Genomic DNA, 44,846 nt, shown 5'->3' with positions numbered 1-44,846 from the left:
TTTATGTCAGTTTGAGTGATTCTTGCAAAAAATCGTATCGAAAACCAATAAATTTTCGACTAAAAAAGCTTCTCGATACAAAATTCTTCCAGAATTTCACTCGAAGTGACTTCTGAACTCTTAAGCAAGATTCACGTTAAAATAAGTCAATACAAAAAAGATTTGTTAAGATGTGTGAAGAATTATAGGTAACCATTATTAATATTTTAGATTTTTTAATTATAGGTAAATACTTTATAAAATCGACGATTTCTCTTTGAATTAACTCTCTGTTTTTGCTGAAAATTCTTTAAATTCGCATCCTTATAAGAATGTATAGTAAATGAGCACTAAATTTCCTGAATATAAAGGACTTGACTTACCAAATGTAGCAAACGAGATACTACGATATTGGCAAGAAAATAACATCTTTGAAAAAAGTGTTTCTACCAGAGAAGGCAGTAAGCCGTATGTGTTTTATGAAGGGCCACCATCAGCAAATGGTCTTCCCGGAGTACACCATGTTTTAGCACGTGCTATTAAAGATATTTTCCCACGTTACAAAACTATGAAGGGATATCAAGTAAAGCGTAAAGCAGGTTGGGATACACACGGACTGCCTATCGAATTAGGTGTTGAAAAAGAATTAGGAATTACCAAAGAAGATATAGGTAAAACTATTTCGGTAGAAGATTATAATGCGGCTTGTCGTAAAGCTGTGATGCGTTATACAGATGTATGGAATGACCTAACGCAAAAAATGGGGTATTGGGTAGACATGGATGACCCGTATATTACCTACGATCCTAAATACATGGAAAGTGTTTGGTGGTTGCTAAAGCAAATTTATAATAAAACCTTGCTTTACAAAGGGTATACCATACAACCATATTCACCAAAAGCAGGAACAGGTTTAAGCTCACATGAATTAAACCAACCAGGAACGTATCAAGATGTAACCGATACTACAGTAGTTGCTCAATTTAAAGCAAATCCAGATTCGTTACCAGACTTTTTACAAAACGAAGGTGATATTTATTTTATGGCTTGGACAACCACACCATGGACATTACCAAGTAATACGGCATTAACCGTTGGACCAAAAATTGATTATGTATTAGTAGAAACCTATAATCAATATACGTTCGAACCCATCAATGTTGTTTTAGCTAAGAAATTAGTTAACTATCAGTTTTCTGAAAAATTCAATCAAGTAGAAGATAAATCAGAGTTATTAAATTATAAATCGGGAGATAACCTGCCTGCCGGCAAGGCAGGAAAAATTCCTTTTTACGTTGTAAAAGAATTTGTTGGTAAAGACTTAGTAGGGATTACTTACGAGCAATTATTACCTTATACATTGCCAAATGATAATCCAGAAAATGCTTTTAGAATCATTTCTGGAGATTTCGTAACAACAGAAGACGGAACAGGAATTGTACATACTGCACCTACTTTTGGAGCAGACGATGCCTTGGTAGCAAAACAAGCAACCCCAGAAGTGCCTCCTATGCTTGTAAAAGATGAATATGGTAACCTAGTACCGCTTGTCGATTTACAAGGACGTTTTAGACCAGAAATGGGAGAATATGCTGGTAAGTATGTTAAGAATGAATACTATAATGATGGCGAAGCACCAGAGCGTTCTGTAGATGTAGAGATTGCTATCAAATTAAAAGAAGAAAACAAAGCCTTTAAGGTAGAAAAATATAAGCACAGCTATCCCAATTGCTGGAGAACAGATAAGCCGATTCTTTACTACCCGTTAGATTCATGGTTTATTAAAGTGACCGATGTTAAGGATCGTATGCACGAACTTAACAATTCTATTAACTGGAAACCAAAAAGTACTGGAGAAGGACGATTTGGAAACTGGTTAGCAAATGCTAACGATTGGAATTTATCACGATCACGCTATTGGGGAATTCCATTGCCAATATGGAGAACGGAAGATGGTAAAGAAGAAATCTGCATTGGGTCTGTAGAAGAATTAAAATCTGAAATGAGTAAAGCCGTTTCAGCTGGTGTTTTACAGTCAGCTATTTTTGAAGATTTTGAAATTGGAAATAACTCTGAAGAAAACTACGCCAAGATAGATTTACATAAAAACATTGTAGATGACATTGTATTAGTATCACCATCAGGTCAAAAAATGTTCCGCGAAAGCGATTTAATAGACGTGTGGTTTGATTCCGGTTCTATGCCTTATGCACAATGGCACTATCCATTTGAAAATGCCGATTTAATTGATAAAGGAACAACTTTTCCAGCAGATTTTATAGCCGAAGGCGTCGATCAAACAAGAGGGTGGTTCTATACGTTACATGCTATTGGAACCATGGTTTTTGATTCAGTAGCCTATAAAAATGTAGTATCTAATGGATTGGTATTAGATAAAAACGGACAGAAAATGTCGAAACGTTTAGGAAATGCCGTCGATCCTTTTGAAACCTTAGGGAACTATGGTGCCGATGCGACACGTTGGTACATGATTAGCAATGCAAACCCCTGGGACAATTTAAAATTCGATTTAGAAGGTGTTGAAGAAGTAAAACGTAAGTTCTTTGGAACGCTATATAATACCTATTCTTTCTTTACTCTATATACCAATTTAGATAACTTTAGTTACTCAGAAGCAGATATAGCTATAAAAGAACGACCAGAAATAGATCGTTGGATTTTATCCGAATTGCATACATTAATAAAGAAAGTAGATGCTTTTTATGCCGATTACGAGCCTACAAAAGCAGCACGTGCTATTTCAGATTTTACGCAAGATTATGTAAGTAACTGGTTTGTTCGTTTAAGTAGAAGACGTTTTTGGAAAGGCGATTATGAACAAGATAAAATTTCGGCATACCAAACGCTTTATACGTGTATGATAACAATTGCTAAACTAGGAGCTCCAATTGCACCATTTTTTATGGATAAATTGTATTTAGATTTAAATTCAGTGACCCAAAAAGAATCATTTGAGAGTGTGCATTTAGCGAACTTCCCAGTTTATAATGAAGCCTTTGTTGATAAAAGTTTAGAACGAAAAATGGAAAGCGCTCAAACAATATCATCATTAGTTTTATCGTTAAGAGCTAAGGAGAAAATAAAAGTGCGTCAGCCACTTCAAAAAATAATGATTCCAGTTGATAATGATCAACAGAAAGAAGAAATATTGGCTGTTTCAGAGTTAATAAAACATGAAGTTAATGTTAAAAGTATCGAACTTTTAGAAGAAGCTTCAGATATTTTAGTAAAACAAATAAAGCCCAACTTTAAAGTGCTTGGGCCTCGTTTTGGTAAAGAAATGAAATCAATTGCCAATGCCATTAAAGCATTTAATTCTGATGATATTAAAAAAATTGAACAAAATGGTGTTTTAGATGTTGAAATTAATGGAAAAAATATTACTTTAGAGCTTGAAGATGTAGATATTACATCTCAAGATATTGAAGGTTGGTTGGTTGCAAATGAAGGATCGTTAACAGTAGCTCTCGATGTTACAATATCTGATGATTTACGAAGAGAAGGTATTGCGAGAGAACTTATTAATCGTATACAAAATTTACGTAAAGATTCAGGCTTTGAAGTAACAGATAGAATTGATGTAACACTTCAAAAAGATGATCATGTTATACATGCTGTAAATGCAAACATGTCGTATATAAAAACAGAAACTTTAACTAATGAACTTGAAATTATTGATAAATTAGACAACGGTATTGAGATTGCTTTTGATGATGTAAATACTAAATTGTTTATACAAAAACATTGAAAATTATGAGTACAGATGCAAACGTGAGATATTCTGATAAAGATTTAGCAGAGTTTAAAGAATTAATTACAGAGAAAATAGATAAAGCGCAACACGATTTAGAGCTTATAAAAAGTGCCTATATGAACGACCATAATAATGGGACTGAAGATACGTCACCTACGTTTAAAGCTTTTGACGAAGGAAGTGCTGTAATGAGTAAGGAATCTAATTCGCAATTGGCAATTAGACAAGAGAAATTTATTCGCGATCTTAAAAATGCGTTAATAAGAATAGAAAATAAAACATACGGTATTTGCCGTGTAACAAAAAAGCTAATAAATAAAGAACGCTTAAAGTTAGTACCTCACGCTACTTTAAGTATAGAAGCAAAAAACATGCAATAATTATAAATTACATATTAAAAACGTCTCGATTTAAAGCGAGACGTTTTTGATTTAAAAAGAAAAAATGTCCTTAAAAAAATCTATCATTCTCATCGTCATCATTTTACTTATTGATCAAATAAGTAAAATATATATAAAAACCCATTTTAAACTTCAAGATAATATAGAAGTATTTAGTTGGTTTAAAATATTTTTTATCGAAAATGATGGGATGGCCTGGGGGACAAAAATTAGTGACTTTACCTCTTTCATATCAGATAGAACAGCAAAAGTAATATTAACACTGTTTAGGGTTGTTGCTATTTTTGGAATTGGTTACTGGTTATATACAGCAACAAAAAACAAAGATTCCAAAATATTAATATTAGCAATTGCTTTAATTTTTGCAGGTGCTTTAGGTAATATTATAGATTCTGTTTTTTATGGCGTTTTGTTTGATGGTAGTCGCAATCAAGTCGCCACATTTTTGCCAGAAGGAGGAGGTTATGATAGTTTACTTCATGGTAAGGTTGTAGATATGTTGCATCTTCCTTTGTACAATGATTATTTGCCAGACTGGATACCATTTTATGGAGGCGAATTCTTTACTTTTTTCGAACCTGTTTTTAATGTTGCCGATGTAGCGATAAGTGTAGGTTTTGTTATGCTTATTGTTTTTAACAAGAAAGCATTTCCAAGGAAAAGTAAGGAAGAGAATAGTTAGGGTGTAGAGGAATGACAAGTAAAACGTCAACCAGAAGTTACATAACATTGAACTTGATTTATTAGTATAGCTAATCAATTGAAATAATTAAAACCTATAAATTCTTTCTGGAGTTAAACAATAATCTAATTTTACATCATTGTCAAAAACATCAGTAATCTCGGTTTCAGCTTCAAAAAAAGACAAACCAATTTTAATGGTTTCCTGTTTGCAATCGGCTAAAAAACGATCGTAAAACCCTTTGCCATAACCAACCCGGTTTCCTGTTTTATCAAACCCTAAAAGCGGTATAAAAACGATTTCAATACTATCATTTAAAATAGGAATACCACCAACAGGTTCAGGAATATTATAAGTGTTTTTTCTAATCTTTGTGTTATCAGTTAAAAGAAAATGAGTCATAAGCCCTGTTTTAAAATCACTTTTAGAAATAACAATGTTTTTATCCTTTCCAGATAAAATATTGAGAATATAATCTGTATTAACTTCTTTCTGTTCCTCGATAGAAAGAAACAAATGATAAAATGTATATTCCCAAATAGGAAGTTTTAAAACCAGATTAGCGATTGAAATACTTAGCTCATCTATTTGTTCTGGAGATAAATGTTTTCGAAGTGTTTTATACTTAAGGCGTAATTCTTTTTTAGTCATAATTATTCCCTAAGAGCTGTCGAGATATGAAACAGGGCATCCCCTTGATAAACAATAGGAGCTTCATTTACATTTATAATGTACCCCGAATTGTCTGCTTTTACAAAGTAATTAAACTTACCATATGGGTCTGTAATGTTACCAAGCACATCCCCCTTTTGTACTTTAGAACTAATTTTAGCAGATGCCTTGAACATCCCCGAATATTTGGCACGTTTCCATTTGCTTTCACTTATAAAAATACAGTCTTTTTTAGGTGTTGATACTTTAAATTTGGAGTTTAACATGTTTAAATGATTTAAAACCCGTTTAGCTCCATTTACTCCAGAGTTTGTTACGACATCATCAATATGGAAGGACTTTCCACCTTCAAAAAGAAGCAGAGGTTTTCCTAATTTGGCACAAGTATGCCTAAAAGATTTATTTAAGTTTTTAGAGTACAATACAAATGGAGCTCCAAAGATTTCAGCAATTTCATTAAGCTGCTCATCATCTTTAACAACCCGAATTTGCGGGGCGTTAAACCTACCAGACCCTCCCGTATGAAAATCCAGAATATAATCTGCATGCGGAACGATTTCGTGTATAAGCTTATGTGCAACTCTACTTGCTAAAGAACCACTCGAACTTCCGGGAAACACACGATTTAGATCCCGTCCGTCAGGAAATTCACGCTTTAAATTTATAAAGCCAAAAACATTAATAACTGGAAAACAAATAGTAGTTCCACGTTTTGGTTTATTAATACCTTTTGCAATAATTTGCCTAACAATTTCTACACCGTTAACTTCGTCTCCATGAATACCAGCAGTAAATAATACTGTTGCCCCGGGTTTTTTAGAACGCTCAATAATCACCGGAACATTTATAGGAGTAGATGTATGTAAATTAGCGACATCGAAATTAACCTCTTTACTTTCGCCTGGTTTAATAGGTGTACCAAGAATGGTCAATATGTCGTTTTTAGTATGAGCCATTAATTTTGTTTACTTGTGTCTATTTCTTTCTACGTAAGTAATAATACTTTTAGCAATGTTTTTACCAGTGGCAGTTTCAATACCTTCTAGGCCCGGAGTTGAGTTTACTTCTAAAAGTAAAGGCCCTCTTGTAGATTGCAGCATATCGACACCACAAATAGGAAGCTTTAAGGCTCGCGATGCTTTCATAGCAACTTTTAACTCGGCTTCATTAAGTTTTATAACCTCTGCCGTGCCGCCTCTATGCAAGTTGGAACGAAATTCTCCTTCTTTACCTTGTCTTTTTATCGCGCCTACTACTTGTCCATCTACCACTAAAGCCCGTATATCGGCACCTTTTGCTTCCGAGATATATTCTTGAACCAGAGCCCTTGCTTGCAATCCGTTAAAAGCCTCTAAAACAGATTCAGCAGCATTTTTAGTTTCAGCTAATACCACTCCCAACCCTTGAGTTCCTTCAAGAAGCTTAATAATAACAGGAGTTCCTCCTACGTGGGCAATTACTTTCTCAACATCTCTAGAGTAATTGGTAAATACTGTTTTTGGCATACCAATTCCGGCTTTAGAAAGCCTTTGAAAACTTCGTAACTTATCTCTCGATCGTATAATGGCATCAGATGTAACCGAAGTAAAGACATTCATCATTTCAAATTGTCTAACAACAGCGCAACCAAAAAAGGTTGCAGAAGCTCCAATTCGAGGAATAATAGCATCCACGTAATCTAAATAACGGTCTTTGTAATAAATAGTAGGTTTCTCTTTTTCGATAATAAGATCACATTTTAAGGGGTCTATAACCTCTATAATATGTCCTCGTTTCTTACCTTCGACAACAAGGCGATTTGTCGAAAACAAATTAGGGTTTCGCGATAAAACAACGATATTCATTAAATATACTTTACCTAGTATTGCAATATACTAAAAAAGGTAAATGAATGTTTACATTATCTAGAATTTAATATACCTTTGAGTTCATGGATGTGCCTGCATTAGAAATACAGCTAAAAACCCTGCCAAATGCACCAGGTGTGTACCAATATTTTGATACAAATGACACCATTTTATACGTAGGTAAAGCAAAGAACTTAAAGAAAAGAGTTAGCTCTTATTTTACAAAAACCCATGATAATGGTAAAACCAGAGTACTTGTAAAAAAAATTGCAAGGATAAAACATATTGTAGTAGAAACAGAAACGGATGCATTGTTGTTAGAAAACAATCTTATTAAAAAACATATGCCCCGGTACAATGTGATGTTGAAAGACGATAAATCTTATCCTTGGATTTGTATAAAAAAAGAACGTTTTCCAAGAGTATTTTCAACACGTAGAATCTTTAAAGACGGAAGCGAGTATTTTGGACCTTATACCAGTATGAAAACGGTTTCAACCTTGTTGGATTTAATAAAAGGCTTGTACCATTTAAGAACATGCAATTACCATTTATCTCAAGAAAAAATAGATGCAGGTAAGTATAAAGTATGCTTAGAATATCATTTAAAAAATTGCAAAGGTGCTTGCGAAGGCTTAGAAACCGAGCAAGAATATCATGACAATATAAAAGCTATCAAAGAAATTTTAAAAGGAAACTTTAAAGATTCGTTGTCGCAGTTTAAAAAGCAAATGAAACAATTTGCTGAAGCCATGCAATTTGAAGAAGCCCAGAAAATAAAAGAAAAAATAGAAATATTAGAAAATTATCAAGCAAGATCTACTATTGTAAATCCAAAGATTAGCAATGTTGATGTGTTTTCTATAATGAGTGACGAAAGTTATGGCTATGTTAATTTTTTACAGCTTTCATACGGATCAATAATTAGATCGCATACCTTAGAGATAAAAAAGAAGTTAGACGAAACAGATTTGCAACTTTTAAAATTGGCGATTATTGAAATCAGACAGCGTTTCAATTCTAATTCAAAAGAAGTTTATGTGCCTTTTAAAGTCGATTTAGGTAAAGAGATAAAAGTAACCGTGCCAAAATTGGGAGATAAAAAACACATTTTAGATTTATCACTTCGAAACGCCAAATATTATAGAATGGAGCGTTTCAAGCAAGATAAAATTGTAGATCCGGATAGGCATGCCAATAGGATTATGGCCCAGATGAAAGCAGATTTAAGGCTTTCCACAGAACCAAGACACATAGAGTGCTTTGATAATTCTAACATTCAAGGTACAAATCCGGTTGCAGCATGTGTGGTTTTTAAAAATGGAAAGCCCAGTAAAAAAGACTATCGCCATTTTAATATAAAAACGGTGGTTGGACCAGACGATTTTGCATCTATGGAAGAAGTGGTGTATAGGCGATATAAACGCTTGGTTGAAGAAGAGCAACCTTTACCACAACTTATAATTATTGATGGCGGTAAAGGACAATTGTCTTCGGCATTAAAAAGTCTGGACGCATTAAATTTAAGAAGGAAAATCGCAATTATTGGAATTGCAAAACGTTTAGAAGAATTATTCTATCCAGACGACCCAATTCCCTTATATTTAGACAAAAAAAGCGAAACCTTAAAAATAATACAACAATTGCGTAATGAAGCGCATCGTTTTGGTATAGAACATCATAGAAATAAACGTAGTAAAAGTGCGTTAAATACAGAATTAGAAACGATTTCTGGGATAGGAGATAAAACAGTTGTAGAGTTGTTAAAGTATTTTAAATCGGCTAAACGAGTAGCAAATGCTAAATTAGACGAATTAGAAGATGCTGTAGGGAAATCTAGAGCAGAAAAAGTATATAACTATTACCATAATAAATGAAGTACGTTTTAACGTTAATATTGATTTTTATTTGTTTTGAGGGATCTTCACAAGAACCAAAAAACGATGACGTTAAAATTGGTTTAGTTCTTAGTGGTGGTGGTGCAAAAGGGTTGGCACATGTAGGAGTTCTTAAAATTATTGATAGCTTAGGTCTAAAAGTTGATTATGTTGCCGGAACCAGTATGGGGGCTATAGTTGGCGCATTGTATGCCTCAGGATATTCAGGAAATCAACTTGATTCTATTTTTAAAAATGTAAATTTTGATAACATTATAAATGATAATTTACCTAGGGCATCTAAAGCATTTTATGAACGTGATAATAATGAGAAATATGCTGTAAAACTTCCTTTTAATGATTTTAAAATTAAGTTGCCATCAGCACTTTCAAGAGGCCAAAATGCTTATAATTTACTTTCAAAACTAACACTTCATGTTAACGAAATAAAGAACTTTAGTGAGTTGCCAATTCCGTTCTTTTGTATTGCTACAGATATTGAAACAGGAGAAGCTGTTATGCTAGAAAAAGGAAATTTAGCGCAGTCTGCTATAGCCAGTGGTGCGTTACCTTCAATATTTCAACCAGTAGTCATCAATGATCAAATGTTAACAGACGGCGGCGTAGTAAATAATTACCCGATTGATGAGCTGAAAGCCAAAGGCATGGATGTTATTATTGGAATAGACGTGCAAGACGGATTAGTTAATCGTGAAAAATTAGCTTCTGCACCCGAAGTCTTATTTCAAATTAATAATTTTAGGACTATTAAATCCATGAAGTTAAAGGCTCCAAAAACAGATATTTATATTAAGCCAGATGTTAAAGAATTCAATGTAGTATCTTTTAGTGAAGTGGTTAAAATTATTGAAAACGGCAAGCAAGCCGCCATAAATAAATTAGAAGACTTACAAGCTTTAATAAAAACAAATGTAAAAGAAGAAGTTAAGCCAAAAATAAAAATACAACCACAAGACAGTATAATAATTAATTCACTGTCAATTTCAGGAAGAAATAGCTACACAAGGTCTTATATTTTGGGTAAGTTGAAACTAAAGCTTAATAAGAAAATAAGTTATAAAGACTTTAATGAAGGCGTTAATAATTTAGTTGCGACAAATAATTTTGATGCATTCCAATATGAGTTTAAAAAAACAAAAGAAAAAGAAGGATATGATTTATTTGCAACATTAACAGAAACTGAAAACACGCTTTTTTTAAAAGCAGGAATACATTACGATGATTTGTACAAAAGTGCTCTATTAGTTAATGTTACTAAAAATCATTTTTTATTTAACAATGATGTAGCATCATTGGACATTATTTTAGGCGATAATGTTAGGTATAACTTTGAGTATTTTATCGATAAAGGCTTTTACTGGAGTATTGGGTTAAAATCCAGATATCAGCAATTCAATAAAAATATAAACGCGAAATTATTATTAGATGATGATGACGCTACAGTAATAGGGCTAAACAAAATAGATGTAGAATTACAAGATCAAACCAATCAGTTTTATTTGCAAACACTATTTCGAAAAGATTTTGCTCTAAGTTTAGGAGCAGAACATAAACGTTGGGAAATTAAATCAGAAACAATTTTATCTATTGATTCTGATGAAGGTTTTATATTTGAAAACACTGATTATTTTAGTGTTTTTGGGAGTTTGAAATTAGATACTTATGACGATAAGTACTTTCCAACAAAAGGCTTTTATTTTAATGGAGATATGCATTTGTATCTTTATGCGTCGAGGTTCAATGAGAATTTTGATAGATTTTCGATAGCCAAGGCAGATATTGGTTATGCCTTTAGTTTTTCAGATAAATTAGCGTTCAATTTACAAACAAGTACAGGCTTTAAATTAGGAGATAAATCTACTCAATCATTAGACTTTACATTTGGGGGGTATGGTAATAATCTTATAAATAATTCTGTACCGTTTTTAGGATATGATTTTCTTTCGTTTACAGGGAATAGTTATATAAAAGCATCAGCCAGTGTTGATTATAATATATTTAAGCATCACCATATTACCTTAGAAGGAAACTGGGCAAATGTAGATGACGATATATTTGAAACTGGTGAGTGGTTTAGTTTTTCAGATTATAATGGCTATGCATTAGGCTATGCCATAGACACTTTTGTTGGTCCTATACAAGGAAAATTCAGTTATTCTCCCGAACAGAAAAAAAGTGTCTGGTTTTTCAATATAGGTTTTTGGTTCTAACAAATACTTTTGTCATTCTCACGACATGTGTTCAACTTGTTTCAGTAAGGTGGAAATCTTTTAAAAACAACGAGATATACAATTAAAACTCCAAAAAAATCACGATATTTGTATAGTTATGCAAGCTTTTTGGCAAGGACTTTTAGAATTCTTACACTATCTAATCAAGAGAAATCCTGAGTAGGCAGGTTTATTGTATCTTTAAAATAGACCATTTTAAGGTTTAAGGCTTTACGCCTATAACTTTTATATTTTTTTAATCTTTAATATTAGAAACAATGCCTTTTTATCATAAGTTAGGGAGTATTCCGCATAAGCGTCATATTCAATTTAAAAAACCGGACGGGAGTCTGTATTACGAACAGTTGTTTGGAACGATTGGCTTTGATGGGATGTCCACAAATAGTTATCATGAACAACGCCCCACGCAAGTAAAAGAAATTAAAAAACAATATAGTGTATCACCAAAAATTGCTTTAAAAAATAATATCAAATCGTATCGTTTAAAAGGTTTTAAAATAAAACCTGAACAAGATTTTTTAGAAAGTAGAAAAACAGTACTTGTAAACAGCGATTGTGCTATAGTATTGGCAGCGCCAAAGCAATCTACAAGTGATTATTTTTATAAAAACACAGATGCAGACGAGCTAATTTTTATCCATAAAGGAACCGGGAAATTAAGAACCATCTTTGGTAATCTCGATTTTAAATACGGAGATTATTTATTAGTGCCAAGAGGTATCATCTATAAAATAGATTTCGATACAGAAGATAACAGGTTGTTTATAGTAGAGTCTCACAGGCCTATATATACGCCAAAACGTTATAGAAATTGGTTCGGACAATTGTTAGAACACTCACCATTTTGTGAAAGAGATATTCGCAGACCCGAAGAGTTAGAAACCTATAACGAATCTGGAGATTTTTTAATAAAAGTAAAAAAACAAGGGGATATTATAGAAATGGTTTACGCATCACACCCCTTTGATGTGATTGGATACGATGGGTATAATTATCCATACGCCTTTTCAATTCATGACTTTGAGCCTATAACGGGACGTATTCATCAACCACCACCAGTACATCAAACTTTCGAGACAGATGCTTTTGTAGTGTGCAGTTTTGTACCGCGCTTGTACGACTACCACCCAGAGTCTATTCCGGCGCCCTATAATCACAGTAATATAGATAGTGATGAGGTGTTGTATTATGTAGATGGTGATTTTATGAGCAGAAATGATGTAGATGCAGGACATATTTCGCTGCATCCTGCGGGAATTCCGCATGGTCCACACCCAGGAGCTGCCGAAAGAAGTATAGGTGAATTAAAAACCGATGAACTTGCCGTTATGGTAGATACGTTTAAACCTTTAATGGTTACCGAAGAAGCTATGAAAATAGCAGACGAAGATTATCATAAATCTTGGTTATAATAATTTGTCATTCCCGCGAAGGCGGGAACCCATTTTACCAAAATTCAATTTCAAACAATAAGATTCCCGCCTTCGCGGGAATGACAAAAAATAAACAATGAGTAAAGACATAAAATCAGTAAACTACGGTTTAGAAAAAATATTTGAAGGGGCTCAAGATTTTTTACCTCTTTTAGGAACAGACTATGTAGAATTCTATGTAGGTAACGCAAAACAATCTGCTCATTTTTACAAAACAGCATTTGGATTTCAATCTTATGCCTATAAAGGTTTAGAAACGGGATCTAAAGACTCTGTAAGTTATGTGCTAAAACAAGATAAAATACGTTTGGTTTTAACCACACCACTAAACAGTAAATCACCAATAAACGATCATATTGTAAAACATGGCGATGGTGTAAAAGTAATAGCACTTTGGGTAGAAGATGCTAGAAAAGCATACCAAGAAACAACAAGTAGAGGTGCAAAATCGTACATGGAACCAGTTGTAGAGAAAGACGAACATGGAGAAGTAGTTAGAGCAGGGATTTATACTTACGGTGAAACAGTACATATTTTTGTTGAACGCAAAAATTATTATGGTACATTTTTACCAGGTTTTCATGAATGGAAATCAGATTATAATCCAGAACCAGTTGGGCTTAAATATATAGACCACATGGTAGGTAATGTAGGTTGGGGAGAGATGAATACTTGGGTAAAGTGGTATGAGGATATTATGGGGTTTGAAAACTTCTTGTCTTTTGACGATAAGCAAATCCATACAGAATACTCAGCTTTAATGAGTAAAGTAATGAGCAATGGGAATGGACGCATAAAATTCCCAATAAATGAACCGGCAGAAGGAAAGAAAAAATCGCAAATAGAAGAATATTTAGATTTTTATGAAGGACCAGGAGTTCAACACATAGCCGTTGCTACCGATAATATTATTTCTACAGTCTCTAGTTTAAGGGCTAGAGGTATTGAGTTTTTATCCACGCCACCAGAAGAATATTATAGAGCCGTACCGGGGAGGTTAGAAGAACATAGTCATGAATTAAGAGAAGATATTGAAACATTGAAAAACTTAGGGATCATGATTGATGCAGATGAAGAAGGCTATTTACTGCAAATTTTCACAAAACCGGTTGAAGATAGGCCAACCTTATTTTTCGAAATCATTCAGCGTATGGGAGCCCGTGGTTTTGGAGCAGGAAATTTTAAAGCGCTTTTCGAGTCTATTGAAAGAGAACAAGCCAATAGAGGAACATTATAATGTATAAAAATTTGAATAAAAACTCCATCACTTATTTGTTGGAGTTTTTTTATTTCTTGAATGTTAGTAACAAATTATTGTTAAGCTCTTCTTATTAATAACAGCGAGTCTGAAGAAATTTTTTATTTTTGGAATAGTAATTGTAATTTCTAGAATAGAATAATAAAATATGTATTAAGAAGTTACATTATTAATGACCCATATAAAAATGAAAAAAATACTACTTATAATAATTGCAATATTAGCTATGCAAATGTCTTTTTCTCAACAAGAATCGGCGTTTGGTAATGGTGAATGGTTCAAATTTAAAATGAGCTATAGCGGTTTTTTAAAAGCAGGGAGTGCAACACTTACTGTTAAAGACTCTAAATTAAAAAATAAAAATGTATATCATGTAGTAGGTAAAGGTTGGACCACAGGTATGATAAAATGGTTTTTTAAAGTAGAGGACAGGTATGAAAGCTATTTCGATAAAAAAACTATTATGCCATATAAGTTTGTTAGAAATATAGATGAAGGCGGCCATACTAAAGATATTGAAATAGATTTTGATCAAGAAAATAATAAAGCATACGTAAACAATAAAAAGCATAAAAAGAAGACAGTAATAGATACGAAGCCCAATATTCAGGATATGGTATCTACATTTTATTATTTACGTAATAATCTGGATACAGATAAATTAAGAATAGGTGATGAAGTGAGAATAGATATGTTTTTTGATGAAGAAAATTATGGTTTCAAACTACAATACCTTGGAGAAGAAATTATTGATACAGAGTTTGGAGAAATAGAATCTTTAAAATTCAGACCATATGTTATGGCTGGCCGTGTTTTTAAAGAGGAAGAAAGTTTAACACTATGGGTGTCGAAAGACAAAAATAAATTACCTTTGCGAATTAAAGCAGATTTAGCAGTTGGCTCTCTTAGGGCTGATCTCGAGTCTTTTAAAGGGCTAAAACACCCTTTTAGAATAGTTGTTAGATAATTAAGATATTTTGAATTCGGAAATAACCAATCAACTTAAAGAGAAATACGAAGCTATAGATCAGGATTATGAGACCCATTTAGAAGGTTTACTACATGGTAAGCCTATTAATTATTGGGATTACATCCAAACAGATGCGTTATTAAATCTTCAAATACAACGTACTGTTTTTCCAGATGAAATGGTGTTTATCATGTATCACCAAATCAATGAGCTCTTATTTAAAATGATACTTGGTGAAATAGACCAAATAGCTAAAGAAAGTAAGGTTAGTACAGACGTGTTTACTTCAAAATTAATGCGTATTAGTCGGTATTTCGATATGCTTACCTCTTCTTTTAGTATCATGAAAGATGGTATGGATGTCGATCAATATAATAAATTTAGAACCACGTTAACACCAGCCAGTGGTTTTCAAAGTGCGCAATACAGAAAAATTGAATTTGCATCGACAGAACTTATAAACCTTATCGATAAAAGGTTTAGAGACACTATAGATAGAAATTCGTCTTACGAAAATGCTTTCGAGCATTTATATTGGCAAGCAGCCGGAAAAGATTATAAAACAGGCAAAAAAAGTTATCTTTTAACGGTGTTTGAGGAAAAATATAAAGATGAATTTATTAGATTTACAAAGTTTTACTATACCAATAATCTTTGGACAAAGTTTAAGACGCTTCCTAAAGAATCAAGAGAAGATAAAGAATTAATAAAAGCCATGCGTCACTATGATTACACAGTAAATATAAAATGGGTAATGGCGCATTATAATACGGCAAATCATTATTTAAATATAGGAGGCAAAACAGCAGAAGCCACAGGAGGAAGTGAATGGGTAAAATACATGCATCCAAAATATCAAAAAAGAATATTCTTTCCAGAGTTATGGTCAGAAAAAGAAATACAAAATTGGGGAACAAATATTTAATAACACTAATATTAGCAATATTATGTATTGCTTGTAAAGAAGATCCTAAACCTGTTTTAGAGGAGGAATTGGAATTAGCAGTAGTAGAAGAAATTCCAGAAGATATTTATGAATTTGGTTTTAACCTTAATGATTATGTTGTTAAGCGAGATACCATAAGAAGAGGTGATACATTTGGTATAATCCTGGAACGTAATAATGTGGGGTATCCTAAAATTTTCAATATTGCAGAAAAAGCAAAAGATACTTTTGATATTAGAAGAGGATTGCAAGTAGGTAAACCTTATACACTTTTGTGTATTAAGGATTCTTTAGAAACGGCAAAATGCTTTATCTATCAGCCAAATTTGGAAGATTATGTAGTTATTAATTTTCAAGATTCTATTCACGCTTATAAAAGTAGAAAGCCTATTAAATATGTTGAAAAAGTAGCCACGGGTGTTATAGAAGAGAATATTTCGCTTACGCTTGAAGAACAAGGATTAAGCCCACGTTTAGCATATAAAATGGCAGACGAAATTTATGCGTGGACTATAGATTTTAGACGCCTTCAAAAAGGAGATAGATTCAAGGTTGTTTATACAGATAAATATATTGACGATACTATTTATACTGGTGTACACAATATAAAAGCAGCATACTTTGAGCATAATAAAGAACCTTTCTATGCTTTTGAGTTTGAAACAGATTCAGTAAAAGGTATTATTGACTATTTTAATGAAGAAGCAAAAAATCTAAGACGTGCTTTTTTAAAAGCCCCGGTAAAATTTAAGCGCATTTCTTCCAGGTATAATTTAAAAAGAAGAATTGCGGTTTATGGATATAAAGTACGTCCACATAAAGGTACCGACTTTGCCGCAGCTATTGGCACTCCAATTATGGCTACTGCCGATGGGACAGTTACTGAATCTAGGAGACGAGGTGGTAATGGAAATTACGTCAAGATTCGACATAATGCAACCTATGAGACACAGTATCTGCATATGAAAAGCCGAAAAGTAAAAGTTGGTCAGTTTGTTAAACAAGGTGATATTATTGGTTGGGTTGGTATGACAGGAAATACAGGAGGGCCTCATGTTTGCTATCGTTTTTGGAAAAACGGAAGGCAAGTAGACCCATTTAAACAAAAATTACCAGAAGCCAAACCCATATCAGATTCCTTAAAAGTTAGATATTTAGACTTTATAGCACCTATAAAAGTACAATTAGATAGCATTCCTTTTAGAGAAACTATTTTGGAAGAAACATTAGAAAATAAAGACAATCTAATCTCATTTAAAAATTAATGACATTACCAAGTATAGACCCCACAGCTACAGATTCATGGAAACGATTACAAGAACATTTTAAAACTGTAAAAGATGTTCATATGAAAGATTTATTTGCTCAAGACAAAGAACGAGCAAATAAGTTTACCATTAAATGGGATGATTTTTATGTAGACTTTTCAAAGAATAGAATAACAGAAGAAACTTTTAATTATTTACTGGAATTAGCCGATGAGGTTAAATTAAAAGACGCCATTAAAAGCCAGTTTTCTGGAGACCTAATCAATCAAACAGAAGGGAGAGCCGTTTTGCATACCGCATTACGCGCTCCTGAGACTTCAGAATGTTATGTAGATGGTGTTAACGTGATACCAGAAGTATATGAAGTAAAACAAAAGATAAAACAATTTACAAATGATGTTGTAAATGGTGATATAAAAGGTTTTACAGGAAAGGCTTTTACAGATGTAGTAAATATAGGCATTGGAGGATCGGATTTAGGGCCTGCTATGGTGGTAGACTCTTTGCAGTATTATAAAAACCATTTAACCACCCATTTTGTAAGCAATGTAGATGGAGACCATGTTAATGAAGTTATAAAAAAACTAAATCCAGAAACCACACTTTTTGTAGTCGTTTCGAAAACATTTACCACACAAGAAACACTGTCTAATGCTAATACCATTAAAGCTTGGTTTTTAAAATCGGCAGGTGAAGATGCTATAGCAAAACATTTTGTGGCAGTCTCTACTAATATTCAAAGTGTGAAATCATTTGGCATAGACGAAAACAATATTTTTCCTATGTGGGATTGGGTTGGCGGTCGTTTTTCATTATGGAGTGCCGTTGGTTTAACCATAAGTTTAGCTGTTGGATATACTAATTTTGAAAGCTTGCTTGTTGGAGCTAATAAAATGGATAACCATTTTAAAAATGAAGATTTTAAAACCAATATTCCTGTTGTATTAGCTTTAATAAGTGTTTGGTATAATAATTTTTTTAAAGCAGAAAGCGAAGCGGTTATACCATATTCTCAATACTTAAATCAATTTGCTACCTATTTGCAACAAGGCATCATGGAGAGTAATGGTAAAAGCGTAGACAGGAATGGAAACCTTATTGATTATGAAACAGGTACTTTAATTTGGGGAGAGCCAGGAACGAATTCACAACATGCATTTTTTCAATTAATACACCAAGGAACTAAATTAATTCCAGCAGATTTTATTGGTTTTACGAAGTCTTTACATGGTAACCAAGATCACCAAGATAAACTTATTTCTAACTTTTTAGCACAAACAGAAGCGCTTTTAAATGGTAAAACAGAGAAAGAAGTAATTGCTGAAGGGGCTCGACCAGATATAATTCCTTTTAAAGTTTTTAAAGGAAATAAACCAACCAATACTATTTTTGTAAATAAATTAACTCCAGAAAGTTTAGGAAAACTTATTGCCATGTATGAGCATAAAATATTTGTACAAGGTATCATTTGGAACATTTTTAGTTATGATCAATTTGGAGTAGAATTGGGCAAGCAATTAGCAAGTAAAATTTTGCAAGAATTTAATAGTACAGACAATAATGAGCATGATTCTTCCACTAGTAATTTGTTAAATTATTATAAGAGTTTGATGTAAAAGGATATAAAATTCTTAACATAAAGACTGAAAAGGCACCGATATATTAATATTGGTGCCTTTTGTTTTGCTTAAATGTTAATAAAATTAACATTTGGTATGGCTATTATGTCTTAATATACGTACTTTTGCATCGACTAATTTCAAATAATTAATTCTTTTTAAATCATGAAAAAAACGATTCATTTTTTATTCATGACTGTGGCATTTTTGTTTACTACAGTTATTATGGCGCAAAGTACTGTTACAGGTACAGTGATAGATGCCGAACTCAATTCCCCTCTTCCAGGAGCGAATATTGTTGAAAAAGGAACCTCTAATGGGATTTCTTCAGATTTTGATGGTAATTTCACTCTGCAAACAAATGCCTCATCAGGAGACATTGTGATTTCTTATGTAGGTTATAATTCTATAACAATAACATTTAATGGTAATCAAGATTTAGGGAATATTAAATTAACACCAGATAATTCGCTTGATGAGATAGTTATTATCGGTTCCGGGGTTATTGATTTAGCTGAAGGTAGAAAAACACCTATTGCAGTTTCGACTATTAAAGCGAATCAAATTCAAGAAAAAACAGGAAATTCAGATTTGCCCGAAGTTTTAAAATCTACACCCTCAGTGCAAAGTATTCAAGGTGGAGGTTTTGGAGAAGGCCAACTGTTCTTACGTGGTTTTGATCAGACAAATACAGCATTCATGCTTAACGGTCAACCAATTAATAGTCCAGAAGATGGTAGAATGTTTTGGTCTAACTGGTCTGGAGTTTTAGATGTGGCGAAAGCGGTGCAAGTACAGCGTGGTTTAGGGTCTTCTAAATTAGCCATTTCGTCTGTTGGGGGTACTGTAAATATTGTGACTAAAACTATTGATAAAAAAGAAGGTGGTTTTGTACAGCAAATGGTTGCTAACGATAACTACACTAAAACGACTGCTTCTTATTCAACAGGTATAATGGAAAGTGGTTGGGCTTTTACGGCCTTATTAGGACATTGGCAAGGAGATGGTTATGTAGATTATACAGACGGGCAAGGGCAAACTTACTTTATTTCTTTAGGATATAAACTTAACGAAAAGAATATTTTTAACTTTATGATAACTGGAGCACCTCAATGGCACGCAACTTCAGGGTTTAATAATCTACAACGTTATTTAGATAACGGGAGAAAATATAATTTTGCCTATTCTGGTGTAGATAGCCCAAACCTATTGAATGGAGGGTTATATCCAACAGGAAGAAATGTGTATCATAAACCAGTCGCTAATTTAAACTGGGATTTAACCATTAACGATCAATCAACGTTATCCACTGTATTATATGCTTCAGCAGGACGAGGTACTTTTGCTTCAACTAGAAGAACTAATGATATTCCCACTTATGCCAGAGGATCAAATAATAACCATAACTGGTATGGTTTGGTAAGTAACTACAATAATAAATTAAGTGAAAACTTAAGTGTGAATGTAGGAGTCGATATTCGTTTGTATAATGGAATTCACTTTAGAAGTGTGAACGAATTTTTATCGGTAAATTCTGTTGAAGGGTCTAGTAACTATAACGGTGGAACTTTTCAAGTAACAGATGCTTTTGGAGGGATCAATCCATGGAATGTATTCTTTAATACTAATGATGATCATGCACAGCGTTTACATGGTAATGGAAATTATGATTACGAAGAAGATATTAATTATTATGGAGTATTTGGACAATTAGAATATTCTAATGATAATTTTTCTGCTTTTTTTCAAGGATCTGCCTCTACACAATCTCATTTAAGAACAGAATATGCTAATGCCGCTATTCAAGGGCAATCTGAAGAATCTGAGAAAGTTAATAATACTGGTTTTAATGTAAAAGCAGGTGCAGCGTATAATATTAATAATAATAATGTTGTTTTTGCTAATGCAGGGTATTATTCACGTCAACCATTTCATAGTGATTTGTTTACAAATGATAGAAGTTCCAACCAATTGAATCCATTAGTTCAAGGCAATCAAAAAATTACAGGATTGGAAGCAGGGTATAAACTTTTGGGAGATCAAGTATCAGCTAATCTAAATGTGTATTATACAATCTGGGATAATAGAATTGATTATAGTTCTAGAGATACAGATGGTGATAATTTTGACGATGAATTTACTCAAACAAGTCCTTTGAAACAAGTTCATAGCGGGGTTGAATTAGAAATATTTACACGTTTTGCAGATGGACTAAATATTAATGGATTTGTATCAGTAGGTAACTGGGAATATGATGGTAATATTACAACGAGAACTACAGATGATACTGGAGTTGTAATAGCAAATGGTGCTACTAGTTATATTGATGGTGCCAAAATAGGGCAAGCTGCACAGTTTACAGCTGGTATTAGTGCGGATTATGAAATTTTACCACGTTTAAAAGTAGGAGCCAATTGGAATCAATATGATAATTTATATGGTAATGCTGATTTTGGAGGAGATGAGTTTTTAACAGAGAATAATAGAGGTACTATTAAATTACCATCTTATGATACTGTTGATGCAGGTGTATCATACAAATGGTTATTAGGAAAAGATGATCAGAACTCATTACAATTCCGAGTAAATATCAATAATATTTTTGATGAAGTATATATCGAAAATTCAAGAGATAATATCCATGTAGATTCTGGAGATATAGCATGGAAAGGCGTTAATGTTAATAATGGTGTTAGATTGGGCTATGGCAGAACTTGGAACTGCAGCATGCGTTTCAATTTCTAATATTATTTAAATATATAATATTTAAAAACCGCTTCTATTTAGAGGCGGTTTTTGCTTTCCAGAGCTTTTATAATAAATGGCTTTAATTTAAGTAGATATATAGATCATAAAAATAGTTAAAAATGATAATTTCATTTAATCTTAACACTAGCATAATAAAGCTTTGTGGGTCATTTACTGTGAACCATTTGTTTGTAGTACTTTAGAGTATTTTTTGTTTTTAATCTTCATGTTTTCAATATATTAAAAACAGGTATTTAATAAATATTTGTTAAAACTTAATTAATAAAAAACGCTCATATCTTCAATTAATTTGCATGACTAATTCAATTAATCCTATGCAAAAAATCATGAAGAAAATTACTCAACTTTTAATAACAGCTACGGTCTTTTTATTTACTATAGCAGCAATGGCTCAAAGTACTGTTACAGGTACTATAATAGATACAGAACTTAATACCCCGCTTCCAGGCGCGAATATTGTTGAAAAAGGAACAGCCAATGGTGTTTCCTCAGATTTCAATGGTAATTTTACTATAGAAACTCAAACATCGTCAGGAAATATTGTTATTTCGTTTGTAGGATATGCTTCTATAACTGTATCGTTTAATGGAAATACAGATTTAGGTAATATAAAATTATTACCAGACAATTCTCTTGAAGAAATAGTAATAGTTGGAACCGGAGTTATCGATTTAGCCGATGATAGAAATACGCCCGTTGCAGTATCTACTATTAAGGCATCAGAAATTCAGAACAAAATAGGGACACAGGATATTACCATGACACTGGTTAACACACCTTCGGTATATGTTGCAGGACAAGCTGGAGGTTTTGGAGATTCGAGAATAAATGTTCGTGGATTTGATCAAACCAATGTTGGATATTTATTAAACGGACAACCTATTAATGGTATGGAAGATGGTAAAATGTATTGGTCAAATTGGTCTGGTGTTAATGATATTGCTAGTGTTGTTCAAATACAAAGAGGTTTGGGTGCTTCTAAATTAGCCATTTCGTCAGTTGGTGGTACAGTAAACTTTGTTACCAAAACGACCGATAAAAAAGAAGGAGGATACTTATATACAGGAATCGCAAATAACAATTACATCAAAAATACAATTCAATATAGCACGGGAAAATCTGAAAAAGGATGGGGTGCTAGTTTTATGTTATCGCATTGGCAAGGAGATGGCTATAATGAAGGTAATTTTGGGGCAGGTGAAACCTACTTTTTATCTGTGGGATATACTCCAAATGATAGGCATAATTTTAATTTCCTACTAACTGGAGCACCTCAATACCATGACCAAAATTTCACTAAAAGTATTTCAGATTATTTAGAATATGGAAGAAAGTACAATAATAACTGGGGTACATTAGGAGGAGAATATTTAACAGAGAGACGAAATTTTTATCATAAGCCGGTAGCTAATTTAAACTGGGATTTCAACATTAGTGATCATACTAATTTGTCTACAGTACTATACGCGTCTTGGGGACGTGGAGGAGGAACTGGAGATAGAGGGAATCGCATAAGAACAGCAGATGGGCGAATTGATTATGATGCGATTTATGCATTCAATAGAAGTGTGCCAAATGGAGAAGGTGGTTATTTTGCTGCCGGAGGCGGTTATGTAACAAGATCCTCAATGAATTTACACAGTTGGTATGGTATGGTTTCTAATTTAGAAATGCAATTAGGAGATAATCTATCGTTAAACTTTGGAGTAGATTTAAGAACATATTACGGTGAGCATTTTAGAATTGTAGAGAATTTTCACGGACTTACATCATGGCAGGAAGACATACGTTTAAGAGACCAGAACGACAATCACCAAACCTATGGAACTTTTGGAACGTATAAAAATGTGATTACATCTGAAGATTTATCTGCGAATCCATGGGCAGTATTATTCCACGATTTTAAAGAAGAAGATAAAATTGCTTATAGTAATGATGAGCGTATTACCTATGGAGGTATTTTTGGACAATTAGAGTATACAGGAGACAGGTTTTCTGCATTTTTTCAGGGAGCAGCTTCAAACCAATATCACCAAAGGTTTGATCATTACCAATATGCAGACCAATCGCTTATAGATGGAACCTCACCTCAATGGACAGGGACTGCTTTACCAGCAGGAATAACCGATGGAGTTGATTCTGAAAAAGTAGATAATTTTGGATTTAATGTAAAAGCAGGAGTAAACTATATTATTAATGACCAGCACAATGTGTTCTTTAATACAGGTTATTATTCTCGTCAACCTTTTCACGATACGATTTACTTGAATTTTACTAATCAAATAAATCCACTAACGCAAAATGAAACGATTTTCGGATTAGAAGCAGGGTATAGTTTTAAAAGCCCAAATTTTTCTGCCAATATCAATGCCTATAGAACGGCATGGACAGATAGAGTAGGAACATCGTCAGATATTGTTAATGATGTTGTAATATATGAGCAACAAGAAGGATTAGATCAGATACACACAGGTGTGGAAGTAGATTTTATTGCTAAATTGATGCCTCAGTTAAAACTAAAAGGGTTCTTGTCTATTGGAGATTGGGTTTATCAAGGAGAAGTATTAACCAGAGTAACAGATGAAGATCAAAATATAATTAGCACTGAAACTGAAGATATTGATGGAGGTAAAGTAGGTGATGCGGCACAGTTTACAGTTGGTTTAGGGATAGACTATCAAATTTGTGAAAGATTTTCTTTTGATGCAGATTGGAGAATGTACGATAACTTATATGCTAATGTTGGAGGGACAAAAGAGAACCTAAAACTACCTTCTTACGATATTGTAGATATGGGGCTTTCTTATAAAATGTTATTAGGAAAATTCAAAGATAAATCTTTGAGTTTTAGAGCGAATGTAAATAATGTTTTCTATGAAGTTTATCTTTCAGAATTGTCAACGAATGTAACTGCTGATGCTGGGGATGATACGTTCAATGGTATTAGTGTTGATAACAGAGGTTACTTTGGTTTAGGTAGAACATGGAACTTTAGCATGCGTTACAAATTCTAAACGAATTGTCGATATATAATTTAAAAGAGGCATCTAAAAAAGTTTCATCACTTTTTAGGATGCCTCTTTTTTATGCTTTTAATTAGTACATTTGTATGAACAAATTTTAATAATATTATGTACGACGTTATATTAACATTACATTCTTATTGGGCATATTTAGTGCTTGTTGTTTTAATAATTGCCGCAGTCAATGCTTTGATAAAAACATTTGGGGATAAAGAATATCAAGCCAACGATTTTAGAAAATCACTATTTACTTTAATAGTATCCCATATTCAATTATTAATTGGGTTGATACTTTATTTTGTGTCTCCCCGATTTGATTTATGGAGTGAATTAGGAGGAGAAGTAATGAGTAATTCCTTAGCAAGGTTATACCTCGTAGAGCACCCTTTTGTAAATATTATTGCTGTAGCTTTAATAACTATTGGCTATTCTAAGCACAAAAAGAAACTAACGTCTAAATCAAAATTAAAAACAATAGCTATCTTTTATACTATTGCTTTAGTTCTATTTTTATCACGAATTCCTTGGAGTTCCTGGATAGGCTAAAATAAAAGAGAGTTGAAAGACGAAACAAATGTTGAGCACTTCAATTTTGCTCAACATAGGCTTTGCCGAAATAGTTAGCCTCTTTACCTAACCAACATTGATTTATTTGTCTTTATATACGTATTTGTCTGTTAATTTGCTGGTCTAAAGAAATGATAGATTCGGTTCTGGAAACACCAACAATCGTTTGAATTTTGGTATTCAATAATTGCATTAAATGGTTGTTGTTATAAGCTAACATTTTTATAAAAATATTCCAGTCTCCAGTAGTGTAATGACATTCTAAAACTTCAGGGATTTTTTTTAAAGCTCTAATAACATCTTCAGTATTTACAGCTTTTTCAAGATAAATACCAACAAAAGTCATGGTAGAATAGCCTAAAACTTTTGGATCGATAATGAACTGGGAACCAGAAATAAGTTTAGATTTTTCTAGTTTTCGTAAGCGTTGGTGAATAGCGGCGCCCGAAATACCTACATGTCGTGCGATCTCTAAAATAGGTGTTCGGGCATCTGTTGTTAGAGCACGCAATATCTTTTTATCGATACCATCTATTATTATAGGTTTAGTTTTAGACTTCATTAATTATATTTTAAAACATAAAAATAGCTATTTGGTTTCAATTTGAAACTAAATTGATATTAAGTATTTAATGAGATCTTATTTTTGAATGTCAAGCTAAGTCATGATCGGAGTATAGTCGAAACAATAAAACTAAATATCAATTATTTAGTGGGTTATAACCCAAATAAGGTATTTCCTCTTCTCTAAATGTAACACCAAAAGTTTCCAACTCTTTTAAAATAGGTTCGTAAACTTCTTTAGTAATAGGGATTTGAACGCCGGGCGTTGTGATTTTCTTGTTGAGAATTGCCAGTGTAGCCATAGCAACAGGTAAACCAACTGTTTTTGCCATAGCAGTATAGGTTTGATCTTCTCCTAAAACGACCATATTAGCGTCTATTTGATGTTTCTTACCGTCTTTTTCGTAACCGAATTTATGATACATAACAATCATGTCCTTATCATGCTCATCAAGTGTCCAGCTATCCATAAGTATTTTTTGAAGTATTTGGGCCGGAGTTGCTTTTTTAAGTCCCACCTTTTTTTCAGCATTGAAAATATCGAGTTCGGTGAGTTTATCCCACACAATATCATCCTGATCAATTTTTAAGGCATGTCTTAGCTTTAATTCTACAGAATCAAAAGGACTGTAAGTTAAGAAAGCATTTATAAAATCGCGGTAACTCATATTTTCACTATCATCCATGGTATAGCTATCATCAGTCATTCCTAATATGACAAAAATATTCCATGCGCGACTAAAACCAACGCGTCTCATAGTGCCTCTATATAAAGTTTTAACATGATCGAGTCCGTAAACATTTTGGTATTTTAAAGAATCCCTATTTGCATAAGCTTCGAAACGTCCATAACCATCGATGTCTAAAAATTCGGTACGCCTAAACAAACGATGATAAGGGATGTATTTATAGGTGCCTTCCTGTAAAAATTTAGCGGTACTACCTTGCCCAGCTGTTACTACATTTCTGGGATTCCAGGTGAATTTATAATTCCATAGGTTATTATCGCTTTCGGGAGCCACTAAACCTCCTGTAAACGATTCAAATAAGATTATTTTCCCACCATTGTTGCGTATACGATCTAAAACTTGCATCGCACTCATATGATCTATACCTGGATCGACGCCTATTTCATTCATAAGCACAAGTCCTTTAGCTTTTGCATCGGCATCTAAAGCCTGCATTTCCGGACTTACGTATGATGCCGTAACCATATGTTTTCCTAATAAAACACAATCTTTAGCAACTTCAATATGAAAACGGGCAGGGAGCATAGATACAACAATATCTGCCTCTTTTATAGCATTGGTTCGTGATGTTGCATCGAAAATGTCCAATAATATAGCTTTAGCATTTTTATTATTACCAATTAGTTTTTTTGCAGTATTAAGGTTTAAATCTCCAACAGTAATAAAAAGGTTTTCTGTACCCGATTTATCTAACAAATATTTTAGAAGACTGGAAGCTGATTTCCCTGAACCTATGACTAAAATTTTTCGCATAATGAAAATAAGTTAATTAGTTTTGTAGTAGCGAATTTAATAAATACAATAGGTTTTTATAGTTATAACAAAACACATATTATGAACAAAAAAATATTAATTACAGCATCAATTTTTGGTTTATTAGCTGTTATTTTAGGAGCATTTGGGGCGCATGCATTAAAAGAATTAATTACAGTTGAATCCCAACAAACTTTTGAGACAGGTGTAAGATACCAGATGTATCATGCTATTTTACTATTATTTGTAGGAACTACTACATATATTCAACAAAAAACGAAAAAGGTTTTATACTATTTAATTGTATTGGGAATTATTTTATTTTCAGGATCTATTTATGGGCTAGCAACAAATTTGTTAACAACTTTTAATTTCAAAACGGTTGGTTTTGTAACTCCAATAGGTGGATTGCTTCTAATTTTAGCATGGGGAGTTATGATTGCGAATTTCTTAAAAATAGAATCTAAAAACGACAATAAATAGCGGATAATTTAAAATAATTGTTTTAATTTTACGCAATAAATAATTTTATAACAAATTATGGTAAACTACAATCAAGCTGCGAAAACGATTTCGTTAGAGGAATACGGGATAAAAAATGCCGATGTAAAGTATCAACTTTCTCCAGAACAACTTCATGCTATTACGGTTGAAAAAGGACTGGGTTTAGAAGCTTCATCCGGAGCTTTAGCAGTTAATACTGGTGAGTTTACTGGTCGATCTCCTAAAGACCGATTTATTGTTAAAGACGATATAACACAAGACCGTATTTGGTGGGGAGATATTAATATTCCATTTAGTACTGATAAATTTGATGTATTATATAATAAGGTGGTTGACTATTTGTCTAATAAAGAGGTTTTTGTAAGAGATAGTTATGCCTGTGCAGACGAAGATTATAAATTAAATATTCGCGTTATTAATGAGTACCCCTGGAGCAATCAATTTGCTTATAATATGTTTTTGCGACCTACAGACGATGAGTTAAAAGATTTCACCCCAGAGTGGACAGTGGTTAACGCACCTGGTTTTATGGCAAACCCTGAAGAAGATGGTACGCGCCAACATAATTTTGCCATTTTAAACTTTTCTAAAAAGATAGCTCTAATTGGAGGTACCGGATATACCGGAGAAATTAAAAAAGGCATTTTTTCTGCTCTTAATTTTATACTTCCAGTATTTAAAAATACATTGCCAATGCATTGCAGTGCTAATGTAGGTAAGGATGGAGATACAGCTATTTTCTTTGGGTTATCTGGTACGGGGAAAACAACCTTATCAACAGACCCGAACAGAAGCTTAATTGGAGATGATGAACACGGTTGGACTGCCGGAAATTCTGTATTTAATTTTGAAGGCGGATGTTATGCTAAGGTTATTAATCTTTCGAGAGATAATGAACCAGAAATATATGATGCTATTAAAAAAGGAGCTATTCTAGAAAATGTTATTTTAGATGCAGGCGGACATGTAGATTTTGAAGATATTTCTATTACCCAAAATACAAGGGTTAGTTATCCAATTGAACATATTGAAAATATTCAAATACCTTCAATAGGCAAAAACCCAAAGAACATTTTCTTTTTAACGGCCGATGCTTTTGGAGTATTACCTCCAATATCTAAGTTAACACCTAGTCAAGCAGCCTATCATTTTATTTCTGGATATACAGCAAAAGTAGCAGGAACAGAAGCCGGTGTTGTAGAACCGCAACCGTCTTTTTCAGCATGTTTTGGTGCGCCTTTTATGCCTTTACACCCAGCTAAATATGCCGAAATGCTAAGTAAAAAAATGACAGATTCGGGAGTTAATGTGTGGTTGGTAAATACTGGTTGGACTGGCGGCCCCTATGGTATAGGTACAAGAATGAAATTAAAATATACCCGAGCTATGATTAATGCTGTCTTAAACGGCGATTTAGGGTTGTATAATTATGATGATTACCATATACACTCTGTTTTTGGTGTAGCACAACCTAGAGAATGCCCGGGAGTGCCAACAAGTGTTTTAAGCCCGAGAGCAACTTGGGGAGATGATGAAAAATATTATAAAACAGCGTTTAAATTGACTAATGCGTTTCGTGAGAACTTTAAAAAGTTTGAAGCACATTGTAACGAAGAGATCAGACGTGGAGGTCCGCAACGTTATGCATTTTAATAAACTAAGCGTCTAAAGAGACGGGACATTAAATAAAATAAAAAAGGGATGATTTTTTAAATCGTCCCTTTTTCTTTATAAGAATAATTGGTTTATTTTCCTTTATTAACTTTATCAATATATTTCTGTAAAGCCATAGTCATTGATGGCGTTTCGGGTGTTGGTGCAGCAATATCTACTCGCAACCCTTTTTCTTCTACAGCTTTTATTGTAGTATTTCCAAAAACAGCAATTCGCGTATCGTTTTGTTTGAAATCTGGGAAATTCTGAAATAAAGATTCTATTCCAGAAGGGCTAAAAAATACTAAAACATCATAATACACATCAGCTAAATCAGATAAATCGCTAACTACGGTTTTATAAAAAGTGGCTTGTTTCCAATTAACACCTAATGCGTCTAAAGTAGCAGGAACTTCTGGTTTTACTTTATCTGTGTTAGGTAATAAGAAAGTTTCTTCTTTATATTTCTTAATTAATGGCGATAATTCTGAAAACGTACGTTTACCAACATAAATTTTACGTTTTCTATATACCACATACTTTTGAAGATAGAAGGCAACCGCCTCAGACTGACAAAAATATTTCATAGTATCTGGTACCTTAAATCGCATCTCTTCTGCAATCCTGAAAAAATGATCTACAGCATTTCTGCTAGTTAAAATAATCGCCGTGTAATTATTTAAATCAACCTTTTGTTGTCTAATATCTTTTGCAGAGACACCTTCAACATGAATAAAAGGTCTGAAATCTATTTTTACCTTTTGCTTTTCTTGTAAATCAAAGTAGGGTGAATTCTCTATTTTAGGTTCTGGTTGAGATACTAAAATTGTCTTTACTTTCATACGTGTAAGTAGTTTGTTCTGTCTAATTATTGGTAAAAAAACACCTTGTATAAAATAATATAAGGTGAGATTTCGAGAGCGCAAAGATACAAAATAAAATAAAAATAATTATGTTTTATTAAACTTTGATGTGTTTTAAAAGAAGTAATAAGGCCAATAATATAAACAATTAACAATAAAACAACTATTATGTATATAATTGGTAAAGACGGTTTAAAACTAAATAGCAGTAGCGTATTTATAGGAAGCAATAAAACACCTAAGTAGTTTTTATAACTAATTTTCTGAAATAGGTATTGATCTATTTGATTATCAATTTCGAAAAGGCTACCAAGAAGGCGTTCAATAAGAACCTTTATTAAAATGAAAACACCAATGCTAAAAGCCAGTTTAAACATGGCATCTGCTGAAAAAGGTATATTATCTGTCGTGTATTGGTAAGCGATAAAGATAAAAAGAGATAAAGAAAGAATTAAATTGCCAAATAATAAGGCATCAAATTTATCTAAAAACTTTTGCTCTCTAGAGTAAATTTTAAGGTATTTAGAATTCCCTAAAACATATATAAAGTCTTCAAAACGTCTTGGAGAAGTCAATTTTGCGATAGCTACAATAAGGAACCCTGCAACTAATAAAATTGTGTATAACTCATTTGAAATAGTCTCCCGAAACATGCTATAAAATTATTATAATTATTAACATTATGCTTATAATTATTAAGGAATATTTAAAAAAAATAAAAGGTTATTAGTGTACATTTGCTAAAAATAAAAAAGATCTTTAATAAAGTTAGAGAATGAAAGATACAATTGTTATCATTCCAACATATAATGAGATAGAAAATATTGAAGCTATTATAAAAGCTGTGTTTTCTCAATCTGATAGTATTCACCTCCTTATTGTTGATGATAATTCACCAGATTTAACAGCTTTAAAGGTAAAAGAACTTCAAACTGATTTTCCTGATAGATTATTTTTAGAAACACGAAAAGAAAAATCGGGATTGGGAACAGCCTATATTTATGGTTTTAAATGGTGTTTAGATAAGACCTATAAATATATTTTTGAAATGGATGCAGATTTCTCGCATAACCCAAAAGATTTAATAAAACTATATAATGCATGTCATTTAGATGGTGCAGATTTATCTATAGGTTCCAGATATGTAACAGGTGTAAATGTTGTTAATTGGCCAATGAGCCGTGTGCTTATGTCTTATTGTGCATCAAAATATGTGCGTATTATTACAGGTATGAAAGTTCACGACACAACAGCTGGTTATGTTTGTTATAAGCGACAAGTACTTGAGACAATAAATTTAGATGCTATAAAATTTATTGGTTACGCGTTTCAAATTGAAATGAAATTTAAAGCCTATTTAAAGCAGTTTAAGATTATTGAAGTACCAGTTATTTTTACCGATAGAACAAAAGGAGAATCAAAACTAAGTTCAAGTATCATTTCTGAAGCTATTTTTGGAGTTATTTCCATGAAATTAAAAAGTCTTTTTAAAAAATAAAAGTTATATGAAGTCGACACTTATTAAGAATGCAAATATTGTAAACGAAGGCGTTATCTTTAATGGAGATGTGTTAATTGAAGGTGAATATATTAAAGAGATAAGCGATTCGATAAGTGTGAAATCCAACGATGTCCTTGTTGTAGATGCAGAAGGGAAATATTTATTGCCGGGGGCTATAGACGATCAGGTTCACTTTAGAGAGCCGGGGTTAACGCATAAAGCAAATATAGAAACAGAGTCTAAAGCAGCTATAGCTGGTGGGATCACTTCTTTTATAGAAATGCCAAACACCAATCCACAAACGACAACTATTGAAAAGTTAGAAGAGAAATTTGATATTGCTTCGAAAACATCATCTGCTAATTATTCGTTTATGTTTGGCGGAACCAATGATAATTTAGATGAAATTTTAAAATTAGATATAAACCAAGCTGCTGGGTTAAAATTGTTTTTAGGTTCTTCAACAGGTAACATGTTGGTTGATGATTTAGACGTATTGGAGAAAATTTTCAGAAACACCAATATGCTTATTTCTGTTCATTGTGAAGATGAAACAACCATAAAAAAGAATTTTCAAGAGCATTTAGAAAAGTTTGGAGACGATATCCCTATTAAATACCACCCCATTATAAGAAGCGAAGAAGCGTGTTATATATCATCTTCTAAAGCTATAGAATTAGCGAAAAAAACAGGTGCAAGACTACACGTATTTCACCTTTCAACAGGAAAAGAAACAAATTTGTTTAGCAATGAAATTCCTTTAAAGGACAAAAGAATTACAGCAGAGGTTTGTATACATCATTTGTGGTTTAGTGACGAAGATTATGATAAAAAAGGCACTTTTATAAAATGGAATCCAGCGGTAAAAAATAAAGATGACAGAGCACAATTATGGAAAGCTTTGTTAGACGACAGAATAGATGTTATAGCCACCGACCATGCGCCACATACTTTAGAGGAAAAAGAAAACGTTTATACTAAAGCACCATCTGGAGGTCCGTTGGTACAACATGCCTTACCAGCGCTATTAGAAATGTATCATAAAGGTAGAATTTCTATAGAAAAGGTGGTTGAAAAAATGTGCCATAATCCAGCAATTTTATTTCAAATTGCGAGAAGGGGTTTTATTAAAGAAGGTTATTTTGCAGATTTGGTGTTAGTAGATTTAAATAACCCATGGACTGTAAATAAAGATAATATTTTATATAAGTGTGGGTGGTCTCCTTTTGAAGGTGTAACCTTTAAATCTAGAATTACACATACATTTTTAAACGGTAGTTTAGTGTATCAAAATTCTAAATTCAATAATGTAAAAGCAGCCAAACGATTAACTTTTAATAGATGATTTTAAGACGATTTACAATATATTTAAGTGTTATTATACTTGTTTCTGCATGTTATAGTATAGATAAGCCAAAGAAACCCGATAATTTAATATCCAAGGAGAAAATGGTCGATATCTTAATTGATGCTAAATTAATAGCCTCTGCAAATTCTAAGAACAGAAAAGTAATGGAAAATCGTGGTGTTAAATTGAACACGTATGTTTTTACCAAGCACAATATAGATAGCCTACAGTTTGCCCTGAGCAATGAATATTATGCCTTTTATATAAAGGATTACGAAGAGATTTATGCTAAGGTTAAAGATAGTTTAGAGTTCCTTAATGTGAAGTTTAAGGAAGAAGAGGAGAAAATAAGAATAGAAGATTCTCTTAAATTGGTATCTAAGAAAAAAGACTCCTTAAATTTATTAAAAATTAAAGATTCTTTAAAAGTACTTGGAATAAAGGATTCATTAACAGAGATACCGGTACAAAAAACACTTAAAGAAGAAAACCGTTTAATTTCACCTATTTCTTCAGATAAAAATCGCCAATAGTATCAATAGTTTTGTCAATAGGTTTAAACTTGTAATTTAAAACAGATTTAATTTTATTGCTATTATATTTTGTTTCTGTAGATAGCGATCTAGCAATATGTTTTGTTAATTGTCTTCGTTTACCCGTTAATTTAGTTTTTAGCCAATCTAGTTTCCAAACTAATTTTAATAACCAACTACTAGCCAGTTTTTCTGGAGGTTTTGCATGAACCGATTTAGCTAAAGCTTGTAAAAACTGTTTGTAAGTCCAATTTTCTGCAACTAATACAAAGCGCTCATTTAAAATATCGCTTTTTATAAGTGTTATCATAATAGAAACCACATCTTCAATAGCAATAAGGGGAATGGTACCAGAGGTGTAATATTTAAAACCCTTATGTGCTTTTTTAAAGAAACTTCCGGTGCCATAACGCCAAATACCGGCACCTAAAATAACACCGGGATTAACAATTACAACATTAAGACCTTCTTGTGTAGCACGCCAAACCTCCATTTCTGCACCATACTTTGTAATAGCATAAACACTATTATCGTCTTCTGGGTTCCAGATAGTATCTTCTGTAATGTCTTCATTATTAATGGCGTTTCCTAAAGTTGCTACAGAACTTACATAGCAAAGTTTATTAACAGCATTAGATAAACAGAGATTTACAATATTTGCAGTTCCTTCAATATTTGTTTTCCGTAGTATTTGATATTTATCTGGTTCGAAAGAGACGAATGCAGCACAATGATATACATGAGTAATCCCTATAAAAGCTTCAGATAAAGCAGGAATATCCAAAAGATCTGCCTTTACCCATTCAATAGTTTTAAAAAGAGACTCGTAGTTAGAAGTGTAAGTAGCGAAAACAGATTTTACGTTGGCAAGTTTTTTTTCTGCTCTGTAAATAGCTCTAACTTTCTCGTTACTGCTAACGAGTTTGTAAAGTAAATGAGAGCCAACTAAGCCCGTACTTCCTGTAACTAAAATCATGTAACGAAAGTAATAAAATATTTAAGAGTATTTAGGTGTAATTAACAGCTAAATAAATGTCTTGTTTGAGTGTCAAGGAGAACTTATTAAGCTACCGATTTATAAAATATCCCGATTTTAGTTTATGTTGATAAGAATTGAAGTGCTCTATGAGACAACTTTTAGCATCTAATGCTTTTTAAACCATATATTTTCGAGTAAAGAATTATTCATAATACCTAAGTAATTATACATTGATTTTTATCTTTGCCATAGTTTTGTAAAAAATAAATAATAATGATAAAGAATTTTGTTGAAGAGTTAACATGGAGAGGTATGATACATACCGTAATGCCCGGAGCTGAAGCACATTTAATGGATAGTATGCGCAGTGCTTATGTGGGTTTTGACCCAACAGCCGATTCTTTACATATTGGAAATTTGGTGCCAATTATGCTTTTGGCACATTATCAACGTTGTGGACACAAACCGGTGGCATTAGTTGGAGGAGCCACAGGAATGATTGGCGATCCGTCAGGAAAATCGAACGAACGCAATTTGTTAGATGAAAAAACATTGCGCCATAACCAAGATGCCATTAAAAATCAATTATCACATTTTTTAGATTTTGAGAGCGATGCCCAAAACGCAGCGGTTTTAGTGAATAATTATGATTGGATGAAAGACTTTTCATTTCTTGAATTTATTCGCGATGTTGGTAAGCATATTACTGTAAACTATATGATGGCAAAAGATTCTGTAAAAAATAGAATTTCATCAGAGTCGTCTGAAGGGATGAGCTTTACTGAGTTTACATATCAACTCGTTCAAGGATACGATTTTCTTCATTTATATAAAGAAAGTGATTGCTCCATACAAATGGGAGGAAGCGACCAGTGGGGTAATATTACAACAGGAACTGAATTAATTAGAAGAATTGCCAACGGAAAAGGGTATGCTATAACCTGCCCATTAATTACAAAGTCTGATGGTTCTAAATTTGGAAAATCCGAAGGAGGTAATGTATGGTTAGATGCCAATAGAACATCACCATATAAATTCTATCAATATTGGTTAGATACTAGTGATGAAGATGCCGAAAAGTATATTAAGATTTTTACTTTTTTGAGTAAAGAGGAGGTAAATAGCATAATTAATGAACATAAATTAGATGAAGGCCGAAAAATTCTTCAAAAGAAAATAGCTGAAGAAATAACTAAGATGGTTCATTCTGAGGAAGATTTACAGTTTGCAATTGAAGCTTCAAATATTTTATTTAGTAAAGATTCAACAAAAGATGTTTTCGAAAAATATGATGATGAAACTTTAAATGATATTTTTAATGGAGTTCCTCAAGCTGAAATTTCTAAATCTGAAATAGAAGGAAATGGTTTGGACATGATTGGAGCGTTATCTGCAAAAACTAATTTTTTAAAATCTAACGGAGAAGCAAGAAGAGCACTTAAAGAAAACTCTATTTCTGTAAATAAAGAGAAAGTAAAGGACGATTATAAAATAAGCAATAAAGACTTAATAAATAATAAGTTTGTTTTGTTGCAGCGCGGAAAGAAAAACTATTTTGTTTTACGCATCAAATAAAAATTGCCTTTTTGATTTTTCAAAAAGGCAATTTTGCTAAAAGAATAAGTGTTTATCTTAATTACTGTATTGGGGTATCACTAATATAATTTGTAGAAAAATTAGTCCAATTATATTTATTTTTTAAGTATTGTGCAGGGTTTTTACAAAGCACACCATTTTCCCATCCCCAAGGAGTACTAGCTTTATTACTTCCGCTGCCATTATCACCTACAAGAGCTGTACCAGTTACAGTTAAAGGGTTGTTGCGTTGAAGCCATAACGTACTTTCTAAAGCAAGTAAATTATAATGTACGGTTTGAGGTAAATTATGAGAATCTTTGTCTGGCGTTACAGCTGGAGCTCCATCATAATAATACTCGATGTACGAACCGTCCATGTCTGATGAACCGTTCATTTTTCTAATACCATGTCCTTTGGCTTCAATAAAGAACTTAGAAGTATTAGTGTTAGATATTATTAATAACTCACTATTAGTATAATCGTAAATATCCGAATGCCAAATAGTCTGAGCATTTATAATACTACCAAAACTACCATTAGTGTTTCTTTCTGCTGTTATTAATACAGCCTCCATATCGTTTTCATGAGAATCTAGAGAACATAAAAATAAGATATCTGTCCAATCTCTAGGATGGTACACACTATACAAAATGAAAAAATGTGTTGCTGTGTAAGTTACATAATAGTAAACATAAGGTTTTAGTTGTCCGGAATTTCTACCAGAAACCATGTTGTCCCAGTTGTTAGAAGTGTTCCAGTCACCATCGTAATCGACCGCTGCTATCCAATCTGCAGAACCACTTTTAGATTGGTTACTACATGGACCATCGGTAGTATCGACATCCTGGAAAAATTGAGGAGCATACTCTTGGGCAATAGCTTCATCGGTGTACGTAACCGTAGCCACGCTTTGCGTTACTTTTGAAGCTTTAGCTTCTTCTTTTGTTGTAGTTGTTGCGGTAATTTCAGAATTTTCTATGCTATCTATACTACAAGAAAATAGTACTAAAACGATAGATGTTAATAGAAAAAAGCTGGTAAAATGTGTTGTTTTAGTTTTCATAATAAATTTAGTTTATATTAAAGTAAACTTAGAATTTCAGCATAAATATTTCGTTACAGGAAAGTAAATAAAATGTTATTTTTACTACAGAAAGATTTTTTAAATCAATTATTTATGCACATTTAAAGTTGAAGATCTACCCTTTATTACGGGTTTCTGGTCTATGAATGTAGTTACTATAGATAGTATGAAATAAAATTTACTTTTAACGGATGAAAACTTTTCTAAAAGGGATTATTGCTCGAAGAAATATAAAGGGATAAAAGCGTTTACTAATTGGTGATAGTCTTCCTAAAAAAACAAAACCCTGATTTTAAAATCAGGGTTTTGTCTTAACCAAACCAAACAATTAACAAATTAAATTTTTCTTTTTCTTAGCTGGTTATTTCGTCGTATCTGTTTTAAATAACTTACAGGAAAATTATTTTTTTTAAAAAGTTTAATTTTTCTATGTACTAAATAAGGTTAAAGTACCATCAAATTACATCCGCGAATATCTGAATTATCAAAGCGCCCAATAATTTCGAATGTGCCATTATTATTAATACGACCTAAATCTTGAGTAGCAATAAAAGAGCAGGAATTTATGTTGGCAAGATCAATAACATTTATTCCTCCGGTTTTACCCGATGATAGTATGGAAAGCGGATCTTCGGTGTCACGTATTAATATTTGCATCCAGTTAGGGTAATTAAAGATACCGTGTCCTTTAGAATAGCCTTGGCTTAAAAGCTCGGTCATACCATATTCACTATGTATTGCATTTACTCCAAAGCCTGTTTTTAATGTTGTATGTAGTGCTTCCCTAATAAGTTCTTTTCTCCGTCCTTTCATACCACCAGTTTCCATTATAATCGTATTATTTAAATTAAATTGATGAGCTTCAACCAGATCTAATAAGGCAAAAGACACACCTATTAATAATATTTTTTTTCCACGAGAGTCCAATGTTATTAATGTGTCTTTCAATTCGGAATAGTTATCTAAATAAAACCCACTTTCAGCATGTTTTGATTGTTTAATCATGGTGTCTACCATATATATTAAAGAAGAACCTTCACGCTCTAAATAAGAAGGTAATAAAGCCAGAATGGCATAGTCTTCAACATTTCCGTAGAATTGCTGAAACCCTTTACTAAAACTTTTATTATAAATATCTAAATCTGTTACATGATGTTTACTTGTTATACTACCAGTAGTACCAGAACTTGAGAAAGTAGTTTTAATGGTGTCTTTAGTACTTAGTATTTTATGAGATTTAAAGAATTGAATAGGTAAAAAAGGAATATCTTCTATAGCCTTTATGTCACTAGGATGTTTATATAATAAATCACAAAAAGAACGATAAACAGAATTGTTTTCAAATTGAAATTTAAAAATTTGCATCGCTAAATCTTCAAACTCGGTTTGATTATTAATGTTGAAAACAGAATTAATATCAATCATAATTATGAAAACAAAAATATGTAAAATAAAAAAACGCTACCATTGGTAACGCTTTTAAAATTTATGAATTGTTGTGATATTATTATTTAATCACTAATTTTCTAGTTTCGCTAATGTCGTTTTCAGTAATCTTTAAAATATAGACTCCTTTACTTAAATTAGAAATGTTTACTTGTTTGCCAGTTAAAATGATAGAATAAACCCGTTTCCCTAAAACATTAAAGAATTCAATCTTCTTAGTTAAATTACGTTTAGACGTTAAATATATAAAGGTTTTACCTTTATTAACAGGGTTGGGATATATAGACAAACCTTCTATATTTTGTTGTACAGAATCCCCATTAACATTACTTTGTGCAAACCCATGCTGAGTTATCGCAAATGTTAAGGTTAAAAATAAAACAAACAAGTAGTTTTTTTTCATACGTTCTGTTTAACGTTATAAAGGTAATAAATCATTGCAAAAGTGATGCCAAAAAAGTGTTAAAGATTTAGTTATTTTGTCGAAAGTTTAAATTACTGTAACTTGGTTGTTACGTTAATGTTATTAATTTGTGAGTATCCATAAAACCGTATTATTAGTTTTATCTTTACTTTAAGAAATAAATATAATTTATTATTATAAGTATGAAAAAGAATGATATTAAGATATTATTAGTTGATGATGAGCCGGATATTTTAGAGATCGTTGGATATAATTTATCGAGTGAAGGTTACCAGGTTATTACTGCCGAGAATGGATATGAAGGTGTAAAAAAAGCTAAAAAGGAACTTCCACAATTAATTATTCTAGATGTAATGATGCCTGAGATGGACGGTATCGAAGCTTGTGAATTGATTCGAAAAAATTCTGACTTAAAGAATTGTATTATTACTTTTTTAACAGCAAGAGGAGAAGACTATTCTCAGGTTGCAGGTTTTGACGCTGGTGCAGATGATTATATAACTAAGCCAATAAAACCAAAAGTTTTAGTTAGTAAAGTAAAAGCGCTTTTAAGACGCTTTAAAGAAGAGGATGCCTCCAATACGGTTAAAATAGGGAGTTTAGTAATAAATAGAGATGAGTATAAGATTATTTCAAAAGGTGAAGAAATTATTTTACCAAGAAAAGAATTTGAATTACTATCTTTACTTGCATCAAAACCAGGAAAAGTTTTTAAAAGAGATGAAATTCTTGATGCCGTTTGGGGTAATGAAGTTGTTGTAGGAGGTAGAACAATCGATGTACATATTCGTAAGTTAAGAGAAAAATTAGGAGATAATAGTTTTAAAACTATAAAAGGAGTAGGCTACAAGTTTGTAGAATAATGCAAGCAAAATTTAAAAGATCATATAGGTTTTCAATAAAAACATCACTTTATATAGCATTATACACAACACTCTTAGTGAGTGTTTTTTTATACTATTTATATGAGTTTAGGTGGTTTTACGTGCTTGCTTTTTTAGTAAGCGTTTATATCTTTTCTTTTGTAATAATTCAATTTAGTGTAGAACGATTTATATATAAACGTGTTAAAAAAATATACGATGATTTAACACTTTTAGAATCTGCTAGCTTAAGTAAAGGACCTATTACTACAGATATGCGAACACTTACTCAGGAGATTGATAAGTTTGCGCGAGATAAAAAGATCGAAATAGAAACTTTAAAAGTTCGAGAAAAGTATAGAAAAGAGTTTTTGGGGAATGTCTCTCATGAACTTAAAACACCATTATTTACAGTACAAGGATACATTCTTACATTGTTAGATGGTGCCATGGACGATAAAAGAATACAAAAAAAGTATTTAGAAAGAGCCAGTAAAGGTGTTGAACGATTAGGCTATATTATTAAGGATTTAGATATGATAACCAAATTAGAAGTTGGTGATTTAAGTTTAAATATAGAAGAATTTGATATTGTAGAATTAGTTAAAAATGTATTCGAAATGCTGGAAATTAAAGCTAGCAAAAAGAGAATCACACTTACTTTCGATACTGACTATAACAATCCAGTGCTGGTTAAGGCAGATAAAGAACGAATTCAGCAAGTATTAGCAAACTTAATTGTTAACTCCTTAAAATATGGTAGAGATAAAGGAACTACCGAAATTAGTATTGAAAATTTAATAAAAAACAAGGTTATTATTCGCGTTACAGATAATGGAGAAGGTATAGAAAAAAGCCACCTTCCTCGGTTGTTTGAACGTTTTTATAGAGTTAATAAAAGTGGATCTCGTAAAGAAGGAGGATCAGGTTTAGGGCTTTCTATAGTAAAACATATCATAGAAGCACACAACGAAAAAATATATGTAGAAAGTGAATTTGGTGTTGGGAGTGAGTTTTCATTCACACTCGAAAAGGTTGAATAGCTTCTTAAAATTCACATGACTATCAAAAGATTTTAATCCTTTAAAAGAAGAAATACTTTTTAATTTATCTAATGAAAAGTCTTCTTGACTGCAACTTGGCACCAATTCTAAATCTGTTAGTCTTTTCGCTAAATATTCCTGTTCAAACTGTCCGGGTGTAGGTATAAAAAATGCTTTTTTATTAAGTTTTGCTAAATCCATAATAGTGGTGTAGCCAGATCGAGATATAATTAACGCACTTTCATTAATAGTTTTTTCCAGTAAATTAGAAGTCATAAAATTATAAACCGTCATATTTCCTATAATCTGTATTGTTTGCTCTTTTTCCATAATGCCTTTAACAAAAAACACGTTTCCTTTGTAGTTTTTTAATTCCAAAAAAAGTTTTTTTTCAAGGAGTGTACGCTGTGGTTCTGGTCCAGAAATCAATACCATTAAATCAGTCTTAATCTCCAAACGTTTGTTTTCAAACCTACTTAAAGGACCAATATATTCTGTAGGTATTTCAAAATTATTACGATGCCCAAGTTTTCCACTTAAATTTATATCTCCTTCGGTATCAGGAACCCAGCACACATTAAACTTTTTTATGATTTTTTGATGCATTTTTGTGCTTAACCATGTGGTGCTCCCTGTTAAAACATTTAATTGATGAGTTATAAAGACAGATGGTACTTTTTTACTATAAACGCCCAATCGGTTATCGGAGATAATACCTTTAATGTTATGGGTTTCCACAATAAGCTTCGTTGCTTTTTTTTCAGCCTTAATGGCTTTAAGAAGCTTAGGCGAATCCTTAATCATTTTTAATTTAAAATGCGCTCTCTTTTTAGCATAGGTAACATTGTAAGAAGGCAATTCTATTGATGAAAGTTTAGGGAATTCCTTCTGTAAAAGTGTTAAAGCAACTCCATCGCTAGCAATAATGGGTTCAAACCCATGTTTTATTAACTCGTAAATAATGGGGATGCTTCTTGTGGCATGCCCTAAGCCCCAGTTTAAAGGTGCAACTAAAATCCGTTTTTTCATAAATAGTTTATAGCGTGCCTTTTGTGTTTAAAAGTCGAGGTTTTAGCAACATCTTTTTTAATTTAGAGTATTAACTAATTAAAAAAGAATCTTGCGATAATACCACACGCAAATTTTCAGTAAAAACAAAGATAAGCATATAAACACTCTCGTATATTTCCTTAATTTTACCAAAATCTTAAATAATAGTGGGAAGCAAAAATAAACTCAGACGATTTAAAGAAAACGAGACTTTTTCAAATGTGTTTCAACCATCTAGAAATGAATTGGTTAGTGGTGAGTATGAGCTGGAAGGTTGTTGGAGAACATCGGTATTTAAAAATAAAAACCCATTAGTATTGGAGCTAGGTTGTGGAAAAGGAGAATACTCTGTAGCATTAGCAAAAAAATATCCCGATAAAAACTTTATAGGAATAGATATTAAAGGGGCACGTTTTTGGAGAGGAGCCAAAACAGCCATTGAAGAAGATATTCCAAATGTTGCTTTTTTAAGAACTCAAATCGAGTTAATAGATTATGCTTTTGCAGAAAATGAAGTAGACGAAATATGGATTACCTTTCCAGATCCGCAAATAAAATACAAGCGTACTAAACATAGAATGACTAATGAGACATTTTTAAAACGCTATAAAAAAATACTAAAAGCAGAAGGGGTTGTTAACCTAAAAACCGATAGTGAATTCATGCATGGGTATACTCTTGGTTTATTACACGGTGCAGGACATGAGGTGCTTTATGCGAACCATAATGTGTATAAACAAGAAGGGAGTCCAGAAGAAGTTACTAGTATTCAAACGTTTTACGAATCGCAATATTTAGAACAAAACAAACCAATTACGTATATTCGATTCAAAATTAAGCATTAGTGAACATAACTTTTATCTTCGTTTTAGGATTATTTATAGCTTTAATAGGAGTTATTCCCCCAGGACTGTTAAATATGACAGCGGCTAAAATAAGTTTAAAAGAAGGGTATGCACGAGGCATTACGTTTTCTATAGGTGTTTGTGTTGTTGTGGTACTTCAAACTTATGCAGCTACTGTTTTTGCAAGATATTTAAGTAAACATATAGAAGTTGTGGACATTCTACAACGGGTTGCGTTTGTAATTTTTATACTAATAACGGTCTATTTTTTACTTATAGCAAAATCAAAACCTAAGCAACAAATAGAGCCACAAATACGTAGTAAGCATAGTCGGTTTTTTCAAGGTATGTTCCTCTCGGCTATTAATGTGTTCCCGATTCCTTACCAGGCATATATGACTATTACACTGGCATCTTTTGGGTGGATGGCCTTTGACCAAATTAGTGTTATATCTTATGTGGCAGGAGCAGCTATGGGGACTTTCGTGATGTTATACATGTATATTTTCTTTTTCGATAAAATAAAAGGGAAATCATTTACATCTCAAAAAGGTATGAATTATGTTATTGGAGGTATTACAGGTATTATTTCAATTATCACACTAATCAATATCATTAAAGAACTGTAGATTATGAAACCGGAAACCCTAAATTTCTTCGATAAAGTTTACGAGGTTGCCAAACAAATCCCTTATGGCAGAGTGACTAGTTATGGCGCTATTTCTAACTACTTAGGAGCAGCAAGGAGTGCGCGTATGGTAGGCTATGCCATGAATGGTTCTGGAGGTAAAGATGTTCCTGCACATCGCGTTGTAAATAGAAAGGGCTTATTAACAGGTAAACACCATTTTGATGGCACGAATTTAATGCAACAATTATTGGAAAGCGAAGGAGTTAAGGTTATAGATAACCAAATACAGGATTTAGATACTGTTTTTTGGGATCCTAACGAAATTCTATAAACGATGTTTATACTTTTAACTTGTTTTAAAGTTAGGTTTAATAATATAAGGGTTGTTCTTTTTTGTTGATAAGTTTAAAATTTTAGAGAGAAGATCTGTTTCATTTTTAAAAAGAGATTCCTTTAAAATAAGCATTTCTTGCTCCATAGCTTCTCTTATTTGTTTTTTGAGCTTATCAGTAAACGATAGATTAAATAACTTTTTATATAAAAAAGTATGATTAGATAGCGTGATTTTTCCGTCACTTACACAAATAGATATTTTGTTTTTATCGTCTATCAAAAAATATTCATCAGAAATAGGAGAAATCAATTTTTTTATAGATTCATCATTGGAATAATTGGATACTATATCAATAATAAATTTAGCATCTTCTTTTATGGCCTTTTTCTTAAATGTAAACATCTTTTTTTGTTTAAACTTGATTCATACAAATCAAGAAGGTTATACTCTTTAGAAACAACAGTAATGCCAAAGTCACGTAAGTTTCTTATTTTCAATATTTTAACGTGAATAAGTGCATTTTAACCAATAAATATTAAATTATTAGTTGAAAAGAATCGAAATGAGAGTTAATACTTACATGTGTAAATTTTTCAAGAATTTAATAATAAATAAGTAGCGTTTTTATTGGTCTCAAATGGAGTTAAAACTATGTACTTTAGTGCATGTCGCTTTCAGCTTCTAAAAACTTTTGACACGAATTTCACGAATTCACACGAATTCAGTTTTACCATATTTCACGAAGCAGACTTTCAGTCTGCCA

General features: G+C 32.3%; 38 protein-coding genes. 25 read left to right on the top strand and 13 right to left on the bottom strand.

The annotated features are described in order from the left end of the window. The first annotated feature begins 322 nt into the window (after positions 1-322). The 3 genes from ileS to Q4Q35_RS12765 all read left to right on the top strand — a co-directional run bounded on the left by ileS (position 323) and on the right by Q4Q35_RS12765 (position 4,837). Positions 323-3,748, top strand: a complete 3,426-nt coding sequence (gene ileS, locus Q4Q35_RS12775) for an isoleucine--tRNA ligase (protein WP_303278375.1) — start codon at positions 323-325, stop codon at positions 3,746-3,748. Positions 3,749-3,753: 5 nt separating this feature from the next. After that, entirely contained in the window at positions 3,754-4,134 is a 381-nt protein-coding gene (locus tag Q4Q35_RS12770; RefSeq protein ID WP_303278374.1) for a TraR/DksA family transcriptional regulator, read from the top strand. 64 nt (positions 4,135-4,198) lie between these two features. Continuing rightward, complete coding sequence (locus tag Q4Q35_RS12765) at positions 4,199-4,837, top strand: lipoprotein signal peptidase (protein WP_303278373.1); 639 nt, start codon at positions 4,199-4,201, stop codon at positions 4,835-4,837. An 87-nt stretch (positions 4,838-4,924) separates the two neighbouring features. On the opposite strand, the gene Q4Q35_RS12760 is transcribed toward Q4Q35_RS12765, so the two are convergent. Genes Q4Q35_RS12760 through rimK form a run of 3 tightly spaced genes read right to left on the bottom strand, consistent with a single transcriptional unit; the run spans position 4,925 to position 7,353 of the window. Continuing rightward, positions 4,925-5,488 carry a 5-formyltetrahydrofolate cyclo-ligase gene (locus tag Q4Q35_RS12760; protein ID WP_303278372.1) on the bottom strand — a complete coding sequence of 188 codons (564 nt, stop codon included), beginning with the start codon at positions 5,486-5,488 and terminating at the stop codon, positions 4,925-4,927. Between the two features lie 2 nt (positions 5,489-5,490). Further along, positions 5,491-6,465 (bottom strand): succinylglutamate desuccinylase/aspartoacylase family protein, encoded by a 975-nt coding sequence (locus Q4Q35_RS12755; RefSeq protein WP_303278371.1) that lies wholly within the window; start codon positions 6,463-6,465, stop codon positions 5,491-5,493. 9 nt (positions 6,466-6,474) lie between these two features. Further along, complete coding sequence (gene rimK, locus Q4Q35_RS12750; RefSeq protein ID WP_303278370.1) at positions 6,475-7,353, bottom strand: 30S ribosomal protein S6--L-glutamate ligase; 879 nt, start codon at positions 7,351-7,353, stop codon at positions 6,475-6,477. Between the two features lie 86 nt (positions 7,354-7,439). Here rimK and uvrC point away from each other — a divergent pair, with 86 nt between their 5' ends. The 11 genes from uvrC to Q4Q35_RS12695 all read left to right on the top strand — a co-directional run bounded on the left by uvrC (position 7,440) and on the right by Q4Q35_RS12695 (position 25,317). Beyond that, positions 7,440-9,233, top strand: a complete 1,794-nt coding sequence (gene uvrC / locus Q4Q35_RS12745; RefSeq protein WP_303278369.1) for an excinuclease ABC subunit UvrC — start codon at positions 7,440-7,442, stop codon at positions 9,231-9,233. Then, positions 9,230-11,464: a patatin-like phospholipase family protein gene (locus Q4Q35_RS12740; RefSeq protein WP_303278368.1), complete on the top strand. Its 2,235-nt coding sequence runs from the start codon at positions 9,230-9,232 to the stop codon at positions 11,462-11,464. Before uvrC ends, Q4Q35_RS12740 begins: the two co-directional genes overlap by 4 nt. Before the next feature lie 278 nt (positions 11,465-11,742). Continuing rightward, positions 11,743-12,897 (top strand): homogentisate 1,2-dioxygenase, encoded by a 1,155-nt coding sequence (locus Q4Q35_RS12735; protein ID WP_303278367.1) that lies wholly within the window; start codon positions 11,743-11,745, stop codon positions 12,895-12,897. Between the two features lie 97 nt (positions 12,898-12,994). Next, positions 12,995-14,155, top strand: coding sequence for a 4-hydroxyphenylpyruvate dioxygenase (gene hppD, locus Q4Q35_RS12730; RefSeq protein WP_303278366.1), 1,161 nt, complete (start codon positions 12,995-12,997; stop codon positions 14,153-14,155). A 208-nt stretch (positions 14,156-14,363) separates the two neighbouring features. Next, positions 14,364-15,143 (top strand): DUF3108 domain-containing protein, encoded by a 780-nt coding sequence (locus tag Q4Q35_RS12725; RefSeq protein ID WP_303278365.1) that lies wholly within the window; start codon positions 14,364-14,366, stop codon positions 15,141-15,143. Positions 15,144-15,153: 10 nt separating this feature from the next. Beyond that, entirely contained in the window at positions 15,154-16,071 is a 918-nt protein-coding gene (locus tag Q4Q35_RS12720; RefSeq protein WP_303278364.1) for a tryptophan 2,3-dioxygenase family protein, read from the top strand. Next, the gene (locus tag Q4Q35_RS12715) at positions 16,029-17,357 is read left to right on the top strand and encodes a M23 family metallopeptidase (RefSeq protein ID WP_437439745.1); all 1,329 of its coding nucleotides are present in this window, start codon (positions 16,029-16,031) and stop codon (positions 17,355-17,357) included. Before Q4Q35_RS12720 ends, Q4Q35_RS12715 begins: the two co-directional genes overlap by 43 nt. Further along, entirely contained in the window at positions 17,357-18,976 is a 1,620-nt protein-coding gene (gene pgi / locus Q4Q35_RS12710) for a glucose-6-phosphate isomerase (protein WP_303278362.1), read from the top strand. The genes Q4Q35_RS12715 and pgi overlap by 1 nt, the downstream gene beginning before the upstream one ends. A 168-nt stretch (positions 18,977-19,144) precedes the next feature. After that, the gene (locus Q4Q35_RS12705) at positions 19,145-21,724 is read left to right on the top strand and encodes a TonB-dependent receptor (protein WP_303278361.1); all 2,580 of its coding nucleotides are present in this window, start codon (positions 19,145-19,147) and stop codon (positions 21,722-21,724) included. 350 nt (positions 21,725-22,074) lie between these two features. Next, a complete protein-coding gene (locus tag Q4Q35_RS12700; RefSeq protein WP_303278360.1) occupies positions 22,075-24,762 on the top strand; it encodes a TonB-dependent receptor in 2,688 nt (895 codons plus the stop codon). A gap of 117 nt (positions 24,763-24,879) precedes the next feature. Beyond that, complete coding sequence (locus Q4Q35_RS12695; RefSeq protein WP_303278359.1) at positions 24,880-25,317, top strand: hypothetical protein; 438 nt, start codon at positions 24,880-24,882, stop codon at positions 25,315-25,317. Positions 25,318-25,429: 112 nt separating this feature from the next. On the opposite strand, the gene Q4Q35_RS12690 is transcribed toward Q4Q35_RS12695, so the two are convergent. After that, positions 25,430-25,900: an Lrp/AsnC family transcriptional regulator gene (locus Q4Q35_RS12690; RefSeq protein WP_303278358.1), complete on the bottom strand. Its 471-nt coding sequence runs from the start codon at positions 25,898-25,900 to the stop codon at positions 25,430-25,432. Between the two features lie 139 nt (positions 25,901-26,039). Beyond that, positions 26,040-27,404: a saccharopine dehydrogenase family protein gene (locus Q4Q35_RS12685; protein WP_303278357.1), complete on the bottom strand. Its 1,365-nt coding sequence runs from the start codon at positions 27,402-27,404 to the stop codon at positions 26,040-26,042. A gap of 81 nt (positions 27,405-27,485) precedes the next feature. Between Q4Q35_RS12685 and Q4Q35_RS12680 the strand changes: the two genes are divergently transcribed. Both Q4Q35_RS12680 and pckA read left to right on the top strand, forming a co-directional pair. Further along, complete coding sequence (locus Q4Q35_RS12680) at positions 27,486-27,887, top strand: DUF423 domain-containing protein (protein WP_303278356.1); 402 nt, start codon at positions 27,486-27,488, stop codon at positions 27,885-27,887. 57 nt (positions 27,888-27,944) lie between these two features. Beyond that, positions 27,945-29,561, top strand: a complete 1,617-nt coding sequence (gene pckA / locus Q4Q35_RS12675; protein ID WP_303278355.1) for a phosphoenolpyruvate carboxykinase (ATP) — start codon at positions 27,945-27,947, stop codon at positions 29,559-29,561. A gap of 92 nt (positions 29,562-29,653) precedes the next feature. On the opposite strand, the gene Q4Q35_RS12670 is transcribed toward pckA, so the two are convergent. After that, a complete protein-coding gene (locus tag Q4Q35_RS12670; protein WP_303278354.1) occupies positions 29,654-30,403 on the bottom strand; it encodes a uroporphyrinogen-III synthase in 750 nt (249 codons plus the stop codon). 26 nt (positions 30,404-30,429) lie between these two features. After that, complete coding sequence (locus tag Q4Q35_RS12665; protein ID WP_303278353.1) at positions 30,430-31,077, bottom strand: DUF4271 domain-containing protein; 648 nt, start codon at positions 31,075-31,077, stop codon at positions 30,430-30,432. 122 nt (positions 31,078-31,199) lie between these two features. On the opposite strand from Q4Q35_RS12665, the gene Q4Q35_RS12660 reads away from it, so the two are divergent. The 3 genes from Q4Q35_RS12660 to Q4Q35_RS12650 are packed head-to-tail and all read left to right on the top strand — an operon-like array spanning position 31,200 to position 33,806. Continuing rightward, positions 31,200-31,922 (top strand): polyprenol monophosphomannose synthase, encoded by a 723-nt coding sequence (locus tag Q4Q35_RS12660; RefSeq protein WP_303278352.1) that lies wholly within the window; start codon positions 31,200-31,202, stop codon positions 31,920-31,922. A 7-nt stretch (positions 31,923-31,929) separates the two neighbouring features. Beyond that, a complete protein-coding gene (locus Q4Q35_RS12655) occupies positions 31,930-33,270 on the top strand; it encodes a dihydroorotase (RefSeq protein ID WP_303278351.1) in 1,341 nt (446 codons plus the stop codon). Then, positions 33,267-33,806, top strand: coding sequence for a DUF4296 domain-containing protein (locus Q4Q35_RS12650; protein WP_303278350.1), 540 nt, complete (start codon positions 33,267-33,269; stop codon positions 33,804-33,806). The genes Q4Q35_RS12655 and Q4Q35_RS12650 overlap by 4 nt, the downstream gene beginning before the upstream one ends. On the opposite strand, the gene Q4Q35_RS12645 is transcribed toward Q4Q35_RS12650, so the two are convergent. Then, positions 33,778-34,782, bottom strand: a complete 1,005-nt coding sequence (locus Q4Q35_RS12645) for an NAD-dependent epimerase/dehydratase family protein (RefSeq protein ID WP_303278349.1) — start codon at positions 34,780-34,782, stop codon at positions 33,778-33,780. The two genes, Q4Q35_RS12650 and Q4Q35_RS12645, sit on opposite strands and share 29 nt — an antisense overlap. Before the next feature lie 276 nt (positions 34,783-35,058). On the opposite strand from Q4Q35_RS12645, the gene tyrS reads away from it, so the two are divergent. Continuing rightward, on the top strand, positions 35,059-36,360 hold the full coding sequence (gene tyrS / locus Q4Q35_RS12640) for a tyrosine--tRNA ligase (protein WP_303278348.1): 1,302 nt from the start codon (positions 35,059-35,061) through the stop codon (positions 36,358-36,360). A gap of 61 nt (positions 36,361-36,421) precedes the next feature. Here tyrS and Q4Q35_RS12635 read toward each other — a convergent pair whose 3' ends face one another. From Q4Q35_RS12635 to Q4Q35_RS12625, 3 genes are all read right to left on the bottom strand, one after another. Next, the gene (locus Q4Q35_RS12635; RefSeq protein ID WP_303278346.1) at positions 36,422-37,426 is read right to left on the bottom strand and encodes a hypothetical protein; all 1,005 of its coding nucleotides are present in this window, start codon (positions 37,424-37,426) and stop codon (positions 36,422-36,424) included. A gap of 465 nt (positions 37,427-37,891) precedes the next feature. Then, positions 37,892-38,872 carry a LuxE/PaaK family acyltransferase gene (locus Q4Q35_RS12630; RefSeq protein WP_303278345.1) on the bottom strand — a complete coding sequence of 327 codons (981 nt, stop codon included), beginning with the start codon at positions 38,870-38,872 and terminating at the stop codon, positions 37,892-37,894. An 82-nt stretch (positions 38,873-38,954) separates the two neighbouring features. Continuing rightward, a complete protein-coding gene (locus Q4Q35_RS12625) occupies positions 38,955-39,296 on the bottom strand; it encodes a T9SS type A sorting domain-containing protein (RefSeq protein ID WP_303278344.1) in 342 nt (113 codons plus the stop codon). A 203-nt stretch (positions 39,297-39,499) separates the two neighbouring features. Between Q4Q35_RS12625 and Q4Q35_RS12620 the strand changes: the two genes are divergently transcribed. Both Q4Q35_RS12620 and Q4Q35_RS12615 read left to right on the top strand, forming a co-directional pair. Beyond that, the gene (locus Q4Q35_RS12620) at positions 39,500-40,180 is read left to right on the top strand and encodes a response regulator transcription factor (RefSeq protein WP_303278343.1); all 681 of its coding nucleotides are present in this window, start codon (positions 39,500-39,502) and stop codon (positions 40,178-40,180) included. Further along, complete coding sequence (locus Q4Q35_RS12615; RefSeq protein ID WP_303278342.1) at positions 40,180-41,223, top strand: sensor histidine kinase; 1,044 nt, start codon at positions 40,180-40,182, stop codon at positions 41,221-41,223. Before Q4Q35_RS12620 ends, Q4Q35_RS12615 begins: the two co-directional genes overlap by 1 nt. Here the strand turns inward: Q4Q35_RS12615 and Q4Q35_RS12610 are convergent. Beyond that, on the bottom strand, positions 41,197-42,252 hold the full coding sequence (locus Q4Q35_RS12610; protein WP_303278341.1) for a glycosyltransferase: 1,056 nt from the start codon (positions 42,250-42,252) through the stop codon (positions 41,197-41,199). The two genes, Q4Q35_RS12615 and Q4Q35_RS12610, sit on opposite strands and share 27 nt — an antisense overlap. Before the next feature lie 188 nt (positions 42,253-42,440). On the opposite strand from Q4Q35_RS12610, the gene trmB reads away from it, so the two are divergent. The 3 genes from trmB to Q4Q35_RS12595 are packed head-to-tail and all read left to right on the top strand — an operon-like array spanning position 42,441 to position 44,080. Continuing rightward, entirely contained in the window at positions 42,441-43,118 is a 678-nt protein-coding gene (gene trmB, locus Q4Q35_RS12605; protein ID WP_303278340.1) for a tRNA (guanosine(46)-N7)-methyltransferase TrmB, read from the top strand. Continuing rightward, positions 43,118-43,747 (top strand): LysE family transporter, encoded by a 630-nt coding sequence (locus tag Q4Q35_RS12600; RefSeq protein ID WP_303278339.1) that lies wholly within the window; start codon positions 43,118-43,120, stop codon positions 43,745-43,747. The genes trmB and Q4Q35_RS12600 overlap by 1 nt, the downstream gene beginning before the upstream one ends. A 3-nt stretch (positions 43,748-43,750) precedes the next feature. Next, entirely contained in the window at positions 43,751-44,080 is a 330-nt protein-coding gene (locus Q4Q35_RS12595) for an MGMT family protein (protein WP_303278338.1), read from the top strand. Positions 44,081-44,095: 15 nt separating this feature from the next. Here the strand turns inward: Q4Q35_RS12595 and Q4Q35_RS12590 are convergent, their stop codons facing one another. Next, positions 44,096-44,485, bottom strand: coding sequence for a hypothetical protein (locus tag Q4Q35_RS12590; RefSeq protein ID WP_303278337.1), 390 nt, complete (start codon positions 44,483-44,485; stop codon positions 44,096-44,098). Positions 44,486-44,846: the final 361 nt, after the last annotated feature.

It is taken from the genome of Flavivirga aquimarina, from assembly GCF_030540835.1.
Classification (GTDB): Bacteria; Bacteroidota; Bacteroidia; order Flavobacteriales; family Flavobacteriaceae; genus Flavivirga; species Flavivirga aquimarina.
This window is presented reverse-complemented; position numbering and strand designations above follow the sequence as displayed.

Excerpts from the sequence above, each read along its gene's own strand:
- rimK (WP_303278370.1), bottom strand. The coding sequence starts at position 7,353 with ATGAATATCGTTGTTTTATCGCGAAACCCTAATTTGTTTTCGACAAAT.
- pckA (WP_303278355.1), top strand. The coding sequence starts at position 27,945 with ATGGTAAACTACAATCAAGCTGCGAAAACGATTTCGTTAGAGGAATAC.
- Q4Q35_RS12770 (WP_303278374.1), top strand. The coding sequence starts at position 3,754 with ATGAGTACAGATGCAAACGTGAGATATTCTGATAAAGATTTAGCAGAG.
- Q4Q35_RS12655 (WP_303278351.1), top strand. The coding sequence starts at position 31,930 with ATGAAGTCGACACTTATTAAGAATGCAAATATTGTAAACGAAGGCGTT.
- pgi (WP_303278362.1), top strand. The coding sequence starts at position 17,357 with ATGACATTACCAAGTATAGACCCCACAGCTACAGATTCATGGAAACGA.
- Q4Q35_RS12715 (WP_437439745.1), top strand. The coding sequence starts at position 16,029 with ATGGTCAGAAAAAGAAATACAAAATTGGGGAACAAATATTTAATAACA.
- Q4Q35_RS12590 (WP_303278337.1), bottom strand. The coding sequence starts at position 44,485 with ATGTTTACATTTAAGAAAAAGGCCATAAAAGAAGATGCTAAATTTATT.
- Q4Q35_RS12685 (WP_303278357.1), bottom strand. The coding sequence starts at position 27,404 with ATGCGAAAAATTTTAGTCATAGGTTCAGGGAAATCAGCTTCCAGTCTT.
- Q4Q35_RS12740 (WP_303278368.1), top strand. The coding sequence starts at position 9,230 with ATGAAGTACGTTTTAACGTTAATATTGATTTTTATTTGTTTTGAGGGA.
- Q4Q35_RS12630 (WP_303278345.1), bottom strand. The coding sequence starts at position 38,872 with ATGATTGATATTAATTCTGTTTTCAACATTAATAATCAAACCGAGTTT.
- Q4Q35_RS12645 (WP_303278349.1), bottom strand. The coding sequence starts at position 34,782 with ATGATTTTAGTTACAGGAAGTACGGGCTTAGTTGGCTCTCATTTACTT.
- Q4Q35_RS12660 (WP_303278352.1), top strand. The coding sequence starts at position 31,200 with ATGAAAGATACAATTGTTATCATTCCAACATATAATGAGATAGAAAAT.
- Q4Q35_RS12670 (WP_303278354.1), bottom strand. The coding sequence starts at position 30,403 with ATGAAAGTAAAGACAATTTTAGTATCTCAACCAGAACCTAAAATAGAG.
- Q4Q35_RS12610 (WP_303278341.1), bottom strand. The coding sequence starts at position 42,252 with ATGAAAAAACGGATTTTAGTTGCACCTTTAAACTGGGGCTTAGGGCAT.
- Q4Q35_RS12625 (WP_303278344.1), bottom strand. The coding sequence starts at position 39,296 with ATGAAAAAAAACTACTTGTTTGTTTTATTTTTAACCTTAACATTTGCG.
- Q4Q35_RS12705 (WP_303278361.1), top strand. The coding sequence starts at position 19,145 with ATGAAAAAAACGATTCATTTTTTATTCATGACTGTGGCATTTTTGTTT.
- Q4Q35_RS12680 (WP_303278356.1), top strand. The coding sequence starts at position 27,486 with ATGAACAAAAAAATATTAATTACAGCATCAATTTTTGGTTTATTAGCT.
- Q4Q35_RS12735 (WP_303278367.1), top strand. The coding sequence starts at position 11,743 with ATGCCTTTTTATCATAAGTTAGGGAGTATTCCGCATAAGCGTCATATT.
- Q4Q35_RS12760 (WP_303278372.1), bottom strand. The coding sequence starts at position 5,488 with ATGACTAAAAAAGAATTACGCCTTAAGTATAAAACACTTCGAAAACAT.
- Q4Q35_RS12635 (WP_303278346.1), bottom strand. The coding sequence starts at position 37,426 with ATGAAAACTAAAACAACACATTTTACCAGCTTTTTTCTATTAACATCT.
- tyrS (WP_303278348.1), top strand. The coding sequence starts at position 35,059 with ATGATAAAGAATTTTGTTGAAGAGTTAACATGGAGAGGTATGATACAT.
- Q4Q35_RS12690 (WP_303278358.1), bottom strand. The coding sequence starts at position 25,900 with ATGAAGTCTAAAACTAAACCTATAATAATAGATGGTATCGATAAAAAG.
- Q4Q35_RS12765 (WP_303278373.1), top strand. The coding sequence starts at position 4,199 with ATGTCCTTAAAAAAATCTATCATTCTCATCGTCATCATTTTACTTATT.
- ileS (WP_303278375.1), top strand. The coding sequence starts at position 323 with ATGAGCACTAAATTTCCTGAATATAAAGGACTTGACTTACCAAATGTA.
- Q4Q35_RS12725 (WP_303278365.1), top strand. The coding sequence starts at position 14,364 with ATGAAAAAAATACTACTTATAATAATTGCAATATTAGCTATGCAAATG.
- uvrC (WP_303278369.1), top strand. The coding sequence starts at position 7,440 with ATGGATGTGCCTGCATTAGAAATACAGCTAAAAACCCTGCCAAATGCA.
- Q4Q35_RS12755 (WP_303278371.1), bottom strand. The coding sequence starts at position 6,465 with ATGGCTCATACTAAAAACGACATATTGACCATTCTTGGTACACCTATT.
- Q4Q35_RS12650 (WP_303278350.1), top strand. The coding sequence starts at position 33,267 with ATGATTTTAAGACGATTTACAATATATTTAAGTGTTATTATACTTGTT.
- Q4Q35_RS12615 (WP_303278342.1), top strand. The coding sequence starts at position 40,180 with ATGCAAGCAAAATTTAAAAGATCATATAGGTTTTCAATAAAAACATCA.
- hppD (WP_303278366.1), top strand. The coding sequence starts at position 12,995 with ATGAGTAAAGACATAAAATCAGTAAACTACGGTTTAGAAAAAATATTT.
- Q4Q35_RS12665 (WP_303278353.1), bottom strand. The coding sequence starts at position 31,077 with ATGTTTCGGGAGACTATTTCAAATGAGTTATACACAATTTTATTAGTT.
- Q4Q35_RS12700 (WP_303278360.1), top strand. The coding sequence starts at position 22,075 with ATGAAGAAAATTACTCAACTTTTAATAACAGCTACGGTCTTTTTATTT.
- Q4Q35_RS12695 (WP_303278359.1), top strand. The coding sequence starts at position 24,880 with ATGTACGACGTTATATTAACATTACATTCTTATTGGGCATATTTAGTG.
- Q4Q35_RS12595 (WP_303278338.1), top strand. The coding sequence starts at position 43,751 with ATGAAACCGGAAACCCTAAATTTCTTCGATAAAGTTTACGAGGTTGCC.
- Q4Q35_RS12620 (WP_303278343.1), top strand. The coding sequence starts at position 39,500 with ATGAAAAAGAATGATATTAAGATATTATTAGTTGATGATGAGCCGGAT.